The 57671-nt window shown below is 45.0% G+C and carries 51 protein-coding genes, 1 tRNA gene and 4 pseudogenes (1 of these 56 running past the window's edge); 30 read left to right on the forward strand and 26 right to left on the reverse strand.

Annotated elements, in window-relative coordinates:
* Positions 1–592 precede the first annotated feature (592 nt).
* From QT973_RS16200 to nadA, 8 genes are all read right to left on the reverse strand, one after another.
* Entirely contained in the window at positions 593–1165 is a 573-nt protein-coding gene (locus tag QT973_RS16200; RefSeq protein ID WP_333212670.1) for a DUF2996 domain-containing protein, read from the reverse strand.
* 183 nt (positions 1166–1348) lie between these two features.
* Entirely contained in the window at positions 1349–2236 is an 888-nt protein-coding gene (locus QT973_RS16205; RefSeq protein WP_333056283.1) for a hypothetical protein, read from the reverse strand.
* Between the two features lie 138 nt (positions 2237–2374).
* Entirely contained in the window at positions 2375–2929 is a 555-nt protein-coding gene (locus QT973_RS16210; protein WP_333056287.1) for a hypothetical protein, read from the reverse strand.
* A gap of 340 nt (positions 2930–3269) precedes the next feature.
* The gene (locus tag QT973_RS16215) at positions 3270–3386 is read right to left on the reverse strand and encodes a photosystem I reaction center subunit VIII (protein ID WP_333042098.1); all 117 of its coding nucleotides are present in this window, start codon (positions 3384–3386) and stop codon (positions 3270–3272) included.
* 57 nt (positions 3387–3443) lie between these two features.
* Complete coding sequence (locus QT973_RS16220; RefSeq protein WP_333056282.1) at positions 3444–3953, reverse strand: photosystem I reaction center protein subunit XI; 510 nt, start codon at positions 3951–3953, stop codon at positions 3444–3446.
* A 114-nt stretch (positions 3954–4067) separates the two neighbouring features.
* The gene (locus QT973_RS16225; protein WP_333056281.1) at positions 4068–4784 is read right to left on the reverse strand and encodes a TIGR04283 family arsenosugar biosynthesis glycosyltransferase; all 717 of its coding nucleotides are present in this window, start codon (positions 4782–4784) and stop codon (positions 4068–4070) included.
* Between the two features lie 418 nt (positions 4785–5202).
* Positions 5203–5820, reverse strand: coding sequence for a TIGR04282 family arsenosugar biosynthesis glycosyltransferase (locus QT973_RS16230; protein WP_333056280.1), 618 nt, complete (start codon positions 5818–5820; stop codon positions 5203–5205).
* A gap of 292 nt (positions 5821–6112) precedes the next feature.
* Entirely contained in the window at positions 6113–7081 is a 969-nt protein-coding gene (gene nadA / locus QT973_RS16235; protein WP_333056279.1) for a quinolinate synthase NadA, read from the reverse strand.
* A 337-nt stretch (positions 7082–7418) separates the two neighbouring features.
* On the opposite strand from nadA, the gene QT973_RS16240 reads away from it, so the two are divergent.
* From QT973_RS16240 to QT973_RS16260, 5 genes are all read left to right on the forward strand, one after another.
* Positions 7419–8933 carry a restriction endonuclease-related protein gene (locus QT973_RS16240; RefSeq protein WP_333391711.1) on the forward strand — a complete coding sequence of 505 codons (1515 nt, stop codon included), beginning with the start codon at positions 7419–7421 and terminating at the stop codon, positions 8931–8933.
* The gene (locus QT973_RS16245; RefSeq protein ID WP_333212675.1) at positions 8923–12336 is read left to right on the forward strand and encodes a pPIWI_RE_Z domain-containing protein; all 3414 of its coding nucleotides are present in this window, start codon (positions 8923–8925) and stop codon (positions 12334–12336) included. Before QT973_RS16240 ends, QT973_RS16245 begins: the two co-directional genes overlap by 11 nt.
* Positions 12337–12537: 201 nt before the next feature.
* Positions 12538–15768 (forward strand): RNaseH domain-containing protein, encoded by a 3231-nt coding sequence (locus QT973_RS16250; RefSeq protein WP_333212678.1) that lies wholly within the window; start codon positions 12538–12540, stop codon positions 15766–15768.
* A gap of 291 nt (positions 15769–16059) precedes the next feature.
* A complete protein-coding gene (locus tag QT973_RS16255; RefSeq protein WP_333056275.1) occupies positions 16060–16977 on the forward strand; it encodes a TIGR04168 family protein in 918 nt (305 codons plus the stop codon).
* A gap of 34 nt (positions 16978–17011) precedes the next feature.
* Positions 17012–17096, forward strand: a tRNA-Ser gene (locus tag QT973_RS16260).
* A 66-nt stretch (positions 17097–17162) separates the two neighbouring features.
* On the opposite strand, the gene QT973_RS16265 is transcribed toward QT973_RS16260, so the two are convergent.
* The gene (locus QT973_RS16265) at positions 17163–17447 is read right to left on the reverse strand and encodes a flagellar alpha dynein (RefSeq protein ID WP_333056274.1); all 285 of its coding nucleotides are present in this window, start codon (positions 17445–17447) and stop codon (positions 17163–17165) included.
* 32 nt (positions 17448–17479) lie between these two features.
* Complete coding sequence (locus QT973_RS16270; RefSeq protein ID WP_333056273.1) at positions 17480–17800, reverse strand: hypothetical protein; 321 nt, start codon at positions 17798–17800, stop codon at positions 17480–17482.
* A 399-nt stretch (positions 17801–18199) separates the two neighbouring features.
* Here QT973_RS16270 and QT973_RS16275 point away from each other — a divergent pair, with 399 nt between their 5' ends.
* From QT973_RS16275 to QT973_RS16300, 6 genes and pseudogenes are all read left to right on the forward strand, one after another.
* Positions 18200–19468 (forward strand): transposase, encoded by a 1269-nt coding sequence (locus QT973_RS16275; RefSeq protein WP_333234283.1) that lies wholly within the window; start codon positions 18200–18202, stop codon positions 19466–19468.
* Between the two features lie 114 nt (positions 19469–19582).
* Positions 19583–20326, forward strand: a complete 744-nt coding sequence (locus tag QT973_RS16280; RefSeq protein WP_333056271.1) for a sigma-70 family RNA polymerase sigma factor — start codon at positions 19583–19585, stop codon at positions 20324–20326.
* 103 nt (positions 20327–20429) lie between these two features.
* Positions 20430–21624, forward strand: a pseudogene (locus QT973_RS16285) (RNA-guided endonuclease InsQ/TnpB family protein).
* A gap of 321 nt (positions 21625–21945) precedes the next feature.
* On the forward strand, positions 21946–22383 hold the full coding sequence (locus tag QT973_RS16290; RefSeq protein ID WP_333056266.1) for a hypothetical protein: 438 nt from the start codon (positions 21946–21948) through the stop codon (positions 22381–22383).
* A gap of 333 nt (positions 22384–22716) precedes the next feature.
* Entirely contained in the window at positions 22717–24312 is a 1596-nt protein-coding gene (locus QT973_RS16295) for a tetratricopeptide repeat protein (protein ID WP_333272214.1), read from the forward strand.
* Positions 24313–24496: 184 nt separating this feature from the next.
* The gene (locus QT973_RS16300; protein WP_333056264.1) at positions 24497–24907 is read left to right on the forward strand and encodes a hypothetical protein; all 411 of its coding nucleotides are present in this window, start codon (positions 24497–24499) and stop codon (positions 24905–24907) included.
* Between the two features lie 54 nt (positions 24908–24961).
* Here the strand turns inward: QT973_RS16300 and QT973_RS16305 are convergent, their stop codons facing one another.
* Positions 24962–25246 carry a hypothetical protein gene (locus tag QT973_RS16305; RefSeq protein ID WP_333056263.1) on the reverse strand — a complete coding sequence of 95 codons (285 nt, stop codon included), beginning with the start codon at positions 25244–25246 and terminating at the stop codon, positions 24962–24964.
* Between the two features lie 82 nt (positions 25247–25328).
* Here QT973_RS16305 and QT973_RS16310 point away from each other — a divergent pair, with 82 nt between their 5' ends.
* Positions 25329–25712, forward strand: a complete 384-nt coding sequence (locus tag QT973_RS16310) for a hypothetical protein (RefSeq protein ID WP_333056262.1) — start codon at positions 25329–25331, stop codon at positions 25710–25712.
* Between the two features lie 600 nt (positions 25713–26312).
* Here QT973_RS16310 and QT973_RS16315 read toward each other — a convergent pair.
* A complete protein-coding gene (locus QT973_RS16315; protein WP_333056261.1) occupies positions 26313–27134 on the reverse strand; it encodes an alpha/beta hydrolase in 822 nt (273 codons plus the stop codon).
* 99 nt (positions 27135–27233) lie between these two features.
* Complete coding sequence (locus QT973_RS16320) at positions 27234–27959, reverse strand: lysophospholipid acyltransferase family protein (RefSeq protein WP_333056260.1); 726 nt, start codon at positions 27957–27959, stop codon at positions 27234–27236.
* Positions 27960–28481: 522 nt separating this feature from the next.
* On the opposite strand from QT973_RS16320, the gene QT973_RS16325 reads away from it, so the two are divergent.
* The 5 genes from QT973_RS16325 (at position 28482) to QT973_RS16345 (ending at position 31633) form a co-directional block, all read left to right on the forward strand.
* The gene (locus QT973_RS16325) at positions 28482–28796 is read left to right on the forward strand and encodes a hypothetical protein (RefSeq protein WP_333056259.1); all 315 of its coding nucleotides are present in this window, start codon (positions 28482–28484) and stop codon (positions 28794–28796) included.
* Between the two features lie 129 nt (positions 28797–28925).
* Positions 28926–30653, forward strand: a complete 1728-nt coding sequence (locus tag QT973_RS16330; protein WP_333210408.1) for a succinate dehydrogenase/fumarate reductase flavoprotein subunit — start codon at positions 28926–28928, stop codon at positions 30651–30653.
* 9 nt (positions 30654–30662) lie between these two features.
* On the forward strand, positions 30663–30908 hold the full coding sequence (locus QT973_RS16335; RefSeq protein WP_333210409.1) for a hypothetical protein: 246 nt from the start codon (positions 30663–30665) through the stop codon (positions 30906–30908).
* Between the two features lie 219 nt (positions 30909–31127).
* Positions 31128–31352, forward strand: a complete 225-nt coding sequence (locus QT973_RS16340; RefSeq protein WP_096831014.1) for a hypothetical protein — start codon at positions 31128–31130, stop codon at positions 31350–31352.
* Entirely contained in the window at positions 31352–31633 is a 282-nt protein-coding gene (locus QT973_RS16345) for a type II toxin-antitoxin system RelE/ParE family toxin (RefSeq protein WP_172191064.1), read from the forward strand. Before QT973_RS16340 ends, QT973_RS16345 begins: the two co-directional genes overlap by 1 nt.
* A 37-nt stretch (positions 31634–31670) precedes the next feature.
* On the opposite strand, the pseudogene QT973_RS16350 reads toward QT973_RS16345, so the two are convergent.
* The 3 genes and pseudogenes from QT973_RS16350 to QT973_RS16360 form a co-directional block, all read right to left on the reverse strand.
* Positions 31671–32285, reverse strand: a pseudogene (locus tag QT973_RS16350) (Uma2 family endonuclease); the annotation flags it as partial.
* A gap of 139 nt (positions 32286–32424) precedes the next feature.
* Positions 32425–32703: pseudogene (locus QT973_RS16355) on the reverse strand (Uma2 family endonuclease); the annotation flags it as partial.
* 257 nt (positions 32704–32960) lie between these two features.
* Positions 32961–33869, reverse strand: coding sequence for a tetratricopeptide repeat protein (locus QT973_RS16360; RefSeq protein WP_333210412.1), 909 nt, complete (start codon positions 33867–33869; stop codon positions 32961–32963).
* Positions 33870–34196: 327 nt separating this feature from the next.
* On the opposite strand from QT973_RS16360, the gene QT973_RS16365 reads away from it, so the two are divergent.
* Together QT973_RS16365 and QT973_RS16370 are read left to right on the forward strand one after the other, a co-directional pair.
* Entirely contained in the window at positions 34197–34331 is a 135-nt protein-coding gene (locus tag QT973_RS16365; protein WP_333056252.1) for a hypothetical protein, read from the forward strand.
* A 122-nt stretch (positions 34332–34453) separates the two neighbouring features.
* Positions 34454–35701, forward strand: a complete 1248-nt coding sequence (locus QT973_RS16370; protein ID WP_333056250.1) for a hypothetical protein — start codon at positions 34454–34456, stop codon at positions 35699–35701.
* 85 nt (positions 35702–35786) lie between these two features.
* Here QT973_RS16370 and QT973_RS16375 read toward each other — a convergent pair whose 3' ends face one another.
* Positions 35787–36962 carry a homocysteine biosynthesis protein gene (locus QT973_RS16375; RefSeq protein WP_333210414.1) on the reverse strand — a complete coding sequence of 392 codons (1176 nt, stop codon included), beginning with the start codon at positions 36960–36962 and terminating at the stop codon, positions 35787–35789.
* A 297-nt stretch (positions 36963–37259) separates the two neighbouring features.
* Here QT973_RS16375 and QT973_RS16380 point away from each other — a divergent pair, with 297 nt between their 5' ends.
* Positions 37260–37514 (forward strand): Uma2 family endonuclease, encoded by a 255-nt coding sequence (locus tag QT973_RS16380; RefSeq protein ID WP_445243069.1) that lies wholly within the window; start codon positions 37260–37262, stop codon positions 37512–37514.
* A gap of 88 nt (positions 37515–37602) precedes the next feature.
* Positions 37603–37866, forward strand: a pseudogene (locus tag QT973_RS16385) (Uma2 family endonuclease); the annotation flags it as partial.
* A 437-nt stretch (positions 37867–38303) separates the two neighbouring features.
* Here the strand turns inward: QT973_RS16385 and QT973_RS16390 are convergent.
* From QT973_RS16390 to QT973_RS16400, 3 genes are all read right to left on the reverse strand, one after another.
* Complete coding sequence (locus QT973_RS16390; protein ID WP_333056248.1) at positions 38304–39479, reverse strand: AI-2E family transporter; 1176 nt, start codon at positions 39477–39479, stop codon at positions 38304–38306.
* 179 nt (positions 39480–39658) lie between these two features.
* Positions 39659–40276, reverse strand: a complete 618-nt coding sequence (locus QT973_RS16395) for a Uma2 family endonuclease (RefSeq protein ID WP_333056247.1) — start codon at positions 40274–40276, stop codon at positions 39659–39661.
* A 109-nt stretch (positions 40277–40385) separates the two neighbouring features.
* Positions 40386–40574 (reverse strand): hypothetical protein, encoded by a 189-nt coding sequence (locus tag QT973_RS16400; RefSeq protein ID WP_332984302.1) that lies wholly within the window; start codon positions 40572–40574, stop codon positions 40386–40388.
* A gap of 141 nt (positions 40575–40715) precedes the next feature.
* Between QT973_RS16400 and QT973_RS16405 the strand changes: the two genes are divergently transcribed.
* From QT973_RS16405 to QT973_RS16430, 6 genes are all read left to right on the forward strand, one after another.
* Positions 40716–41303, forward strand: coding sequence for a Uma2 family endonuclease (locus QT973_RS16405; RefSeq protein WP_333210421.1), 588 nt, complete (start codon positions 40716–40718; stop codon positions 41301–41303).
* Positions 41304–41673: 370 nt separating this feature from the next.
* Positions 41674–43005 (forward strand): class I SAM-dependent methyltransferase, encoded by a 1332-nt coding sequence (locus tag QT973_RS16410; protein ID WP_333339767.1) that lies wholly within the window; start codon positions 41674–41676, stop codon positions 43003–43005.
* A gap of 108 nt (positions 43006–43113) precedes the next feature.
* Positions 43114–43656: a type IV pilin-like G/H family protein gene (locus QT973_RS16415; protein ID WP_333339764.1), complete on the forward strand. Its 543-nt coding sequence runs from the start codon at positions 43114–43116 to the stop codon at positions 43654–43656.
* Positions 43657–43791: 135 nt separating this feature from the next.
* Positions 43792–46104 (forward strand): O-linked N-acetylglucosamine transferase family protein, encoded by a 2313-nt coding sequence (locus tag QT973_RS16420; RefSeq protein ID WP_333339761.1) that lies wholly within the window; start codon positions 43792–43794, stop codon positions 46102–46104.
* 295 nt (positions 46105–46399) lie between these two features.
* Complete coding sequence (gene tnpC / locus QT973_RS16425) at positions 46400–47548, forward strand: IS66 family transposase (protein ID WP_333391737.1); 1149 nt, start codon at positions 46400–46402, stop codon at positions 47546–47548.
* 58 nt (positions 47549–47606) lie between these two features.
* Entirely contained in the window at positions 47607–47861 is a 255-nt protein-coding gene (locus QT973_RS16430) for a hypothetical protein (protein ID WP_333339759.1), read from the forward strand.
* A 475-nt stretch (positions 47862–48336) separates the two neighbouring features.
* On the opposite strand, the gene QT973_RS16435 is transcribed toward QT973_RS16430, so the two are convergent.
* Both QT973_RS16435 and QT973_RS16440 read right to left on the reverse strand, forming a co-directional pair.
* A complete protein-coding gene (locus QT973_RS16435) occupies positions 48337–51813 on the reverse strand; it encodes a CmcI family methyltransferase (protein ID WP_333339756.1) in 3477 nt (1158 codons plus the stop codon).
* Between the two features lie 78 nt (positions 51814–51891).
* Positions 51892–52287, reverse strand: a complete 396-nt coding sequence (locus tag QT973_RS16440) for a tetratricopeptide repeat protein (protein WP_333210432.1) — start codon at positions 52285–52287, stop codon at positions 51892–51894.
* A gap of 295 nt (positions 52288–52582) precedes the next feature.
* Here QT973_RS16440 and QT973_RS16445 point away from each other — a divergent pair, with 295 nt between their 5' ends.
* Together QT973_RS16445 and QT973_RS16450 are read left to right on the forward strand one after the other, a co-directional pair.
* Entirely contained in the window at positions 52583–52810 is a 228-nt protein-coding gene (locus tag QT973_RS16445; RefSeq protein ID WP_333056238.1) for a hypothetical protein, read from the forward strand.
* On the forward strand, positions 52803–53237 hold the full coding sequence (locus QT973_RS16450) for a hypothetical protein (protein WP_333056237.1): 435 nt from the start codon (positions 52803–52805) through the stop codon (positions 53235–53237). The genes QT973_RS16445 and QT973_RS16450 overlap by 8 nt, the downstream gene beginning before the upstream one ends.
* A gap of 136 nt (positions 53238–53373) precedes the next feature.
* On the opposite strand, the gene QT973_RS16455 is transcribed toward QT973_RS16450, so the two are convergent.
* From QT973_RS16455 to QT973_RS16470, 4 genes are all read right to left on the reverse strand, one after another.
* Positions 53374–53961 (reverse strand): Uma2 family endonuclease, encoded by a 588-nt coding sequence (locus tag QT973_RS16455; RefSeq protein ID WP_333210434.1) that lies wholly within the window; start codon positions 53959–53961, stop codon positions 53374–53376.
* A 129-nt stretch (positions 53962–54090) separates the two neighbouring features.
* Positions 54091–54846 carry a Uma2 family endonuclease gene (locus QT973_RS16460; RefSeq protein ID WP_333210436.1) on the reverse strand — a complete coding sequence of 252 codons (756 nt, stop codon included), beginning with the start codon at positions 54844–54846 and terminating at the stop codon, positions 54091–54093.
* 144 nt (positions 54847–54990) lie between these two features.
* Positions 54991–56481, reverse strand: a complete 1491-nt coding sequence (locus tag QT973_RS16465) for an MlaD family protein (protein ID WP_333056234.1) — start codon at positions 56479–56481, stop codon at positions 54991–54993.
* A gap of 93 nt (positions 56482–56574) precedes the next feature.
* The gene (locus tag QT973_RS16470) at positions 56575–57357 is read right to left on the reverse strand and encodes an ATP-binding cassette domain-containing protein (protein ID WP_333066584.1); all 783 of its coding nucleotides are present in this window, start codon (positions 57355–57357) and stop codon (positions 56575–56577) included.
* 164 nt (positions 57358–57521) lie between these two features.
* Here QT973_RS16470 and QT973_RS16475 point away from each other — a divergent pair, with 164 nt between their 5' ends.
* Positions 57522–57671: the 5' portion of a gluconeogenesis factor YvcK family protein gene (locus QT973_RS16475; RefSeq protein ID WP_333056231.1), read on the forward strand. Its footprint extends 1251 nt past the window's final position; the window shows 150 of its 1401 coding nt (coding positions 1–150); its start codon is at positions 57522–57524; its stop codon lies off the right edge, out of view.

Below are 57671 nucleotides of genomic sequence, written 5' to 3' on the forward strand. Positions count from 1 at the left end.
CAAAGTTTTCAATCGATTCATGCCGTGTGTATTCAAGGAATTCAGCAAGTTTCTAATTTGACATCAGAACGGTTAGCCATCTTAAATTTATTTCCAGTCACCTGTCGGTCTTATTATTTTTTGTTGTGAAAAGAAGTCTATTATTGATTGGTAAAACTGACTTACATTTAAATAATTGTTGATTCAGCAGTGATGTATTATTGTCATAATGCGGGCGATATATGCTGGGAATTAATAGTTATTAATGGTCTGATTTTTGACTTTTAATGGGCTAAGAAGATTGAATTAATGCCCTCATGTCAATTTTTAGGAATTCCTAACTGAGTGATGCGAGCGTTGCACAGATTTTTGGGTGTTTTTACTCACTATTATCTCGGATGATTCACTTTTATCCCCTCCATCTGCCTATGTGCCAGTTGGGGGTGCGGAATGTGGGATCAAATCCTCTAGGTCGGGGGTAGGCAAAGAAAGGCACTACAAGAGTCAAAATTCATGTTTTTGGTGAGAATGAAACAGCCTTGCCTTAAGAAGGGGAGTAGGGGTTGACTTTGAGTAAGTTATTGTCCCCCCCTCTTCTTATCCCGAACTCAGGTTAATTAAGATTTAGCCATTTTTGAGCGTTAAGCCGCTGGACGACGCCAAACACCATGAGGTCTAGTGTTACCTTGCGCTCATCTATCAAAAAAGGCTCTAAAGTGCTGGTTTTGGTATTATTTTCAGCGCAGGAAAACGCCCTTTGACTTTGAATATTTTCTTGAGGAAAATACAGGTTAAATTGGCGCTGACCTTCTTGGAATTTGCCAATTACCTGCCAGCAATCTCCGGCGGAACTCATGCCAGCAACTGGGAGTTTTTGCTTTGCCAAACTCACCTCTAAATCCTTAACGCCCTGCTTAGTCAAAGCAGTTTGCAAAGCGGGCAAATAATCTTGTTGAATAAATTCCGCAAAGGGCTTGTCTTCAACAGCAGGTGCTTTTTCCTTCTTAGCTTTAGCTGGGGGCTTGTCGCCTTCGGCCTTGGCTGGGGGCTTTTTAGCAGCCGCTGGAGGCTTGTCAGTGCTGGGTAAGTCGCTTGTGTCTGGTTCGTCGGAACTTGGGGCGTGATCGATCGCAGCACTGGGAGTTTCGGATTCGCCAGCGGTAGGATTTTTCGGTTCTTCTGACATTAACGCTTCCTGGTAAAAGTGATTGGGTAAGGAGTTGGGAGTTGAGCAAGCGGGCGATCGACTTTCTTGAGGGCACACATTTTATCGAAAACCAACCTGAGAGAATGGCTAGTCAAAAAAATTTGAACTCAAAACACTCTCACAGGGCGATCGTCCGCCAAGATCACAACTCCTTTGGTTATTCTAAATCTCAGCGACAGCTCGTTCAATCAAGCGGCGGGCGAGAGTTTGAACACCAGTGTGTTCGTAGTAGTTGGTAGTGATATCGAGGAATGCGCCCACGTAGTCCACCTTGTCGGCAGAAATGTCTACAAAATTCTGCAATTGGCCGAGTACGTTTTGGGGAGTCAAACCTCGATCGCTCACAAAAGAGCTCATCCAGCCAGAAACCGAGTTAAAGCTTTCGCCGATAAAGCCGAGTTGGCCTGCGGGAGAGCCCCCAGGAATCATGCCGCCGATCGACTTAAATGCCTGATTCTCTTGCAAATCGCTGGGGGAGAGCCTCTGAATCCAAGACTGAGTTGCCATGATAAAGTCTGGGCCCAGGGGAATCAAACCATCAAAACAAACCAAAGCAGCCATCCGCATCAAGGATTCGCCGCCGTAGTCGCCCAAGGAAGCGGCAAAATCGCCGATGCTGTCGCCGGGAATACCGTTAATTTGGCAAAAAGCGAGCAACTCAGTGACTAACTTCAGAGAAAGGTCGATCGTTTGAGCTTTTTCCGGCTTGGGAGTGAGATTGCCCAGAAGGGACAAAAACGGCACATTTTGGGAGACTTTGTTAGCGAGGGCGGCAGTACCCAAAGCCTTGTCGGCGTTGTCAATAGTTTGGTAGAGCCAGAGAGCGCGCTGGTAGCCCTCAGATTTATCGTTGTACAGGTAGATGGCGCGCTCGCCAATTTGCTGGATCAGTTCTTCGTCTGTTTCGCCAGTAACGGTGCGAATGGTATTTTCAAAGCCAACTAAATTGTTCCACTCGCCGGGAACCACAAAGTCAAGCGCTCGCAGGGCTTTGACAGTCATGTTGTCTTGAGGCAGTTGATCGACTAATTCAAAGACTGTTTTGCTCACAAAAAAACTCCTTATGCTGAAACGAAAATCAAAGGTATTACTTTTGGCAGATTGCAAAACTTCACAGTCTCATAGTGGCCGACTTAGTTCTGATAGCGCCAGACTTGAGTCGGGCGCCGAGTTGGAAAAAAGACATGGCTACTTGAGGCGGGCGAGGCCGCCCAGGTTAAATTTTGACAGCCAAGCTTCGCGATCGCTAGCGGTAAAAGAGGAAGTCCGGGATTGAACTTTCACCTGATAGCGATTTGCCACTAAAACAGCAGTGATATTAGCACCTTGATTAACTGCGGGATAGCCGCCTATTTTCTTGGTACTTTGCTGGAATTTTGCACCTGCGCTGGGGTTGCCGGCGATGTCGTTAATTGAGAGAACCGCGACATTTTTACCGTCTTTGTTCAACTTAGCTTCAGCAAAACCGGATTTTTCTTGAGCAAAAACGCGATCGAATCCACTCCCAGAAGACGGGAAGTATTTATTTAACTTACCGCCTGCAACTGCCTTTTTGGGCAGGTTTTGATTACTAGCCGTTGATTTGTCAGCAGTTGTCTGCTGTGCTTTACCAGGTTTTTGGGTGCTTTCCTCCTGGGCTTTGTCCCAGCGTGATGGGGCTTGGGTTTGGCCGCAGGCGGTCACCAGCAGCAGTACCGAGATCAGGAATGGAGCTAAGATGCGGCGTGCGGGGAAAAATTGCATCGCTGTCTCCTCATTAGTAGGTTTCCATAACAATTGTGGCTTAGAATTTGGCAATTTGTGTCCTCTGAGCGGATGATTTGTCTTCTTTGTAAAAAAATCCTCTGCCTGCAGGCGGAGGATTTTTTTGCAATTATGAGTTTTGAAGGAAGAAAACTGAAAGATTGCTCCACAGATAAATTCTGGGGATGGGAGTAAAGAAACTAAGTTTTCGGATAGCCAGCAATCTCAAAACAATTTTTGCTGATTTTCCCTAGATTTATCTAGAAATGTCAGAGCAATTGTTCGTCAATCGTCTTATTACTTCGGCTTTCCAACTTAGGTCTTACTTTAGAGGTAAGGATCAGGCGTCGCTTTCAATGTAGATAAACAACAAACCCATTACCACAACTGGCATCACCCAGGTAATTAGGGGAATCAAAATCCAAGGCAAGAAAGAGGCAGCGTAGGAACCTGTCATATCAAATTCTCCAAACTAAAGTTAGTGTGTTCCAACAGGGATATGTGGGAGTCGAGTCTAATTGTTGACTAAACCCCGGAAAATGGCATCAACGCCGTTAAAGTTTTCGAGTAAGAAGTAGGCAGCAAAGACACCACCCATTCCACCAATAAAGAAACCAGCGGTAAACTGGCTCCAGCCTTCAGCATTTCTGAGGGAATCGGGAGTCATGGGATTAGCGCTAGGGTAGCTGGTGTTGTCTTGCTTGAAAGAGACCAAACCGTAGGCAGACATACCTGCTGTGCCAAGCAGAACTAATACGAGGGCTGTAATTAATCCGCCGAGATTAGCTGCTTCTGGATAATCCCGCAGGGGCCCGAAGACGATTTCAGGGCCGACGAGGAAATAACCATGTGCCAAACCGATTTCTAGACCTCGAACTAGGGGTGAGAGTCCTTTGCGGTAGGCCGGCAAGTTCCCAATAAATGCTTTTGTGAAATCAGAAGCACTGATGGGGGTGGCTAGATGACCCGTGAAGGGGTCGCCGTTAAAGGGTTTAATAAGCTCTGCATCTCTGGGATCTGCCATATTCTGTGTGTCCTCGCTGTGCGTAAAAGTTGAGGCGTTCAAGTCATATTTTACGCAGGGACGTGTTTCCTATTTACATAATTAACGGCGAGCTTTAGAAAAGTTCACTATTCTTTAGTTTTTGGAAGAATTTTTCTTTTGCCTCTTATACCAGAAAGCGAGTCGATCGGGCGACACTCCCAGGAAATAAGCGATGATTACTATTTGATTAATGGCGGTGGTGTGGATCACCCCAAGCTGCTGCCAGCGACGGGCGGAGGTCAGGACTGGCTGGGGTACTATTTCAATGCGACCTTGTTTTTTCAATCGGCGCACGAATTCAAAGTCTTCCATGAGGGGCAAGTCGGGAAAACCGCCGATTTGGTCAAAAGTAGCTGCGTTGAGGAAAATGGCTTGATCGCCGTAGGGCAGTTGCAGAAAGTTCGATCGCCACTTTACCCCTGTTTCTACCAGCCGGAGGCCCAGGCTGCGGGCGTCAATCTGGAGTTGAAAGGCCCCCGCTACAGCAGACGGGTTAGCTAGTACCCGACGCGCGCTATCGTCGTACCCGCGAGGCAACAGAGTGTCTGCGTGGAGAAACAGCAGGATATCTCCAGCAGCAGCGGTGGCACCTGCATTCATTTGAGTGGCGCGGCCTGGGGGGGTGGAGATAACTCGGACGCCAAAAGATTTTGCTATATCTGTAGTACCGTCGCTGCTGCCACCGTCAGCGACAATTATTTCGACATTTTGGGCCTCAAGGGCGGTGGAGATGACTGAGGCTATTGTAGGTGCTTCGTTTAAGACTGGAATGATAATGGAAATTTTGAGATTGGGATTTTCTGGCGACATACAGACTTAAGCAACCCGTGAGAGAGAGGGCGGGTTTTGTACAAAGCTGATTTTTCCCATTTCTGACCCCAGGCTCGCCCCTACATTTTGCCTTAATTAAGGTGGGAGAGTTTGGTAAAAAACCAAGCTATTAGTTGCTCATTTTTTACAATAGCCTCGCACCTACATTGGGCTTTCCTGTGGCAGGGCGGGTTTTGTACAAAGCCGATCTATTAGTTGCTAATTTATTTGCTAATTTTTTGTTTTTTCTCGCGCCTGGGACTATTGTCCCAAGCGCTGTCTAACTGCTACTGAGATTCAGCATTTGGTTAGACAAATACACTTACTATATTATGACCTTATGGTTTCACAATCAAGTAGTTTTATTTAATTAAATATGACAATTACTAATGATTGAAAGAAATTAAATATAGTTTAGTTATTTCAACATATTAATATCTAAACCGAGGAGGTCTTCAGGTCGATCGATATCTGCAAGAGTGGGAAGATAAGCAATATTGAGAGCGAGCTTTTGGGCGATCGCCCGCGTACAAGCAAATACTTCACTGGTTCCCCACTGAATGCCACCGAATAATTCCGGAATCGATCGCCGCAGCCCGATCAGATAATAACCTCCGTCTTTTGCCGGGCCCAAAACTAAATCGTGGTGGCTCAGTGCCTCAAAAGCTTGTGCCATGATTTCTGCTTTCAAACCAGGACAATCAGTGCCGATAATTGCTGTTTTCTCAACCCCTGAATTAAAAGAGTTTTGAAACGCTGCTGTCATTCTGGCGCCCAAATCACCGTCTATTTGATTTTCACAAAAAATATCACTTCCCAACCACTCTTGCATCAGTTGTTGGCTGCCGCCGGCTCGGTGAATTTCTACCGATAATCCGCGGGTTTTTTCGAGAGAGAGCGCGCAGGCGATCGTCCGTTGGGCCATCAAACGGTGAAGGTTAGCAGCGCCTGTTTTTCCCAGCACCGGAATTAGTCGAGTTTTGGTTGTTCCCGGTTCGGGATAGCGGGTGAAAACAATCAGTTTTTCCGACATCATTTATTGTTCATGAGTTTTAAAGGCAGGCACCGCAGAGGAAAAGAAGAGAAAGAGTGGACAACTGATTCACAGATTGCCGATCGAGCTTGGTGGGTTAGGCCAGGACTTAATTTAATCGCCCCGGCCAACCCAGCATAAGCTGTGGAGCATTTAAACCAGTAACGAGGCTAGTAGGGTGCGTCATTCGCGAACCCTTACGCTGAAACGGAAAACCTTAGATGCTGACGCACCTTACGCAAGTCCTTTAAATGCCGAACAGCTTACAATGTATTTACTGAAAAATAGCCAGCGATTAGCTCATTTCTAGCATTCGCTGGATCGGCTGCAAGGCTGCTAGTTGAATATTTAGGGGCATGGTAATTTCAGGGGTTTGATTTTTCATAGCTAGATACAATTTTTCCAAGGTATTTAATCTCATGTGCGGGCATTCGTTGCAAGCACAACTATTATTGTTGGGAGGAGCGGGGATGAAGCGTTTGTGCGGAGCTTGCTTTTGCATTTGGTGAATGATTCCCGGTTCAGTCGCGACAATAAAAGCTTGGCTGGAACTAGCTTGAGAATATTTGAGCAAAGCAGTGGTAGAGCCGATGTAATTAGCGTGGCGCAGCACGGGAGGTTCGCATTCGGGGTGGGCGATTATTTCGGCTTCGGGATTCTCGATTTTGAGTTGAACTATCTTTTTTTCTGAGAAGTTTTCGTGGACGATGCAGGCTCCTTGCCAGATTTCCATGTTTCTGCCAGTTTGTTCCATGACGTAGCGGCCGAGATTGCGATCTGGCCCAAAAATTATCGGCTGATTTTCGGGAATTTGGTTGACAATTTTAACCGCGTTAGAACTGGTGCAAATTATATCGCTCATTGCCTTAATTGCGGCGGTACAATTAATGTAGGAAATTACCAAATGTCCGGGTCGATCGGCTTTGAAAGCTGCAAAGGCTTCGGGAGGGCAACTGTCGGCGAGGGAACACCCAGCATTTAAGTCGGGCAACAATACTAATTTGTCAGGATTGAGAATTTTTGCGGTTTCAGCCATGAAATGAACTCCGGCAAAAACTATGACATCGGCGCTGGTGTTGGCGGCTTTGCGGGCAAGTTCTAGGGAGTCGCCAATGAAGTCTGCGATGTCTTGAATCTCGGAGTCTTGGTAATAGTGGGCGAGAATGACGGCGTTTAACTCTTGTTTGAGGGCGTTAATTGCTGCAAACAAGTCGTCGGGCAGTCGGGTTTGAGTAAAGTTCGGAGCAGGTGCGGTGGTAAACACAGTTAGAATATTCCGGGGAAGGTGCGGGCTGGACTCAAGTGTATTTTGAATTATAGTTGAATTCACCAAAAACGGTGGGCAGTTGGGCCAGAGGTAGAAAATTTGCCATAGGTTAACCGACTGACTGGCAATGGGAGCAAGATTTTGCGATCCAAGAGTGGACTCAGCTAAGTTTTTACCTGACTCTAATTAGACTGAAAGCTTTATCCCGCAAGATATTCACAGGTAAATGACTACCTTGAGCCACGAGTATTTTGAGTAGCCTCTATTGACATCCTTTATTTACATCGTTTACTGTAATCAGTATACGCTGTAAAGTGGTTGGTTTTATACATCTATGTACTTTGAAGACGATCGCCAGTGGGAGGGAACTGCTGAGTTTCTGACAAAAGAACTAAAACGACGGATTGAGCAGCTTGGGCTATCTGTGGAACCACCAGCCTTACGAACTGTGCGATCGTGGAGAGCCAAGCAACTCCTGTCACAGCCGAAAGGTCAAGAATTTCGGTTTCGGCAGATTTTAGAAGGACTGGCAACAGCACTTTTGCTCAAGAAAGGCTGGACACTGGCCGCGATCGCTCAAGTTTTACCCTCATTCCCCGACGCAACATTGGAGCAACAAATTGTTGCCGAGACTGATGGTCAAGACCCAACCTGGTTGCCACAAATGCAAACAACGACATTGCCATTACCCACAGGACACGCCAGCACGATCGATCTCGCTGAAGATACTGTTATATTGCTAGCCCAGGGAATTCTGCGACAATACACAAGAATTCTCAATCGAGACATCGTTCGCCAAGACGATGATAGTATGCCATCGGAACTTTATCGGGCTATGTGCAAGTTGGGCAGGCTATATATCGAATCTGGAAAAAGCGATCGCGCCGCTTGCGTGCATACGGTTTTGGAACGTGCTAGATATCCCCTCGATCAGTGGGAATTAGATATTTTTTGTCACGCCGATTTTGACTCTGGTCAAGTAATTCTCATCGATCCAGACTTGCGAGTGCCAACCCCAGATTGTGCAGTAATTGCCAACAGTAAAGGTACTTTTGGCGAAGATAATATCATCGAACACCGCCTGTACCAACGGTTGCGCGAGGCAACTGAACGATTGGGGATTCGCCACCAGCACAAAGCTTATACGGCTTTGCGATCGCTATTTGGCAGCCAATCGCTCATCGGAGAACACCAACTTTTAGACTACTTACGTGACAACGATTTAACCCCTTTACAGGGAATGATTGTTGACACCTTTTTTGATAGCGTACCCGATGTCTGGTTAATTGACGGACACGCTCATCGCTGCGCGTATTGCGGTACGCTGATGCGCCCCTATCCCAATAAAGAACTTTTTCCCGATGGGCGATGTCCGATTCGCCAATGCCTCGGTCACAACTCCTCAACAGCAAAAGTTTCGGAGAAATCAGACCCAAACCAAGACCGATTGCTGATTGCCCAACCGCAAATTTTAACCTATTGGACTGGGCCGGCGATCGACGAATTAGCAATTTTTAAGGCAGCCATAAAAAACGGACTAGATGCCGAACTTTACCCAGAATCAGACCTATGCGATGTAGCAATTAACGGTCGCAATATCGGCATTGATGCTAAGTCATACACCAGTCCTGTCTCCCTTGCTTTGCGCCTCAACCGCACTGGCATCGGAGGGCTGATTCACTACCGCCGCCGCATCATTGCCGTCAGCGACCAATTAATTGAGGAGCGGCCAGATTACCTCTCTACTTTTCAGTCTGCGATCGATAAAAAAGGCGATCCTGCTACTCTCGAAATTCTGTCTGTTTCACAAGTCATACAGTTGTTAAAGAAAATCAAATATGAGAATTAAACCAGATTTCTGGACGGGAATAGATCGCATTTGCTGGCTGTGTGTCTTGATGGCAGAATTTATTGAGACTAATTCCCTAGAATATGCCCCTTTAACGATATCGGGAATGGCGAGTATCATCAATGCACCCGCGTTGGCAAAAGCCCGCCAAGCCATTTTCAATATGCGCCTGATGTCGCTGGCTTACGTAACAGAACAGTCAGTGAAACACGCAGTTGCTATTTATAACGATCGCCACTACCGCAACAAAACTCAAGGAACCTATAAAATTAACTTAGAAACACTTCACTTTCAACGCACAGACCCCCTAGAAGACCCTTTAATTGCCCAAGCACGTCAAATTCTGGGTCAGCCTTTAGCACACCAATTTTACAGCGCCACCTTTGCCGATCCCCGCCAGCCAATGGCCGTTGCTTTAGGTGAAGAAACAACAGCCGCGAGAGTGCCAATTGGGCCGATCGCAGCCCCGCTTGCACCGCGCCGCACTCATTCCCTCGATCGCGCCCCGAAAGCAAAAATCCGCATTCCCCTTGCGGAACTGTACGAGTTAGCAGTTGAGATGGATGAACGCGAAGCAAATCACCCTGAAAAAAGACGGGGTAGCTGGGTACAACGGTTTCAACATTTTGCACTTAAGGTGCCAGAAATTGGCAAGGGTTTGCGGGAAGAAACAGTCATCGAATTAGAAGGCATCAAGCACTTAATTGGACTGCCTGGATCGGGCAAAACAACTTTGCTCGTATTAATAGCTGTGTGGTTGGGAAAACGCGGTTATAAAGCGATGTTTGTGTTTCCCTCTATTGAAGTTGCCAGACAGTACATGGCAGAACTAGCATTTCATGAAATTAAAGTGGGAATGCTAGTCGGTCAAAGCGATGGAACTCGCCGCCGACACGCTAACAATATTGCCGAGGCGATCGCAGCATCAGGGGGAAATGGCGGCTTTGGCTATAGTTTGGAACAAGCAGAAGTTTTTGGCTTAAATTGCGTCTTACCTGCGTTTTCTACTGCTGATACTTCGATGTGGGGATTTGGTTATGCACCCTGCAATGAAATTTTACAAAGCGGTGGCAAAAAAGGGCAAATGAAAAAGTATCTTTGTCCGGTTTGGACGATGTGCGGTCGCCACAAAGCACCCCGCGATTTGCTAGATGCCGATATTTGGGTCGGCCACGTTCTTTCAATGGATACGGAAGTACCACCCCATGCTATTCGCGAGCGCATTCGTTATTTTGAATTAATTGCCCGGACATTCGATGTCGTAGTTTTTGACGAAGCAGATATGGTGCAATCAAATCTGGATGCTTACGGTGCTGCAACTTTAAAACTTTCCGGGGCGAAAGAATCTATCCATTTAGCCATTCAAGAGCAAATTCACAATCCTTTTGCTCGCGGAGAAAACTATCGATTGTTCGACCGCAATGTAGAACTTTACAGCCGCAATTTATCGGAATTTGGCGATCGCAATACATCATTAATTACTGCCGTTCAAAATATGCCCTCATCGCGAGTGAGCCAACGCTATGAGAATCAGTTATTAACCGTTCTGAGAATAGTCAGCGATTTGTTGGATGGCTATGAGAAAACTTCTAAACGCGATCGCCTTGACGAAGAGGAAGTCAAACAGGGATTTAGCAAAAGTCGAGCCTTGAAAGAATTCTGGGAAACGGCTGCTTACCATGCTTTTTACGATCGCACTGGCATTGAACCGCACGATCGGCTAAACATGGATCTGTGCGCTCAAAGGCTGGGAATAAACGCCGACACGCTCAAACAGCAATGGGAAACTCAAATTCTTTATTTTCGTCGTTATTTAGCGGAGAATCTGATCGAACGGCGCGATAAAATAGTCAAAGAAATTGCCGAATTGTTTTTGCCTTTGTGTTTTAAGGATGCCACTGCATCAGGCGAAGCTCAGGATACGATTACCTTACTTGTTTGCGTTACTTTTGTGATTTTAGGCTATCAGCGTATCGTACCGCAAACTCGAACAATGGTAGCAGAAGGACTGCTTCGGGAACCGATTGTCGAATCAACGGCAACACCCGAACTGCGACAACTGATTCCTGAGAATATTTTGGGGTCTTTTTCGGGCGTGAAATACAGTTGTGAATCGGCACAAACTACTCGCTCTCAAGCCCGAAATGTGGAACTGTCTTATATTATTTTTGTGGGCGCGCCTCGGATGTTAATGCACCGTTTTCATCAGTTATTTGAGGCAGATGGCGAACTGACAGCGCCGGCAGTTTTAATGACTTCAGCTACCTCATTTCTCGAAGCAAGTCCTGCTTATCACATTAACTCTGGGCCGGATTATCTGCTGAAACCGCGGCAAACAGAACACGAACCCAAAAAGAGCTTTTACCGCTTCAAATGGCTGCCCGATCGCGAATCGCGCGATGAACCTCTCCGATATAGCGGTGCAGGCGAATTGCGCGATCGTAATTTAAAAAAAATGGTAGACGCGCTGGTGCAAGGAGGAACCAAGAAATCTGAAATTTACAAATCCATCCTCAACTTTGACGTGCAACATGGTATTTACCGCAAAGCTGCCTTAATTGTTAACAGCTACGAACAAGCTCGGAACGTTAAGAATTTTATCAACGATTACCATCCAGAAATCGGCAAAAGAACCAAAGCAGTTGTTAATTTTCTCAAAAACGGAGAGCAACCCACAGATTTCGTTACCACGGCTCAGTGCGAGGCTTTAGGAGATGATGAAACTTGCGATATTATCATTTTTCCGATGTTGGCGATCGGTAGAGGCGTGAATATTGTTTTTACCAAAGGAGATAGGCAACTCGATGCAGCGATTGGCACAATTTATTTCCTCACCCGTCCCCACCCCACCACTGACGATACGCAACTTTTGTACAGCCTCGCCGGCAAAGCTACCCAAGAATTTGACAGTCGAGTTTTTACTGAAATAGAAGGCTTGCCTGCAATTTCTAATGCTTGGAAACAGTCGAGAAAACAACTATGGAAAACGGCGAATCGACTGTTGCGCGAACCTCTCATGGCTAGCCGTTTGGGTGAAGATTTATTTAAACCGTTTACGGCAAATCAGATGGTTGGGATTTTGCAAACTATCGGGCGCGGGATGCGAAATGGGTGTCCGGTACAAGTTTACTTTGTCGATGCAGCTTGGGCTATTAAATCCACTAAAAATGAACCTGACTCCGGGCGGGACAGTATGCTAGTTCAAATGCGAATTATTTTAGAAGAATGCGTCAAGCATCCCGATCCAGTGATTCGAGAAATTTATCAAGAACTTTACGGTGCATTTCTGGAGCCCCTGCGGCGCATTAATGGCATAGTTTACCCGGAAAGTTTACGCGATTCAGAAGGTTTGACAGAGGAAGAAGACGATTTTAATGATTTTTCGCCTTTATTGGAGATGTAAGCATGAACGACGAAATTTTGGACGAAATTGAATTCGATCGCGACGGCGAAGTAAAGCACTCCTGGACGCACTCAGACCAAAGAAACCGGGTTTTTTACCGAATCTACGGGCTGTAACGAAATATTTTCGTAAAAAAACCCGGTTTCTGGCCCCCATGCGTCCAGGACTATAAAGGAAACCACTATTATTGGAGATGCAACCATGAACGACGACATTTTTGACGAAATCGAATCCGATGATGACGAAGAAACTGAAGCTACTGTGGTTTCAGACACTCTTTACATTCCTCTTGCGAATAAGAGTCTGAAAGAAATTACCCTAGCTTTTACCGTGCCAGATAATATCGAGCCAGTAACAGTCAAAGGCTTGACACTAGGTTGGACAAAATCTGCTTTACATGAGCTTTCAACTATCCAAAAAGCTGCTTGCAAGGGCGATTCAGCCATCAAAAATCTCCCTTATGCCTCGCTGCGAGGTTTGTTAGAAGTAGGACTTGACAGTGCCGCACGGATTCAGTCAAATGTAGGTTTGAGTAACTATTCGTTGAATTCTAAAAGTGTAAATGAGCCGGAACCATTTGCTTACTTAAATTCCGAAAGTACACAAGATATCCAGAAAGCGTTACGCCCAATTATCAACGAGTGGATAACAAATTTCCTAAAACCTTTTGCTGAAAAAGAAGATGGGCTAGTGGAAGTTATCGACCGTTTGGAAGATTTGCACGATCGAAAGGAGTTGTTAACAATTACTCCGTCTGAGTCTCAAGTTTTACCTTGGAAATGGAATCCAAATACAGGAACTACAAAACACAGCAACAATTATGATTATCGCGTGTTAGTCGATTATGCAGCTCGTGCGATCGCGGGAAAAGAGATTTTTCAGGAGCTAGGAACAATGAAGCGGGTTATTTCCAGCAGTGGTAGCCTCACAACTGGGATGGCAGAATTGATTACCGATCCCATTACTCTACCCGACACTACAGGAACATTCAGTCTGGTGGTACGCTTAGAAGTTGTAACCTATCCTTCTTTGCACCAGCCTTTATTGAAGATAGATGTTTCCAAACGCCGCTGGTTAAGTGGGTTACAACCTGCACGCTATAACTCAGCAAATATTAGCGGCTTTGTCTTTTCTGATGATTATAGCGATCGCACCTTTCGCTACACGGTGCTTTCCGATTCCGAAAAACCTGAGAAAAATCAACCCGACAAAAAGAAAAATTGGTTTTGGGCGATCGATAAAGATTTTGAAGCATTGCGCGGCAAGCTAAAACTCCCGCTGAAAACCCCTAACGGTCAAAATATTGATGGTTCCCAAATTGCTTTGGGGAAAGCTTCAACGGATAGCTGTAAAGTAGTATTAACTTACCGCAACGGATTGCAAGAAGGGAAACACGGAATTGACGCAGGCGTACCGGAGATTGATAAATTAGAAGCTTTTGAGTCGATAGCCAAAATTATTGAACCTATCGGTTTTAAAGCTTTTGATAATTACTATCCTGTAAATTTTAAGAGAGGTGAAAGCCACAAATTAGATGATACAGCTTCACGCATGATTAATTTGCCTACTCTGTTAGGTGCTGCTTTAGAAGTTCTCGAAAAAGACGACTGCTATGATTTGACTCCCAAATATCTAGAAAGCTTTGAGGACAATGAGTTAAACAGCTTGCTCACTAAACACCTTGATATCAATTTAGATAATATTGCAAAAGGCAGAAAAGCCCTTAAATTGGTTTGTCAATTAAAAGAACTCAAGGCGATGATTCAGGCAAACCAGGAAGCTATGCGTCGGCTATATCCTAACGAAAGACTGTTGCTTGTTGTCTTTTACGAAGAACAATGTCAAACCGAAGTGAAACTGCTGCAAGCAATGATTCCAGTTCTGTGGGGTGGTGCGATCGAACTCATGGCTAATCGTTTGCCAGCAAACACTCACGGGCCGAGAGAGTCATTGCCCGGTGCAAATTTGAAAGCGAAAGAGCGATCGCAAAACCGCATAAAAGCCTGGGAGTCGATCGTCCAACAACTTGCTTTACGCAAACAGCGAACTTTTTGCCTGGTAATGGCACGGGAATGGTATCCAGACAAGAAACATGATGATTCGGTGAATAAACCCTCCTCCCGTCAAGCACTGGCTAAAATCGCTGGTTCTTGCGTGCAGTTTCTGCTACCGATTGAAAAAACTAAGGACAAAAATATTCTCAACCTCGATAATTTTTCCCATCGAGTGCAAGCGGCCCTAAAAGACTTACTTTGGGCTCATTCTGGCCGCATTGATGATGTCAAGGAAAAGGTTGACAAATGGCTAAAAGATACTCCTCAAGAAGCCAGACCAAAAGAAATTATTGGGATTACGATCGTCCGCAAACAGAAAGGTCGCGCTCGCGGCTCTATTGAGAAGACATTTTTACCAATTGCTATGCGTCTCAACGTGGAGACAGGCGAGTGCGAACTGTGCTGTGCTTATGATAGGAATAGTTTACAAATCAGTCCTTGGAGCAAGTTTTCTGATGCGATCGCCTTCATTTCCCAAATCTCCCCCGTGAAACTGGCTGACAAAGAAGATGTGCGTCGGAATCGTTTCATGGAATTTGTCAAGCAGATTATTTCCAATTCTGTAGAGGAGGGAAATCAACCATTAGTTACGATCGATTCTTCCAACTGCGTGAAACTTTGGTCTTGGCTTGCCGATTCTAAAATGAATGCAAATCAGATTAATTTTGAAACCCAGTCGGGAAGCCCCTTGCACGAACATATGGAGCAAGAATGGAAAGGCGCGCGGATAATTCGGATTCGCCAAGACCTCGCCCCTGGAATTATAGATAAAAAAGTCCGATATTTAACAGAAACTTCTCTGGAAGATACGCGGACAAAAAAAGAACTGACTTCAACCCTTGAAATTCCTTCAGCCTCTAGTGTAAAGGGATTATTTCGACTAAGTGCAACTAATCAAACGGGTTGTGTTGCTTATCTATCTGTAAGAAATGAAAAACCAGGTAAATTACGCGGTCAAAGTTGCTATCGCTCAACAAAAATTAACGTAGCTGCCAAGAAAGCTGAGGATTCTCAAGACAAACTTTTAAATAATGCTGATTTAAAAGTTGACGAAGCTGCCAATAAATCTGATGATTCCAAAGGCAAACTTTTAAATAAAGCTAAATTAAAAGTTGACAAAATCGCAAGCAAACCGCCGTTTTTGGGTCAGTGGACAACTCCCAATCCCCTTGAGATTGTTGTTACCTTGCGACAAGAAAATGACAAGCCCGATCGCCTTGCTGCACTGGTAGAATCTCTGCGCTATGGTTTCGGTCACTACAGCGACTGGTCGAGCTTACCGGCCACCCTGTTCTTCGAGCGTGTCGTGCGAGATTACATCAGCGAATTTGCAATTGAAGATGAAGAAAGGTCGGCGGAACCTGATAGGGAGGAATAATTCAGTCTAGGGGTTCTGTCCCGACTCGCTTGAGTTTTATAGCGTTGGAGTCGGTGATTAACGGGCTTAACTTCAGGCCAATCGCTTCTCATGTCAAAGGGGGAGAGAATTTTTGCGCCCTGGAGTGAAAGATGAAGAAAGCTGAGCAAATCTAAAATCTAAAATCTAAAATCTCAAATTCCCTGGGAGAGGCTGCACTGTATAATTAGTGAAGGCTGGATTTGCCGAAAATTGGTAAGTTTAGTAGGAATTTTTAAGCGGTAAGGGATCGATCGAACGAACGCAAATCACATGAATGAGGCTAAATCTATCAAAATTGCGGTGGTTGGGGATGTTCACGATCGCTGGGAAGCTGAAGACGGCGAGGCCCTGAAGCATCTGGGCGTTGATTTGGTGCTGTTTGTGGGGGATTTTGGCAATGAGTCGGTGGAGGTGGTGCGGGCGATCGCCCAATTGGACATTCCGAAAGCAGCGGTGTTTGGGAACCACGACGCTTGGTACACGGCGACTGAGTGGGGCCGCAGTCAGTGTCCTTACGATCGCACTCAAGAAAATTGGGTAAAACAGCAGTTAGATTTAATGGGAGAAGCTCACGTCGGTTACGGGAAACGGGATTTTCCCGAATTGGGCGTAACTGTGGTGGGAAGCCGCCCGTTTACTTGGGGGGGCTCGGAGTGGAAGTACGGGGATTTTTACTCGGAGTGGTTTGGGGTAGAAAGTTTTGAGGAGTCGGCGCGGCGCATTGCAGCGGCTGCGGCGGATGCCGATTGCGAAAATGTGATTTTTTTGGGTCACACGGGCCCGACGGGGTTAGGAGAGGCTCCTGAAGACCCCTGCGGGCGAGATTGGAAGCCACTGGGAGGGGATTGGGGCGACCCGGATTTTGCGGAGGCGATCGATCGAACTCGTACCACAGGAAAGCACATACCTCTGGTAACTTTTGGTCATATGCACCACAAACTGCGGCACACAAAGCACGAGTTGCGGAAGTCGCTGGAGGTGAGTGCAGAGGGTACGGTGTATTTGAATGCGGCCAGCGTACCGCGAATTGTGGAGAGAGAGTGCTCGAAATTGCGGAATTTCTCGATCGTCCTGCTGGAAAATGGAGCAGTGTCGGAAGTGTCCCTGGTATGGGTAGGCGAAGATTTCGCGGTAGAAAGAGAACAAATTCTTTATCGGCGCACTGAATCTGCAGCTATTTGTAGTTAGAGACATTTGCTGGTATGATAAAATTTATGCGCCGGGAGAGGTGGCAGAGTGGTCGAATGCGCCTGACTTGAAATCAGGTGAACCGCAAGGTTCCGTGGGTTCAAATCCCACCCTCTCCGTTTAACAATTCTCTTGTCCGTTAAGGGTTTCAGGTTGACTGCATAGCAAGAAAAACCATTTTCCGCTCAACTTTCGCGCCAATGGTTTTCTAATATGTCCAAAACCACCTCCATATCTGCCAAGTCCGCCCTCGACTTTTTACGCTGCGCTTTTAACTGATTGAGCAAGTCGGCCGGCTCTGGAAATTCTGCGACGGTCGGAGCCGAGTTTTTACTTTCTTCCCGATCGCGCTGCACTTCCTTGAGTTCTTGCTCCAGCATTTGCACCTTCAGTCCTAAGTCACCATTGCGCTCATGCAACTGGTTCAGTTCCTTATCCCATTCTGCAAGCTGCTTGTTGGCCGCTTTCAATTCCTGCCTGAGTGATTCATCTTTGCCATCACTCAGGCACTCAATTTTCCCAGCCGTTCCTCAATGGCGGCCATCCGCTCCATCACCGGGTCAAGGCGATCGGCTACAGCCTTGTCTACAGTGTCTACAATTTCTGTAGACACGACGCTATCATTACTTTGTGTAGACAAGTCTGTAGACACTGTAGACACTATAGGTGTAGACAAATTAGACAGCGCTGTAGACGTGCCTGAGACTTCCTTGAGAATGCGTTGTGCAGCTTGACTAAGCGACTCACTGTCTAGCTTCTGAGCTTCTATCCAGTTCAGAAAATGACCAGAAGCCCTGAATGATACGACTTGACTTTGACTCATTGTAGACACCTGTATACAGTATTTGTCTACACTAACTGATATCTGTCTACACTGTCAACATATTGTAGACAAAACTTGTAGACACGAAAATCCCCCAATTAAGGGGGATGGGATTCAGTCGTTAGTTGTCAGGCAGTGGGTAAGGATTCAGGTCACTGAACTCCTTGCTGGGCAAAGACTTTAGATATGGAGCTTGATACTAAATCAATCTCTATTCTCAATAAACCACGAAAAACTGTCACTTATCCTCGTTTATTGACAATTAACCACGAAAGACAAAAACCCTTAGTTTGCCCTAAAACCCTTGCCAGACAAGCGTTGGAGCCGCAAGTTTTTAGACCTGAATCCTTACCTTTAATCAAGAATACTATGCTAATATAGAGCAAGGAGGAAAACAGAATGTATGGATGCCAGCAAAATCTAATTAGTCCAGACAAAGAATTGAAAGCAGTCTTAGAATTCTTGTGTAGTGAAGCCTCAAAGTTAATTAATTGTGGAACTTATTATGCCAGACAACTATTCTTCAAAACTGGCAGGATACCGAGTAGAGCCAAGCTGCATAAAGTTTTAGGAACGGACAATCGAAACATTCATTATAAAGCTTTTTATTCAGATACCGCACAGCAGATACTGACTAGCGTTGCTGAATCTTTCCAATCCTATTTGGGCGGGCTTGCTGGAATCAAAGAAGGGACAGTGACGCAACATCCAAGACTTCCTGGATACAGACAAGGTGGATTAGCCCTTGTAACTTTTACAGGTAGATCAGTCAAATTAAAAGATGGAATGTTGCGATTTCCTTTAGGGAAGCAAGTTAAAGCTTGGTTTGGCATAGATGCGTTCTATCTGACGATGCCATCTAATAAGGAGCATTCTTCGATTCGAGAGTACAGGATTTTACCCAGAAACGGATGTTTTTATCTAGAATTGGTTTACCAAAAAGAAGCTGTTCAATCCGATGTCAACGTTGATTATGTATTGATGATCGACCACGGGATGGACAACTGGATAACTTGTGTCAGCAATATTGGAACTTCATTCATCGTAGACGGAAAGCATCTCAAGTCCATCAACCAAGGCTATAACAAACGAGTGGCAAGCTTGATGTCTGGAAAAGACAATGGATTCTGGTCGAAAAGACTGGAACGGCTGACCGAAAGCAGAAATAGAACAATGCGGGATGCAGTTAATAAAGCTGCTCGTAAGGTTATCGATCATTGTATATCATCCAAGATTGGTACAGTCATATTTGGATGGAACAAGCATCAGAAAGATTCGCTAAATCTGGGTACAAATACCAATCAAAAATTTGTTCAGATTCCCACGCGTAGGTTAAAAGATAGAATTGCTCAACTCGGCGAACAGTACGGAATTAAATTCGTCGAAACCGAAGAATCCTCTACTTCAAAAACTTCTTTTCTCGATGCTGACGAACTGCCTAAAATCGGCGAAAAATCCGAGTGGTGGAAAGCTTCGGGAACAAGAATTAAACGTGGATTATATCGGACAGCGAAGGGGTGGCTAATTAATGCAGATTGCAATGGTTGTGCAAATATTGGTCGTAAAGTAGCAACAATACTTGGACTCGATCTAAGTGGAGTTGGTAGAGGTGACTTTTCAGCACCTGTAAGACTTAAATTGTGGTCTTATGAATCCCCTCGCCTTTAGGCATGGGGAGATGTCAAGATAGGCGGGTGTACTTCATAAATGTGGAATCTCCTGTAAATGTAAATGGAAAGCAATAGCCATAGACCTCAAAAAATCAGGTCATCTTCTCAATCAGTGGCTGCATCAATCCTGTGGGATGAAACTGAAGATAAAAATACAATTTTTTGGGAAGAATGGCAGGCGCATCAAGATTATCTTTCCCATTGCTGTCTCAAGTGGATGAACTCAAACCCACTCGATGCCGAAGAAGTATTGAGTCAGGCAATGCTTAAAGCCTGGAATGAATGGCAAAACTATGGAATTCAAATTAAATGTCCTAAAGCTTGGTTAACTCAACTTCTCTATAACTTCTGCATAGATTTCCATCGAAAACGAAAACGAGAAACATTAATAATTGAAAACATAGACGAGATTAAACTTGAAGATTATCCCGCACTTTATTCTAACTTAGGATTTACTGAACCTAATCTTATAGACCTGGAATTGCCGGCATATATCTACCACAAAATTGACTCCTTGCCTCCCAGACTCCGCGATACTTTTGTCTTATACCACTACCAAAATAAATCTTATCAAGATATTGCCAAGCTCTTTCTATGCTCTGAAGAAAACGTCCGCAAATGCGTGACCAAAGCCGGACGTATTCTGCGAAGGCATTTAACCAAATATCTGGCCGGTGAAGATGATACTCCTCTAAATTCTTCCTCGCCCGCCTTAAAGTTGGTAATTCCTTTGCCAGAAAAGTCTCAACCCCAATGCAATTGGGAATCACTAATTCCCCCAAAAAGCCAGGATGAAGAAATTAGCTATCAAGTCACCGTACTATGTCTGGAAACTTTACCAAGAAATTGGGTCTAAAGCCCCGTCCTTATAGGACGGCTTTAATTACAGAGACTGTGAAGATTCGTTAAAGATACAGACTTGCAAATCAAAGTTTCTGTAATAGTGGTAGACTATTGAAATGATAGTATTAGAGTTTAAGTTGAAGGGCAAAGCGGAGCAGTATCGAATCATCGACAACATGATTCGGACGGCTCAATTTGTGCGAAACAAAACTCTTAGACATTGGATAGATAATCAAGGGATTAAGCTAGTAGACCTGTACAAACAATGCGCCGTTATGGCAAAAGAGTTTGAATGGGCAGGCAAGCTTAATTCGACGGCACGTCAGGCTTCCGCCGAACGTGCCATTTTTGCTATCCAGCGTTTCTTTGCTAACTGCAAAGCTAAGAAGCCAGGAAAAAAAGGATACCCGCAGTTCAAGAAACATACTCGCTCTGTTGAGTACAAGCAGTCCGGTTGGTCGCTTTCTAGTGACAAAAGATGCCTAACATTTAAAGATGGATTTGCTGCTGGGAGATTCAAGTTAATCGGTAGTCGGGATTTGCATTTTTATGCGCCTGATGAGATTAAACGAATTAGGATTGTGCGCCGTGCCGATGGCTACCACGCCCAATTCTGTATCAACGTGGAGCGGAAAGAGGAACTTGTTCCGACTGGTAAGGTTATTGGAATAGACGTGGGATTGAACCACTTTTATACTGATAGCGACGGCGAAACAGTTCCTAATCCTCGCTACCTCCGAAAGAGTGAAAAAGCTTTGAAGAGATTGCAGAAGCGAGTTTCTCGGAAAAAGAAAGGTTCCAAGAACCGGAAAAAGGCGATCAACAAGTTAGGAAGAAAACACCGGAAAGTCAGCAGGCAGCGTAAAGACTTCGCCATAAAGACGGCGTTGTGCGCGGTAAAATCTAACGATTTTGTAGCCTACGAAGACCTTCAGGTTCGGAATATGGTTAAAAACCACAAGCTCGCTAAATCAATCAGCGATGCAGCCTGGTCACTAACTTGATCATTATTTGGAATATTTCGGGAAAGTGTACAGCAAAACAGTCATTGCTGTTCCACCACAGTACACCTCTCAGAACTGTTCAAATTGCGGCAATCTAGTCAAGAAAACCCTGTCAACTCGAACCCATATTTGTGGTTGCGGTACGATATTGGATCGCGACCACAATGCTGCGTTGAACATTTTGGCGAAAGGGTTAAAGCAGGCAAAATTTAATTTAAATACGGCGGGGCACGCCGGAATTCACGCTGGGGGACAGACCGATCTCTACTCGCTGGTGGTGACATCAACAAGCAAATCGACTGGATGATCCAAGAATCCCCGCGCCTTCAAGGCCGGGGAGTGTCAACCCATCATTCCTACATCTCTACTACCCTTCCAGTCTGGAGATGAAAGTGCGTTGAGTCAGCCGTTGTTTATCCCGCATGTGGGGAAGTTGAGAAGATGTTGCAGCAGCCAAAAGGTAAGATGAGCAAGGGTTCTAGGGGTTGAGGGGAGATTTTTGGAGAGAAAATTTGCCTGTAACTCGAAAAATTCCCAAATTGGGGTGGGAAAACGTCTAACTAATAAATAAGCGGTCAGATCAAACCGCTTAGAGTCTAGGCATTAGTTACATCTTTCTTAACAAAAAATGAGTACATCCCGCAAAATCCAGATCGCACTCGTGGCAAGTCTCCTGTGGTCATCTACATCAGTCAGCGGCTTTGCTGCTACCAACTCGATTACCTCTGAAAAGTTTCAGTCAGACACGGTAAAGCTTCCTGTGGAAAGTATTCCGTCTAGGCAGTTAAATTTAACACCAGATACTTATTTAATTGCTGGTCAGTTCAGGGATATGCTGAGTAAAGTACCTGGGGGATATGCCACGTTCAAATCATTTGACGAGATATGGAAGAATCCAGCAGACAGGAAGACAAGATTATTTGATTACTGCAACACTCAAAAAGTGTTATCAGTTAAGCTATGTTTTAGAATGCTAACAATTTGGGCAGACGATACAGGGGAATCTGCCAACCGTAAGGACTCCGAGGAGCTAGACAAGATATTTGATGAAGCCAGAAAAATGTAAAGGTAAAATAATCCATAATGCGTGAGAGTGAAATCTCTTTGACTTTGGGGACATTACCAACTTAGTGCTGCTCCATTTCAGTGTTCAAAAAATTGAAGAAAAAGCGATCTTGCCCACTCGACGAAGGGCGCGATCGCTTTTTTTCGGAGTGCGTAGGCAACGCCCGTTGTAGATATCGCTTTTTGTTTACGAGAGAGCCATTGATTGACGCGATCGCATTGATTTTCCTTGCTAACAATTAATCTTTTATAGCTTGTTTAGTTTGAGTAACTAAGACATAATCGGATTAACGTAAATTATTTTATTTCCCCTTATCTATAGCCAGTCTAAATTATGTCTGGATACTTTGCCACATCATTGGTGCAGTTCTGCCAATCTTCTGGGCTAGAGATGAATGTTCACTTTTTCTTAGAAGAAAAGCCAATTAGACAAGAGCAGAAATTGAACACTTTAAGTAAGTATGTTCAGAAATATCCCCAAGGATGGAAAAAAAGGTTAGAACTAGCTAATTTGCTTTACCAGATGGGAGACTGGCAACAAGCGGTTGTCGAATATCATCAAGTGATTGAGCGACAAGCGCAATTAATGGGTGTGCGGCTGCAACTAGGGAAACTATTGCAGCTAATGAAACGAGAAAAAGAGGCAATAGAAGTCTATGAAAAAGCCTTGTCGTGTTACGAAAACGAAGCGACTCAGCATCATATCAAGGGATTGATTGCAGTTTGTCGGGGTGAGAGTGACAAAGCAATTATTGCCTTTAATTTAGCAACTCATTTAGAACCTGAAAAAGTCGTTCACCGGCTCGCTTTGATACAGGTGTATCAGCAGATAGAAAATCATCTTGGCGTGATCAGTGCTGTGGAGCCAATTTTGGCAATCAACCCAGATGATGTTGTGGCGTTGATTTACAGCCAAGATGCGAATCTGGCGGTGGGGGATATGAGCGCCGCAACAGAGCTGTTGAGCGAGCTTATAGCTCTATTTCCGAATGATTTTAGGGTACTGCAACGACAAATTGAGCAACGTCTTCAGATGAGATTAGTTTCTGGTGAAGAGGGGAAACTGACGAAAAAGATGATTACCTCTTTACTGCTACAAACTCCTCATGGGGCTGAGGCTCACAATTCTCTGGGCTATTATCACATCTTCCGAGGCGATTGGCGGCAAGGTGTGGAGGTGTTAGCAGAGTTTACCGCCCAACACCCCAATCATCCTTATGGTTGGTATTACTATGGCAGGTGCTTATACGACACGGGAGACTATCAAAAAGCAGCACAGATGATGGCGAATGCTTATCAACTGTATCCCGATAATTGTGCAATTTATCAGGTCTTGTGTGAAATTTTACCGGCTGCCAAACGCTGGGAAGAATTGCGTTTTGTGGTAGAACAGATGCTGAAACGATTTCCTGAACGTTGGAGTGTTTGGGCGACTGCGGGGCGGGTGTTGGTGGAACACTTCAAAGAGATTGAACGAGGATGTAGTGTTTCTGAGCAGGGCACAAAACTTCAGCCGCAGTTAGTTGATGCTTGGTTTCGTCATGGGCGGGTGTTGGCTTTGGCTCTTAAACATCAAGAAGCGGTGGAGGCGTTGGAGAAAGGATGGAAGTTGTTACCAGCGGGAATTTCTCTGCAATTCGTACCGACGGCGCTGTGGCTGGCGGAGAGTTACCAGGTGCTGGGGGATGTTGGGGCTAGTCAGCGCTGGTGGAAAGTTGCCGGTGAGGGATGTCAGGAATTGAGAGCGTTTAACCCGGCTATGGCTGACTACTGGTTAGGGAGAGCCTTGGTGGGGTTGAAAGATCCGTTGGGGGCGATACAGGCTTATGAAAGTGCTTTGAGTCAGCAGTTGTTGTATCCAGCGCGTGGGGAGGTTGAGAAGAGTTTGCTGCGCTTGAAGGGTAAGAAGGGGAAGGGTTCTAGGGGTTGAGAGTGTATTTTTTGGGAGAAAAATTGCCTGTAACTCGAAAAAATCCCAAATTGGGGTGGGGAAACGTCTAATAAATGAGGATGAACAGGAAAATTACCTTTAAATTCTGCCATCGATGCGCAGCAAGGGTTTCAAATTTCCAGTTGTCAACATACGCAGTAAACCTACGGAGCAAGAACTAATTATGTCTCGGATTATACAATGCAATACCGATGTATTAAGAATCAAGCCTAGCGAAGCTGTTAGCTGGTACGCTACTGCTCAAAGTGAGAAGTCGCATACAATCAAGCTGGAAGACGAGGATGGTCATGTATATATAGATACTGAAATCCAGAGTATAGATTTATCTAAGTCTGTGACTGGTTCTTTTATTACTCCTCCTAAATCCAATGGGAAGGTGCAAAAATATACCTTAACCTTTGGTAACTGTATTTCGTACATAACAGATAGCGCAAACCTTGATGATGATGAAGCAACCACTTTAGTATCAACATTCCAGTACGCATGCGAAGATTCTGCTACAGATCCAAATGATCCAAATTATGATTACAATGACCTATTCTTTGCGATAACTTTTTATACACGAAAAGGTTAAGAACTGAAAAGATCGATACCTGCGGCGGGTAAGGACAGTTTGATCGCACTTCTCTTATAGGGTGCGATCGCTCTCTTCGTAACGCACCTTCTCAATTGTCAGTGCAATGTCTACGATGCCGTAAGCTGGAGGGCGATCACAGAAGATGATGGGATTGAGTGAGATCGCAAAAGCGTAGCATCCCCCAGGTAAACCCAAGGGCGTAGCTGATAGGTTGGGCGGCGCGTGGGGAAGTCGAGAAAATTTTGCAGCAGCCCAAAAGCAATCTGGGAAAGGGTTAGAGGGGTTGAGTGTGGGTTTTGGGAGAGAAAATTTGCCTGTAACTCGAAAAATTCCCAAATTGCGGTGGGAAAACGTCTAAAAGATGTGGGAAGAAAAAACCACTAATCAACCTAAATTTCAACAAACGAGGTATTGTCGTATGAGCATTGTCAAAAAACTACCAGCAGTTTTAATGGCTGCTGTTGGCATCTCTTTTAGTTTCGCCAGTACAGCCTTAGCACAAAAAATTTTATTAGGAGAGAAGACTCTCGGTCTTCAAGAGGATGTCGATTTTAAGCCACAAAATAGGAGCAATATGACGATTTGCTTCCAGACAACTGATAACTTACCGGGTTCCCTAATATTGATTTATATGGCAAGTTCCAACTCAAGTGACATAAAAATGGAAAGATTAAAGGCTACCCCCACGGAACAATGTATATCCAGAAGCGTGTATATAATTCCGGCAAGAGTAAGCAATATAGGAAGGGATGATATACCTGGGTTTAGTCGATCTGTTCGTGTACGTGCGACGCAGGGATAAAGAATTACGTCAGGAAGCGCACATCTAAAGGCATAGGCTTGAAAAAGCAATGTATCATAGTATTTGCGATCGGGTCAGACCCGATCGCAAATACTATCCTAACTCGGTGTATCGCTAATGAACTTAAGAGACTGTTGGCGAATTCACATAGGGTTTCACCCCTCACCTCTAAAACCAGCACTCGCGGTGTTTCTCACATAGATGTAGTAGGTTGGGTAGAGCGTCAGCGAAACCCAACACATTATTTTAAAAGAGTTGGGTTTCGCTCGCGCTCTACCCAACCTACACTATCTACATTTTACCTATGAGGGGTATTACCCTTTTTTAATTCGCCAACAGTCTCTGAACTTAATTGAAGCTATTATTGCAGTTCCTGACCATCGACATCCAAGAGGTATTAAGTAGGTAGGCGCAAAGAAACCTCGCTAGGTAACGGAATGTAAATCTGCCAGAACCATTGCGATTGCTTCGTTTCACTTCGTTTCATGCAGCTATGACATACTTATGTATTTTCCCACTCATCTACTTAATTGCTAATTGCTGATGCCGATAAGATTGTTTTTCGGAGATGCCCAATGCCCCATGCCCCATGCCCCATGACTAATGACTATTGACTAATGACAGATTTTCTTCGGATTTTGTCAAAAAATTGCGAGCTTGCATAATCCCATAAAGGTTAACATCTGTTTCTAACAAACAAGCATGACCGCTGTTAGCCAGCAGCACCATTTCAGCTTTGGGAATTACCTTGACTAAAAGCTTCGCTTCTGCTAAAGAAGGCAGCAGCCGATCGGCACCGCTAGCAATTACTAACGTCGGCTGTTTGATACCGCGCAACTGATTTTCGTCAACATTAAACGATCGCACTAACGCCAATCTCCACACAGACGTGTTTTGCGGTACTGCTTGCATCGCTTCTAGCAAAGCGCGGCGATCGTCGCGCCCAATCTTTCCTAATGATGCTAATATCGGCAATAAACCGATTACCGACAGCGGATAAAGGTTGGCCGGCAGCCACTGAGTCAGATACGAGCCCCACTGCACCCAAGGCTGCTGTCGAAACGAAGAAGCTGGATTGACTAAAATTAATCGATCGCACAATTGAGGAGCTTCTAACACAACTTTCATCGCTAAACAGCCCCCAAATGACTCGCCGCACAGATAAACCGGCCGCTTCGGCTTTCCGGCTTGCTTTTCTGCTTCAATTAAGGCAATTGTTTCGCTAACAAGTACCTCCCAACTAGCCATGTCGTCAGCCGGTATAGTTAAGCAACGAATGTCGAAATGATTGGCTAATTTAGGAATTTGGGAGCGCAGCAGCAAACCGCCCCCGTCCATACCGGGCAGAAATACAAATAAAGGGCGATCGGGTTTCGGGGGTTTGGGGGTTAGGAAACGAACCTTGTTGTTAGCATTTGCCATGATTCAAGTCAATCGATTTTAGATTTTAGATTTTAGATTTTAGATTGGAAAGCTGACACCAGCCAATAGTTAACAGTCAACAGTCAACAGTCAACAAACTTACAAACAACCTCGTTGGAGTAATTCGGCAATTTCCCCCTGACAGTGGTTGGTGAGTTCAGCAACAACTGCTTTGGCTTTTTTGCCTTGATATTGCTGCTGTCTCTCGACAGTAATCCAATAAGGCCGGCCGATTAAAACATTAACTCGCTGATAAATTATCACAGGATGCCACCCTGATCGATCGAACAGCGGTTCCGAAGGATCGAACAAACTCAACAACTTCAGCGGTACACCCGATCGTATTGACTGTTCCTCAAAGGAACTAATCGCCACCGGCAAAACTGCCAAATCCCGCACCGGCGCCCGCAAAGCCAAATGAGCAAATCCCCGCTGAAACTTCCCCACAGTATTCGGGCCAGTCAGCTTCACCATCGGTTCTGCACCCTCTGGAAACACCCCCACCATCTCCCCGCCTTGCAGTAGCGCTGTTGCTTGAGAGAAAAAATGCTGCTGTCGGTGTTCCGGTGCTTCCAAGGGGAAAGCGCCGAAAGTCGTGACCACTTCCCTCATCACCGGAACTTGACCCATGTAATGATGACAAGCAAAGCGGATCGATCGACCCAAAGCCGCCGTCAGCAGCACAGGATCTAAGAAACTGCGGTGATTGCTCACCACCAGAACCGGACTCTCTTGGGGAATCCGGTCTTCGCGGTACATAAACATCTGCGTTCCCAAACCAGCCAGGAAACAGCGCGAAATCAGCAATTTGCTCTCTGAAGACATGGGCGAAAAGACAGGTGCGACGCTATAAAGGTTGATTCCATTTCCACGCAGCTTAACATTTCTTTACCAAGTCGGGGCTCCCTCAAAAAGTAGACTTTCCCCTTGTGCCTTTGTTTCGTAAGCTGTTGGACATTTAAACTGTGAACTAAAATTTGATAAAGTTCTTGTGGGGAGTAGGGGTTGGGCTTATAGCCCGCACAAAAAATACGATTTAGATTCAGAACAGCTTAGTCCTGGACGCAGGGGTTGCCAGAAACCGGGTTTTTTGCGAAAAGACGCGTTACAGCCCGCCAAAACAGTAAAAAACCCGGTTTCTTTGTCGGAGTGCGTAAGTCTTGTTTCGGCCAAATTTCCCAGTCAGAAACAAAAATTCATAAAGTGTTGTTGCAAACTTCTATAAAAATGTTTAAAACAGCCCTAAAACCAGGTTGCGGCAGCTAAACTTAGAAATTTACAGTGGCCATTGACACACTGTCAAAGTATTTTTGGACAAGTCGTAATAGCAATCTCGCGAGGCATCAAATGAATAACATCCAAAACTATCGCCTTAAATGTACGCTCACCTTTGGCGACATTTACGGTCAAATCATTGTTTGGCTGATAGTCATCTTCCTAAGTCTAGCGTCGGCACTCGCCTTGTGGAGTAGCGCCCGCCAAATCTTCGCCTTGGCTACCGTCGGCTTGATTTTAGTGCTGTCTCTGCCCTTCTTGCTGTTTGCTTTCGTTACAACTCTGCTAAATAACATTGAAGTGCTTGCTGTAGAACCCGGTACGGAAACTCAACCTTCTGCAACGGGAAATCAGTCCAATCAGCAGCCTGTCGAAAGCGCCGGCTAGTCCAATGTGAAATTTTAACTTTTGATTTCCCATTCAAATCAAAAGTTAAAAAACTTCCTGCTCTTTTGGTGGGAAGTTTTTTTTTGCGTCACCATAAGTTGAGCAGAACACTCAAAATAATTCAAAAAGATGCTAGAACACGACGTAATCATTGTAGGCGGCGGTTTAGCAGGTTGCCGCGCCGCAGTAGAAATTGCCCGGACTGACCCCAGTTTAAAGGTAGCTGTCGTCGCTAAAACTCACCCGATTCGATCGCACTCCGTCGCAGCCCAAGGCGGCATGGCCTCCAGCCTACAAAATGTCGATCCCGAAGACAGTTGGAAAGCCCACGCCTTCGACACAGTAAAAGGTTCAGACTATTTAGCCGACCAAGACGCGGTAGAAATCCTCACCCGCGAAGCCCCCGGTGTAGTCATAGATTTAGAACACATGGGAGTCCTCTTCTCCCGCCTCCCAGACGGCCGAATTGCCCAGCGCGCTTTCGGCGGACATTCCCACCGCCGCACCTGCTACGCCGCCGACAAAACCGGTCACGCCATCCTCCACGAATTAGTCAACAATCTGCGCCGTAACGGAGTTCACATCTATCAGGAGTGGTATGTTACGCGCCTGATTTTGGAAGAAGGCCAAGCCAAGGGCGTAGTTATGTACAGCCTGCTAGACGGTCAAATTGAGGTCGTGCGCGCTAAGGCGGTGATGTTTGCTACGGGGGGTTACGGCCGAGTTTACAATACCACGTCGAACGATTACGCCTCCACCGGAGACGGTTTGGCGATGACTGCTATGGCGGGATTGCCGCTGGAAGATATGGAATTCGTGCAGTTTCACCCGACTGGTTTGTATCCGGTGGGAGTGTTGATTTCCGAGGCTGTGCGGGGCGAAGGTGCTTATTTGATTAATTCAGAGGGCGATCGATTTATGGCCAATTATGCCCCGTCGCGGATGGAATTAGCGCCCAGAGATATCACCTCGCGGTCAATTTCCATAGAAATTCGCGCCGGTCGAGGAATTAATGTTGATGGTAGTGCCGGCGGCCCCTTTATCTACCTCGATTTGCGGCACATGGGACGCGAAAAAATTATGAGCAAAATTCCTTTTGCTTGGGAAGAAGCCCACCGTTTGTTAGGAATTGATGCCGTAAATCAGCCGATGCCCGTGCGCCCTACGGTTCACTATTCAATGGGGGGAATTCCTACTAATGTTAGCGGGCAAGTTCGCAGCAGTCCTGACAGTTTAGTAGACGGTTTCTTTGCCGCCGGCGAAGCAGCTTGCGTCTCGGTTCACGGCGCCAACCGTTTGGGCAGCAACTCGCTTTTAGAATGCGTCGTTTATGGCAAAGTTACTGGCGCAACCATAGCACAATTTGTACAAAATCGCAAGTTGCCTGCTGTAGACGAACAGCGTTATATTACGGAAGCAAAAGAGCAAATTCAGGCACTTGTAGAGCGTCCCGGAAAATACCGAATCAATCAAGTGCGGCAGCAGTATCAAGATACTATGACTGAGTATTGTGGTGTATTTCGTAGCGCCGAATTGATGCAGGAAGGTTTAAAGAAATTGGAGGATTTAGAGCGACAATATGAGGAGGTTTACTTAGACGATAAAGGCAAGTTATGGAATACGGAAATTGTGGAAGCTTTGGAGTTGCGGAGTTTGATAATTGTCGGAAAAATGATTTTAACTTCTGCTTTGAATCGGCAGGAAAGTCGGGGAGCTCATTCGCGGGAAGATTTTTTGCAGCGGGATGATGAGAAGTTTTTGAAGCATACGCTGGCGTATTATTCCCCTGCGGGGATTGATTTAGCTTATATGCCGGTGGCGATTACGATGTTTGAGCCGCAGGAGAGGAAGTATTAATTTGTACGGGTGGGCGATGCCCACCTTACTAATTTTAAACAGCAAAAAAAGAGGATAAAGAAAACAATGCGCGAACTTCCCGAAAAGGAATTTAAGAACGAAGAAGCCAAATCAACTTTAACAAGCGAGCAGCTAGCGGCTTTGATCGTTGATGCACTCATTGATGCAGGCATTATCGATAAACAAAGGGTTCCCGAAGCCATCGAAATCGCTGCTGAAGAAATCGAGGTTCGTAAAGCTCTATGTGACTACTGAGTAAGCTCGCCTTGTAGATTGCTTTAGGATGCACGGGTGAGAAGCGATTGTAGAAGATGCAAATGTGGTATTAATTTGTAGGGCGGGCCGTTCACACCTAATGTGTTCCTTTTGAAAGTCGTCTCAGGATTTCTCCACATCACAACTAAAAAATGCTAGCTTAGGATAAGTCTTGCTAAAACAAATACAAAATATCGTGATTATAAGTAGAAAAAAAATATGAGTAAAACGACACAGACATCTCAATTCCAGCAAGCTCTTGAAGCTGTAGAAGTTTTATCATTAGAAGATCAAGCCATGCTTCTAGATATTCTTCAGAATCGTCTGCGACAACAGCGACGAAATGAATTACTCAAGGAAGTGGCAGAAGTTCGTCAAGAGTATGCTGAGGGCAATGTTAAATTTGGGTCGGTAGCCGATTTTATGGCGGAGTTGGATGATTGATGAAAATTGGTTGGACTCCCAAATCTATTCGTACTTTCAAAAAGTTAGTTCGTAAAAATCCTCAGCTTCGCCTTTTAATTGAAGCTACGCTTGAACTTTTGTCTGAAGACTGCTTTAACCCCAGCTTGCGAACTCACAAACTGACAGGAGATTTATCGGGTATCTGGTCGTGTTCAATAGATTATGATTATCGGATTTTATTTGAGTTTGTGACCGATCCAGAAGATGAGGAGGAAGCTATTTTATTGCTCAAAATGGGTTCTCATGATGAAGTCTATTAAGACCGATCGCCCTTTTCGCCAATTCTCTCTCACTATCTCACTCTCCAGTATTCTCCGTTACTTCCTCCACGGATAAACTTAACGCCTGCGCCACTTGTTCGGCACTCAATCCCATTCCCAACAAGCGGGGAATTGCATCCCTTCTTGCCTGAAATTCAGCTTGTCGTGCCTGTTCTGCACTCTCGGCTCTTTCCCGCTGTTGCTCCCCTCGCAATCTCTCTAATTGTGCTCTTTCATCGCCAATCAACAGTAAATTACCTTCCTCATCCCACCACCGCAGCCAAAGCAGGGTTTGATTTTGATAACTGCCTTGCCAAAGTCCCAATTCTACGCCTAAAGGTGCAATGGGAAAATGACCGCGTTGATTGAGTTCTAACAGTTGATAATACCCCTCCATCAACCGATAAACTTCTAATCGACCGCTGTTAATTTCATAGATGCCGTAATAGGGAATTCGCATCACCCGCTCGTAAACCCAAAACTTTCCAGGTTTAGTGACTAGCCCTTCATCGGTGCGAGATAAAGGAGTACGTGAAGCGAAGCTATCCCGAAGGGAATCGCGCTCTTCATCCCCGTTCCCGCTAGCAAATTCCAAAGCAATTAATGGTGCTATGTGTTCTCGCCACAGCACGTAGGAACGGCGAATTTGACCAAGAATTTCTTGATGGTACAAGCCCCCGGATTTATCCGTGGAATCAATCCAAAATCTAAAATCTAAAATCCTCAAGCCCCCGAATTTATCCGTGGGGTCAATCCAAAATCTAAAATCTAAAATCTAAAATCGAATGACCGTCTAAATTAGGAGGTACATTGGGAACATAAAACCAATCAGGAGCTTCTGCACCTTTTTCCGGCGGCTCGGTTTCTCGCCAGTAAATGCCGCAGTCTTGACCGATCGCATATTGTCCGTCAGGATGCCGTGCCTGCATAATTGGCCAGATCGAATCTGTTAAAATTAAACTTTGCGGATGCTCCTGAAAATTTTTAACAAAAATACCGTCGGAGTCTGGTAATTGAGTGTGGTCTGGAAAAGCAGGAGGTAGAACAACGCGGTCAACGCTTTGGGTCATAATTCCCTCCGAGGTCTTACCTAATTGGTAATTAGTAATTGGTAATCGGTAAAAGGACACTGGGCGTGAGGACTTATAAACCCGGTTTCGACCTGTATCTGTCGTCGTTCAACCAAGATTTCTCGTAGAAACCGGGTTTCTTTTCGTAAGTCCTGCGTAATGAAGAAGAAAGCGAATAGTTTTGATTTTAAACGATTAAGTTTTTAACTTCAAACTCTTTCACTGACCACTCAAAACTCTTTTACTTAAAACTTTCCTTAAGGTTTAGGTAGCGCACCTTCTGGACTAGGAGAAGCAGCCGGTTCGGGAGTCGTCGTAGCCCCAGGAGAACGCGAAGGAGTGCCACTAGCTAACTGATTAATTTGGTCTTTATAGTTAGGAGGAGCTAACTCAGTAGCTCGATCGAACAGCGTTTTTGCCTCATCTGTTTTGCCCTGTTCCTGAAACACGATCGCCTTTCCTAAAGTCGGGCGAAAATCTTTGGGATTAGCCTTAGCAGATTCGTCGTAAATTGCGATCGCCTCCTCGTAGCGCTTCTGCACAGCATAAACCTGTCCCAAAATCAACTGCACTGAAGTTACATCCACACTTTCCGGTTTCGCCAGATTTGCAGCCGGAGCTGCCTTGAGCGTATCTTGCAGCAGTCCGATCGCAGCTTCGGGCCGCTGCTGCACCAGCAGCAAATTCACCAACCCCTGCAAAGCCTTAATTTCCCCAGGCCTAGACGCTAAAATTGACCTGTAAGCCTGAGCAGCCCCTTCGCGATCGCCCGTGCGTTCCTTAGCCTGAGCCAGCAAAATCCCGTATTCAGTAGTCTCAGGATTCAGCGAAGCCAACTTTTCCAAAGGAGCGATCGCATCCTTAATGTCGCCCACTCCTTGTCCAATCAACTCCAGTCGCACCTGCAACAATCCCCGCAAAGCCGTTACGTTGTCAGGTTCCCGCTGCAAAACCAATTCGTATCCCCTCGCCTGAGCTTGCAGCAACTCTGATTGCTTCTCCCCAGACTGCGCCGTCTGAGTAGGCGTTGGAGTTGACTGACTTTGCGCTTGGCTGGCCTGGAGAATACTGTTTAAAATTGGCACAAGGGAAAATCCCAAAAAAGCGATGAGCGACAGCACCACCACCACAGTAATCAACCCACGACGCTTGTTTGCTTTTTCCATAATTCAACTATCCCAGCTTAAAATCTACTATTTTCTAAGAATTAAGGCATTGCCGGGGGGCATCTGCCATTTAGCTCGATCGGTGCAACCGTAAATGTTTTTAACTTCAAAGTCCCAACGGACAAAGCAGCCTTTTACTTGCAGCTAATATGGTAACAGACCCACAACTCCATGCTAGCTAAACAATTTTGGACACTGGGACCCGCAGCCCCAAGGACTGCGGTGTCTGTCCAATTTAGTCTGGTCAAGCTAAAAATTACCAAAAATATGGCGGATCAGGCCGTTAGGTAATTGGATTAAGTAAAATAGGCAAGCTGAATATCCTAAATGCTATTAGCCAGCAACTCCAAACTCAGCGCGATCGCAGGATCGATCGGTCAGCAACTCCCAAAGTCCTTGCTCGCAAGGATTTTAGCAGCCAGCGAACCGATCGGCACACGTAGCGTTGAAAGTTGGCGTTGACGGGTCACAACCAGACCTCCGGGCGCAAGCCCGCCTGTCAGGTGCTAGTAGTTTTTAAAGCAGTTTCTTCAGTTTATTCCTAATTTCCCTTAAGGGATGTGTCTCCGCTGCAAGGAGTTTTTATGAACCCCTCTCCCAACCGGTCTTCCAAATCGTCCAAATCTACTTCAACTCGCAAGGCTCAGCCGAGCGAACTGGCCGTCAATCCGCCTAAAGATACAGATTCCATTCCTGAGACACCAGACGAAAGTTCGGTGCCTTCGGCGTTGGCTGCGCCTGTTGACCAAAATCAACCGGCAACGCCAACAGACGCCCCAGCGTCCAAGGATAGGCTGCAACGACCACGCTACAGTTCTGCCCCCGACAAGGACAAAACAAAGCCACAAGACCAGCCCAGCAATGCTCCTGCCCCCCCGGCGTCTGCAGCGTCTTCGACACCTGTCAGCGATACTCCAGCCCCAGCAGTCGCACCGCCGGCAAACGCCGAGCCTGCCACTAACGAAAGTCAGGCCGCTGAGGACATACCCTCCGTCATGCGCCAACATCCCATTCCCCCCCCCAGCGAACCCAGACAGTACCGAGCTGTTGGTTTGGTGCGGGGCCGCTACACGCCATCAGAAGAGCAATTCACCCGGGGTATGCTGATAGCTGCCGACGGAACTGCCATCGACGCAGTTTTGCTGGGTAGAGTCATGAGTTTAGTCAAAAATCACCTGGAGCTGGAACAAGAACACCTGTGGGTGGTCTATCCCCGCACCAGGCAAGAAGACGGCAAATTGCACGCCCAGATTATGGGGGTTTGGGAGCCGGAAACGCTCAAGAAATCTCCCGAACCGTCCTCTGATGAGGAAGAAAATCAGGAAGCAGCGGAGATTGAGGCTAGCGGCGAAGCATCGACCGCATCTTTGCCTTCCTCGGAACCTGATGTTGAAGATGGCTATTTTTCGATTAGAGGTGAGGTGATTTATCAATCCCAAGACGAAGAAAAGTATGTCATCGTCAAAATCAAGCAAGCTCCCCGCAAGAATGACGACAAGATGAAGTTTTTTAAGTTGAAACTCAAGGGAGATTTAGCAACAAAAGCGATCGGGTTTTTTTGGGATTTCCACGTCAAATTGAAAGCTGAGAGTCTGATGATTGAGCAGGCTAATAATATTGGTGCCCTGCCGATTAAAAAGCGGAAATTCCCCCCCGGCAGCAAGCCGCCCGGTGGCTTCAAAGGAGGAGGGAAGCGTCCGTTTACTCCTAAGCCGAAGGGTGACGGTGCTCCTGTAGGGCGTCCTACCATCAAGTCCGCAGCAGCACCACCGCCTGTCCCCAAGGAACCTCTTCCTAAGCCGGTTAAGAAGCCTAAGCCGATCGAGGAATGAACCAATTTTAGATTTTAGATTTTAGATTTTAGATTAGTCTGTCCAAGACTAATTTACAACCGCTAAATCGCCAATCTAAAATCCTTTATTCGAGCCGGACTTGTGCACCCCACAAATCTTGCGGGAGAAATACTCTGTCAGTGGGTAGGGGAGCAACTGGGGCCGTGAGGGTAAATTGACCCGCTTCAATTTGCTGCTTCAATTCCAATGCTACTTGCCGGGAGAGAAACATACTCGCAAGGGGGGCGGCCCGCACTGGTTTGCCCTCGATGAGGATGCGGCCAGTCTTTAATTGAGCATAGCTAACTAAACCGAAGGTGGGACGAACGCGCCGGGGGATAGAGAAATCTACCACCGGCGCTACTATTTTTTTGTCTGATACTGCACAGTGGGCGACGACTGTTTCGTTTAAGACTGGAAACGGAATGCCGACTCCCAGCATCAGGGATGGGCCGTAGTTTTTGAAGTAGCAGCCGCGCACCCATTTGGAGTTCATCTGTTTGGCGTCGCCGATGAGTGCGAGGGTGGCAGCGGGGCCGATGGGGGTGCGGTTGGGCTGGCGTTTTTGCAGCGGGAAGTGCTGGGTTCCTTCCCAGGTGATGTAGCCCTGAGCGCCTCCTAGGAAGATGCGGGTGCCGATGCCGATGATTTCGAGGTCGGGGTCGTTGAGCAGGGGAGACATGGCTCCAAGGTTCGAGTAGACGGCGTTGCCGAGGTTTGGTTGCAGGGGGCCGAGGTAGGTGAACAGCGGGCGATCGCCTCCATTGACGCCAACAATAAAGTTTTGATATGCGTTGCGGGGATTGAATAAATAAAACTGGTTGATTGTATCGCGGGTAATCGTGGTTTCAAAGGAGGCGCGGGGGTAGCAGTCTGTTACTTGCCCCAAAGCCCGCAACTGCACGGGTTTGCCGGCTATTAAGTCTTCGATGACGTGTCCGCCTCCCCGTTCGCCGGATTCTTCGCCGTCTTCGGCTACTTGGGTGGCTCCCAGGTAGAGGTCTACTGCGCCGAAGCCGGAGTAGGCTAAAACGCCGTCTAGCCAGCACTGGCGGATTTTTATCGGCGGGTCAGTATGGCCGAGGTTGATGATTGCACCGGAGGATTCCATCGGCTCGAAGGTGCCGGTGGTAATCACATCGACTTCTTTGGCTGCTTGGGTAATGCTGGTTTCTTGAACTCTTGTTTTGAGTTCTTCGATTGTCCAGACTGTGGCTTTGCCCTGGCTGATTTTATCGTTGATTTCGTCGATCGATCTCATATATTTTAGATTTTAGATTTTGGATTTTAGATTTTGAATTGATTGATTTTGGAGTAATTTGGATTTGGGATTGATGGAATGTCGATCGAGCTGGTTGTTTGAGATAAAATCAATATATTATAACTGAGATGTTGCACCATTCTCAACAAGCCTTTTATGAACAGGCTTTTCGGCCTGTTCCACAATAAAATTCACTTTTCGTGGAACAGGCATCTTGCCTGTTCTTGATAATGATGCAAGATGTAAATTATAACGGATACAATAACAATATCATAAATCAAATAAAGGGCGATCGCCATGACTCAAGCGATATTAAAACCAGTCACCTTCGATGAATTTATTGACTGGTATCCTGAAAATTCTGAAAACCGTTACGAACTGCACAATGGAGCTATTGTTGAGATGCCTAAAGCAACCGGAGAACATTCAGAAGTAGCGGGCTTCCTTGTCGCTGAACTCAACTTTGAAATCCGACGACTAGGACTTCCTTACTTCGTTCCCAAAGAATGCGTTGTCGCCACCAATTATGATACAAGTTTCACAAAAAAATAATGTCACTGCAGGCAAGCTCCAAACCCATATCCAGTAACTCATGGCTAATCTAAAATCTAAAATCTAAAATCTAAAATGGTATGAGCTATCTGGTTACGAACCGGATGCGATCGTTTTGGACAGGCAAGGGATGGACAGCGAACCGAGATGGAAAAAGGAATCTATCATTACGATGGGTAGTTCTGTCCGGCTAATTGTCGAAGTTGTCAGTACCAATTGGCGGGATGATTATGGCTACAAATTGGTGGATTACGAAGCTTTGGGCATTTCTGAATACTGGATTGCGGACTATTTGGGACTTGGCGGGCGACGCTATATTGGCAATCCTAAACAACCTACTTTTTCTGTTTAGGAATGAGAATTAAATAACTTCCACAAAATTGTGGGATGGGCGTCCCGCCCGTCCCACAATAACAATTAAAATTGTAAGTTATTTAATTCGCGATCCTTACCAGTTGGTTGACGGTGACTATCAAGTCAATCGATTTGAGATTTGAGATTTGAGATTTGAGATTAAAGAATTGACTTGCGCGAGATAAATGCTCTTTCTTGAGGATTTTCGATTTGAGATGCTTTCGATTGATTCCACGGATAAATGGGGGGGCTTGTACCCTCAATAAATTCTTGGTCAATCGATTTTAGATTTTAGATTTTAGATTTTAGATTAAAGAATTGACTTGCGCGAGATAAATGCGGGGGGCAAGTTTCATCGGATACAGGTTTTTTATTTCTGGACGAATGAACCCGGGGGCTTGTATCCTGGATGCTTTCGGTCATTATGAATTTTAACTATTGATTTTCAGGAGCCTCATTGTCAGAATGATCGGGGATGTTGGGTTTCTGTTCTGGTAAATATTTTTCTGGCAGGGTTTCGCTGACTCCTATAGATTCATGTTTTTCATTGATAGCAGAATCGATTGCTGCTAAGGTTTTAGGACTGGCACTCCATTGGTTGAGAATATCTTTAATTAGGGCTTCCCTAATCCAAACTTGAGCTACAACGGTGAGGGGGAGGGCTAGTAATAAGCCTAAAAATCCAAAGAAGGTGGCGAAGAATACTTGAGCTATTAATGTTACTGCTGGCAGCAGTGATACTTGCTGTGCCATGACGTAGGGGGTGAGGACGTTACTTTCAAACTGTTGAATTAGAAAGTAAAGGATGAAGACAAAACCGGATTGCAAGGGAGAATCTAAAAGTGCGATCGTCATTGGCGGGATGACGCTCAGAGTGGGGCCTATATTGGGAATTAGGTTAAGAAATCCTGCTACTACAGCGTGAGCTAGCGGTAGGGGAACTTGCAAGACTGACAGACCAATTAAGCTCAAAAAAGCAATCACACTCATGCTAATGAGAGCCCCGATGACCCATCGACCTAGAGCTATTTCGCATTCATCTAAGATGCCATCGACTCGTCGCCGATAAAAAGAGGGAAATAGTTGGATGAATGCTTTGCGGTAAGATAGAGGTTCTGCTAATGTCATCAATGTTAAAACTATGACGAGCAAAAAGCTGAGGATAACGCCTAATGTGTTGCCTACAAAGGCTCCTGCACCGCCGACGAGTTGGTTGAATAAAGGTTGCAGTTGTTGCATGATGTCGTTAACATCAAGATTTGGCAGTCGCTGACCAAATTGCCCTGAAAAGCGACCCTCAAGTTGATCTATCCACTGATTTAATCTTTCTATTCCTTGAGGGGCTCTTTGGGTAAGTTGTTGAAACTGTTGGGTAAAGGGCGGTACAATTATCAGGAATAAGCCTACGAATACGAGGATTAGGAAGCTAACTGATAAGAGTACGGCGATCGATCTTTTGAGTCCGAATTTTTGTAAGTAGCGTGCTAGTCTGTTTAAGGCTGTGGCTAAGACTACGGCGGCAAACAGCAGCAGTAGGGCCTGCCTGATTTGCCACAGGATGTAACAAGATGCGATGAGGGCTAATAAGCCCATCCACTGTCCTAGCTTCATTAGATTTTAGATGTTAGATTTTAGATTTTAGATTGAGGAATAGGGTATGGGGAATTACTGCTTGCTAATTGCTCTGCAGCCCAGAAGCGATAAATCGCCTCTATACAAGATACAGCAGATGGGCGCGATCGCATCTTTAATCAGATACCCCTACTCGGACATCAGTACAAGCAGCCTCCTCAATTCCCTTTTGCGAACACCTGCTGCGCTGTCAGCTTCAATTCTGGGAAAGTTGGGGACTCAATACCCTCGCCGCCTCTGAACAGTTTGACTTGGTATTCCCCGTTAATTAGTTGGTAAACCGAAAAAGTGGGTTGTTTGGGGTTGCCAATAAACCGTCTGCCGCCCAATCCTAGATAGTCTATAATCCAATATTCTTGAATACCCATTGACTCATATGCCTCAAGCTTTAGGGCATAATCATCACCCCAATTAGTGCTAGTTACCTCGACGATTAGGGGGACTGATGAACCCATTGTGATAATTGATGATTTTTCCCATCGTGGCTCGTTTCCAATGGTTTGTTCGTTAAGTACAATTATATCTGGCTCATATCCAGATTCCTCGCGCATGGGTTTGATGACGCATTCTTTGGGGATGAAGTAGGGTAGGTTTAAGCGTTCTATTTCGAGAAATAACCAGCCGCTGGTAAAACCGGCCACTTTAGAATGTTTGCCTGTTGCTTTTGGCATTTCAACAATTTCTCCATTGTGTAGTTCGTAGCGGTGTTCGGAATTCTCAGGATACCAGTCAATGAATTCATCGAATGTTACTAATTCAGGTATAATTTGAATCATGGTGAGTGCCTCAACTTTGGTTTTGATAAGCTGTACGGGGAATTAAGATTTTGGCTAAAACATAGTCTTTAGACCTAGTGTAGATCGATCGCACTTTTTGATTCCGTCTCTACTGCTGCTGTTGGCGCGATCGCCAGCCGAGGATGGCGGCTAGGATGATACTGGGGGTAAACACGGCGATTAGGGCGTTGAGGTCGGTAGAGGGTATGGATAAGCTAGGGCCTGCGTACTTGATGGCTAGGGAAAGGGCGGCGGAAAGGGTGAATACTTTGAGGATGGGGCTGATGTTGGTGTTCATGGAGGTGGTAGTTGGTTGTATAATTAAGGATTGAGACTATTATCGCAAGTATTGTGTTGCGGCTGCGATCGCGCCTTAGAGTTTTTAACAGGAAAGAGGCGATGAATGTTGTTTTAAACCCAGAACTTGATTGAGGTTCGCATGATGACACAGACACTTTTACAGCCACAAGACCAACGGTTCATTCACTCCGGGATTAGCTGGCAACAGTTCAAGCTAATTGAACAGGGGTTTTCTGACTCCCCTGGCATCAGGTTGTTTTATTACAAAGGAGAGGTAGAAATCTTGGCAGTTTCCCCAGAACATGAATTTTTTAGTCGGACAATTTGTACGCTGCTGGCTATCTACTGCGCCGAAAATGAAATTGAGTTTTCACCGACGGGAAGTTTTACCCAAGAAAAGGAAGGGGTAGTGTCTGCACAAGCTGATGAATCTTACTTTATTGGCCGACGCATAACCCCAAATTCTCCCCCAGATTTATGTATCGAAGTTATATTCACTAGCGGTAATGTCAAAAAATTGCAGCGCTATCGAGTATTGGGAGTTTCTGAAGTCTGGTTCTGGGAGGATGGTGTATTGGCTATGTATCGCTTGGGTTCTGAGGATTATGAAAAAATTTATTTAAGTGTTGTTTTGCCAGATTTAGATATTAACTTATTGTGTCGCTGCTTGCTGATGGCTTCGAGTGTGGAAGCGATGAGGGAGTTTAGGAGAGGCATTTCTGGTTAGGGCGATCGCACCTATTTTTTTTATGCTTAACTTGATTTGAGTAGGTTGGGGTGATCGCCAGCTTAGCAATGCGGCAAGGATAATAGTACGGGTAAACACGGCGATTAGAGCGATCGCAGCCGTTGAGGGTATGGATAGAATGGGGCCGCCGTACTTAATGGCGAGGAGAGGGCGATCAAGATCGGGAATACTTTCAGGATAAATGCGGTGTTGGTGTTTATAGAATAGGTCTTTGGTGATACAATATGGCAGCAGGTGGGAAAATTGAGGGGCCATAGATTTTGCCCCAGACGGCGCGGCTCGAATACCTTTCTATTTTAGAAGAGGAATGTCCCACCAGGTAATTTGGTAATATTAGGCTTGATTGAGAATGGATAACCAAGAATCAGAGTTAATCGAGAAAATTCGTCAACAATTTGACAAAGCTCCTTACCCTAAAATTCCCCTCGACCACTCTCCCAAAACAGACTATCAATCTCTCTATATTCATAATCTGGTAACAGCTTACTATTTAAGAAATCAAAAAGTTATAGATACTGAAGGTAAAGTTATTTTAGATGCGGGCTGTGGCAGTGGCTACAAATCTCTGATGTTAGCAGAAGCAAATCCGGGGGCAAAAATTATAGGAGTAGATATATCTGAGGAGTCGGTCAAGTTGGCCAGACAGCGGTTACAATATCACGGTTTCAATAACACTGATTTTTATGCTCTACCCCTTGAGGATTTACCCGATTTAGGTTTAAAGTTTGACTATATCAACTGTGATGATGTCCTTTATTTAGTACCCGATCCTGTGGTCGGTCTTCAGGCAATGCAAGCCGTTTTAAAGCCCGATGGCATCATTCGCGCTAACCTTCATAGTTCTCTCCAACGCGCTTCTTATTATGCAGTTCAAAAAGTATTTAAAATAATGGGTTTATTAGAAGAAAACCCCAGAGAAATGGAAATAGGTATCGCTAAAGAAATTATAGAAGAATTACAAGATAATGTAGCGATAAAGGCAAGAACTTGGAATTTGCCAGTAGAAAAAAATGAAGAATGGCTGCTGGCCAACTATCTCCTTCAAGGCGATAAAGGCTACACGATTCCAGAAGTTTTTGCAGCTTTAAGGGAAGCGAATTTAGAATTCATCAGCATGGTGAATTGGCGACAATGGGAGTTAGCAGACTTGTTCAAAAATCCCGAAAACTTGCCCGCATTTTTGGCGATGAGCTTGCCGGATCTTCCTGTTGATCTCCGACTACACCTATTTGAGTTATTGCACCCGGTCAACCGCTTGATTGACTTTTGGTGTGGTCATCCTAATCAAGCTCACTCTTTTAGAGAGGTGTATGAATGGACGCAATCTGACTGGCAGCAAGTTCGAGTTTATCTGCACCCTCAACTCAGAACACCTCAGTTAAAAAACGATCTAGTGAATGCTATCACTAATCACAAAGTTTTCGAGATAAGCCGCTACGTAAGTCTGCCTACGCGAGTACCAATTACGGTAGATAGTATGATGGCGGCTAGCCTACTACCTTTGTGGGAAACTGATCAGCCACAGTCGGTCATGTGTCTTGTAGAGCGTTGGCTCAAACTCAGACCCCTACATCCTATCACTCTTGAGCAAGCTAAGCCAGAAAAAGCTTTTGAGGAAGTTAAAGAACTCCTTAGTAGCCTAGAAGTCTTTCTATACATACTTTTCGAGCGTTTGGTTTGAGGCTGCTCAAAAATTTGGTTAGCGAGTGATATGAAAGTTATTGAAAAGGGGTAAGTTACTCTTAGGAGTCAAAAATCAAGCATCTCACGCGATTTGGAGAAATAAAACATGAAAACTGAATTGAAAGCGAAATTTCTACAACACCTCAATCAGAAGCGGGATAAGGGTTTCACCTTAATTGAACTGCTGGTGGTTATCATCATCATCGGAATTTTGTCGGCCATTGCCTTACCCTCCTTCTTGAACCAAGCCAACAAAGCTAAGCAGTCAGAAGCTAAGCAGTATATCGGTTCCATGAACAGGTCTCAACAAGCTACCTACGCAGAAAGTGGTAGATTTGCCACATCTGTTGGCGAGTTGAATCTTGGCATTAAAACTACTACTCAGAACTATACCTACGCGCTCGATCCTGTAGCACCTGCTACAAATGCTACTGAGGTGGGAAATGTCGCAAAACCCATAGGCGAAGCGCTCAAAGCATACGCAGGAAAAGTAGCTTTAATTCAGCCTACAGGAGCAACTGAAAGAACCACTGCGGCGGTATTGTGCGAAAGAACTGCGGCCGGTACAGGAGATGTAACGGGTTATGCAACGGTTGCCACTGCCAGTGTGGGTTGTACAGGTCCCGCATGGACGGAAGTTTCTAAGTAGGCTTGATCTAGCCTTTAAAGCTAGAATTGTTCCTGCAAGCCTCATCCATCAGAAGCTGATGCAACAATGGGTAGTGTTCTGAACGCTACCCACTCTTGTAGCCAAATTATCACTAAATAGTTATTTTGTTTAGGTATGTTCTTTGCAGTATTTTTTTTGCGGCAAGATCATAACAATAAGGATAAAAAAGGAGACTTACTTATGGTGGTATTTTTAGAAAACACCTCGTCTACAGATTTAGCAGCCTTGGAAGAACAAGCACATAAATACTTAACTGAAGGACTGTACACTCTGGCTGCCAACCTATATGAGCAAGCAATTGCTACGGAACCAGATATCAAGTCTCACTACTGGAATTTGGGGCTAATGCTATTATTGCAGGAGCAAGAGCTAGAAGCTCAAGCTACTTGGCTGTTATGCATGGCAGAGGGTGAGCCAGAACAAATTGAGCAATGGACTGAGCAGCTGATAATGGTTCTGCAAACAGAAGCAGAACGCAGGGAGGCTTTGAAAGAGGACTCGATTGCTTGGGCAATTCGGCACCACATCCGGGAGATTGCTCCCACAAATATTAACAACCTGTTATACTTGCTTGAGCTTTCCGTCAGGCTGGGGACTTTTACGGCTGAGGAACTGACTTCTCTAGGAGTGATTAAACTTCTTAAATCAGAAGAATCTGGAGAAGTAAACTTCGAGGTATTGATGCAGGTGTTAAAAAGCATTTTAGAATACGATCCTTTGCACCCATCATCCTTGGAATTGGCAGAAGCCTGCCTTACTCATGTCTGTGACTGCCAACTATATATTAACTCTGTAATACCAACGGCTTTTGGACTGGCAACTTTGTGGAAAAACTCCAGGCAAGCAGTACACTTTGCTGAATTGTGTTTACGCTTAGATCCAAACAATCTAGATATTATCTGTCTTTTAAGTGTTTTTTACCAGAATGCAGGTCAATATAATGAAGGGATAAAGACCGCTAAAATTTTATATTCATTAGCAGAATCTTTGCCTGTTAAAATCTATGCGACGCATCTCGTCCTTCGGGGGTTAATGAGCGCCGGAGGATATTGGGAAGAAGCTGTCTCAGTCGTTAATCGCCTCCAATCTCTACAAGAGTCCTTGATAGCTGAACAGCCAATTTCATTGGACTTAATTACAGCTCATAACCTGTTTCTTACCCCCTTCTTTTTCCCTTACTTTAGAGATGAACCCAAAAAATACAGAAAAATCAGTAACCAATTAGCTCAAATATGCCAAGTCAATATTCAAAACTCTGCTAAAAAGCAGATAGAACTATACAGGCAGCGCCAGTTTACTCATCGTAAAAATATTAGTAGTTTAACCAAACCTTTGAAGATCGGTTATTTATCTCATTGTCTCGCGACCCACGCGGTGGGATCGCTAGCTCGATGGCTAATCAAGTACCACGATCGGGAGCGTTTTCAACTGCATGCCTATTTAATTAATTATAGGAATATGCAGGACCCGCTACAAGAATGGTACGTAAATCAAGTGTCTAAAGCATATAGGTGCGGGATTGTCGGTACTGAAATCGCTGAGCAAATTTCTCAAGATGAGATTGATATTCTAATTGATCTTGACAGCCTCACCTCAGATGTTAGCTATGAAGTGATAGCGCTTAAACCTGCACCTGTGCAAATAACGTGGCTAGGATGGGACGCATCAGGGCTACCTACAATTGATTATTTTATTGCCGATCCTTATGTTTTACCAGAATCAGCTCAGGATTATTATTCGGAAAAGATATGGCGTTTACCTCAAACTTACATAGCAGTAGATGGTTTTGAAGTGGGGGTACCAACACTGCGACGCGAGCAGTTAGATATTCCTACTGATGCGGTTATATACCTTAGTGCTCAGAGAGGTTACAAACGGCATCCTGATACAGCACGGCTCCAGATGAAAATTATCAGTGAAGTCCCTAATAGTTATTTCATAATAAAAGGAGCCGCGGAGGAAGATTCAATTAAAAAACTCTTTAATGAATTAGCAGAAGAAGAGGGTATAGATTTTAATCGATTACGATTTTTGCCAGAGGTAGTCTTGTCAGAAGTTCACCGAGCCAACCTTAGTATCGCTGATGTAGTTTTGGATACCTATCCCTATAATGGGGCTACAACCACTCTAGAAACTTTGTGGATGGGTGTTCCTTTAGTGACAAAAGTTGGAGAGCAGTTTGCAGCTCGCAACAGCTACACAATGATGATGAATGCTGGGATTAACGAAGGCATTGCTTGGACAGATGAAGAGTATATAGAATGGGGAATTCGTTTAGGGAAAGATGCGGCCCTGCGGCAGCATATATCCTGGAAACTGCGGCAGTCACGACAAACGGCTCCACTGTGGAATGCTGAAAAGTTTACCCGCGAGATGGAGAATGCTTACGAACAGATGTGGCAAAGGTACATTGAAGGCAATACCTAACAATTGTCGTAATTGCTCAACCCCCTTGACAAGAGAACGAGATAGACATTAGATAAAGGAATGAAAAAACTCCCTGACCTAAAACAACTATCGGATGAGGCCAAAAACGCCTTGATAGTAGAGCTATGGCAGGAAATCCAAAAACTGCGGGCAGCATTAGACACTGACGAATCAAAACCCAACTCATCTCTCGCCAAAACCAGCTCGAATTCAAGCACTCCACCATCAGGCATGATTCAAGCCCAACATCAAGCCGAAGCCATCGAAAATAGAAGGAGTCAAAAGACAAAAAAGCATCGGCAGAGCAGGAGGGGGAAGACATCTACATCCCGAACCCGACCAAATCATTGTCGCTCAAATCAAAAGTTGCCCCCAGTGTTCAGAAACAGTCACTGCCACGTCCCAAAAATTGCAAGCGGTCTATGACAAAATTGAACTACCACCAATTCGTCCGATAGTCACCCGCATCGAGCTCTATGGCGGTCGCTGCCCCTGTTGTCAAACCGAGTATCTGGTCCCGGTACCTGCTGGAATGGAACCAGGCTCACCATTTGGCAGCTCAATTCAAAGCTTAGTCACATATCTGCGCTACACTCATGCGATCAGCTACGAACGGCTGTCGGGAATCTTGTCAGAAGTTTTCGGACTCAAGATCTCCGAAGGAGCAATCGCCAACCTTTTAGGTACTGTCAAAACCAGTTTAGATGACCAAGTAAATCAGATACTACAACGATTGCGACAGGCAAAATTAATTTGCTCGGATGAAACCAGCGCCAGAGTTAACGGAAAAAACCAATGGGAGTGGGTGTTTCAGAACCAAGATATTTGCCTGCATGTCATCCGTCCCAGTCGAGGGGCTGGAGTAATTAGTGAAGTTCTCGGAGAACATCGCCCGCAACTGTGGGTATCAGACCTTTTTAGTGCTCAAAAAAATCACCCAGCAGCACAATGGCAGGTGTGTTTAGCCCATCAACTGCGGGATTGTCAATATGCCATTGATGCAGGAGACAAGATTTTTGCCCCAGCGATGAAGAGGTTATTATTAAGAGCTTTTGTCATCCATCGACGACGCGACAGGATGGACGAGGCAAGACTGGAGCGATATCGCAGTAATTTACGAGAAAGATTAATCACAATTTTGAGTTTAATGCCATATCAACCGGATGGTGTTCGGTTGCGAAAACGCTATGGCGAGCTGATGGATAATTTGTTTTTATTTCTGGAAGATGCTGCAATTCCACCGACAAATAATTCTAGCGAACAAGCGATTCGGATGAGCGTGATATTTCGTCGCGTGACTAATTGCTTTCGTTCCGAATGGGGGCGAGATTTATTTGCGGCGGTTCGTTCAGTTGTCAATACTGGTAAAAGGCAGGGCTTAACTGCTTATCAAGCTATTCAACAAGCCCTCTCTATTCATGGCTCCCTTTTTTCCCCTAGTTGAGCAATTACCAATTGTCAACGTCTAAACAACTTTTTTCACAGCCTCAAATCGATGACAGATGAATCACGAAACACGCAAACAATTTATTGCTCTTGTCTTGAAGCGAGTCAAGCCTGGTAGCGGTAGCAGTTTAGAATTTCTTGACACTCGAACATGGAATTATCCCGTGACCGATATTAGAAGTATCATACAGACTACCCCTGTTGTGATTGTTGGGGGAATTGCTACGCGGCTGTATAGGCCGGAACGGATGACTCTGGATCTAGATATCTTGATTGGGGCATCGGATGCCTCGCAAATCGGGAATTGTTAGTTGTCTGGGCAGTGCGAGAAGGAAGTTTAAGTATTGGTGGCAGCACTTGGCGACTGCCAGATAATACGGTTTTGGATGTGAGAGGGTCGGATCAGCCTTGGGCAAGAAAAGCGATTCAAAACCCTAACTTGAGTCCACATCGTTTACCTATCATTCCCTGGCCTTATTTAGTGGTCATGAAACTCCAAGCGAGTCGTTCTCAAGACCTAAGTGATATTAGCAGGATGTTGGGTGGGGCTTCAGAGACAACCTTGCAGGAGGCAAGAAAAGCAGTGCAGAACTACTGCACTGAAGCGGTAGAAGATTTAGAGAGTTTGATCCAAATTGGGAAGCTGGAACGAAGAACCCGAAAAGCTGATTTCCTGGTTGCAAGGTACTTCTGGTTTATAGTATTGTTCTTTGGAAACACTTTTTTTAGTGTATTCTATTTACCTGCAATCTACTGTATCAATCGCTTCTGGGAAACAAAATCATACTATTGCAGTTCCCAGGCGCCACTTTCTAACTCAACAGCTTTCTTGTTGCTAAAACTATCGAGTTCGTATGACGGAAGTGTTTGAGCTTTGAGATATGCCATCGCCTCTTTGTTCTCATTTTCCAAGACGATTCTAGCGTAAAGACTAGAGATGAGTATTTCCCGCTGCATTTCGCTCAACTGTGCAATCGCTGAAATTTCAGGCCCTTCGGAAACGTCTAAATCCTCTTCCATCAAAAGATTCATCGCTACGCCAGACAAAGCGAGACTGGCATCGTCCTCAGAAATATTGCTCGTGTCTACCAGCAAAGTCATCTTACTTTTGTCTGGGTGAGTTACGATCGCACCGATCGTCCTCGCTAAATCCTGAGATATTAATTCTTCCGATTGGGTCCAATCGGGGAAAATAATCAGGTTGATATCTTTTAATTGCAGGTAGTTGCCTAGAGCATCTATATGATATTTTCGGATTAGTTCGTGGAATAAGACTCCCATTTGAGCAGAGTAAGCACGACTGTCCAGAAATCGTGGTTTGCTCAGCATTTTTTGCTGGATATGTTCACTTTTTTGCTGGCGTAATTCTCGGTTTGTACCCAGTGCGATCCCTATCTGAATATAGGACTCTTCACTGCTGACAACTAAATCAGGCATTGCAAGTTCTTGTACAAGTGCTGCTCCCATCGCAGAGCGGAAACAAGCTCCTTGTCTTGCTATTACAGGTAGACCAACTTCCAAGGGGTCTATCACAGATGTTGTTCCTGAAAATGGATATGAATCAAGATATATATCCGCTAGCTTTAAGTATTCCTTGATATCATCTCGGTTTGGTATAGGATCGGGGTCTAAAATCAGCAACCTATCTAGCTCTACACCCTGCTTAGAAAAAGTTTTATTTAGATTTGTTTTAAATACTTCCTTCGCATAAGATTTTGACCAATTTGGGCCAAAGGGGTAGAGAACCAAAACAGAATTGGGGACGGCAGCTATTATTTTTGCCCAAGTATTACTCAACTCAGGAGTAATTTTAAATAGGTTAGCACCGCCGATAAAAACTACTGATGATTCAGCTATGCCAAGGATTTCGCGACTTACTTTTATAGTAGCAGTATTTTGTTCAGGCCCATAACTAAAGCAGTGAGCAGAACCATCAAGTTTTAACAACTTCTCCTGATAGTGTTGTTCTGCATTGTCAAACCAATCAGTCAACTTACCAGATATATAGTAATCCATGTGACGTATACCTGTTGTGACAACTGAGGAAACGCTGGTAACTTGAATCCTCGCTAGTCGGTGCATTGACAGTAAGCAAATTTGGTTGGTTCCGGCTGTAATATTTGTGGCAACAAATAAAATATCCAGGTCGTCACTGCGAATGAAATTTACCTGCTCGGTTAAATCATTCGGTAGCAGCTTAAAGGAATTAGCGCAGCTTTGACAATATTGCTCTAGTCGATGTCCCGTGTTACTAAGAGAATATAAAATAACTTCAAAATCTCTACTGAGATACTCATAAACTGGTAGAGATGCAAATGTTTCTGCTGCTGGCGTAAAATGTGACGCAAGGATACCTATTCGTTTTTTTCTGTACTTGGCAGATGAATCGAAAAAATTATAATCAATCTCATGCCCGTTGAGCTTCAGTGCATACTCTAATATCTCCGCTCGCTTTACATAAATATCTTTCAAATTGGCTTCATTAAAATAAAGAGGAATGAAATTAGCTAATTGTAAAAAATTCATAGCCACATTTTTCCAAAACAAGGAATCTAGATTGGAAAAAATAGATGAGTGTATATAATCCACCCATTCTCGCATATACTGATAGTAACTATCTGCTTCTTCTACTTCCTGAAAGTATGGTACATAATTAAGTACAAATTTTAAATAGTCATTGATAAACCACTGGGGGATGGGAGAAAGGTTGTGTGATAACGGCAAATTCTCAGCACCACTGTACAGCATTGCTGCTAACAGGTAATTAACAGCCTCTGGCTCATCCAATCCTTTACTAATTTGTGCTGATAAAGCATCAATGAAAGTTTTTTCTTCCTGTGTTATGGGTTCTTTCTTTAACATACTGTTGGTCAGCGAGCGATGTACTTCACCCAACGCCCCTAGATAATTTTCTTCAAGCTTGTCTGGCGATAAATTAAGCCATCTGTCAGCAATCTCTTTTCGATATTGACGAATATTTGTTATTACATCAGGTTCCTGCGAGCTATTTTCATACTGGTCTATACATTTATTAACTGCTATGAAAAATGGATCGCTGTGGGGTTTTTCTTCCGGGATATGGCTCGCTTTAACCTCCTGCTTATCTTTGATTACAACTAATTCAGCTTTAACATGAATGACGTTATGCGATGATTCTTCATGTTCTAACCTGACAGCTTTAAATGCACCTTTAAATCCATATTTTCTACAAAGGTCTATATAATTAGGATAATCTATACAATAGTACAGAAAAGAATTAATATTCCAAAAGCTGACATGAGTAGGATCTTGAAAAGCACCTCGACCGTCAGTAGAAGGAACTAGAATATCAACTTTTGCTCCTGGCTTACAAATTCTCCAAATTTCATTCATTGTATGAATTCTATCTACCAAGTGTTCTATAGTGTCGTAGGCTCTAAGTTCATCGACACTGTTATCTGGAAAGGGAAATCGCTGATTAAGATCGGCAACAATGTCTACTCCTAAACCAGGACACACATCTACTCCCACAAAATTATCAGGTTTGCGATCGCCACATCCTATATCTACACGCACCATCTCAGATTTTGGAAAAGATTCTCGATTCCCTTTGCTTAATTGTTTAACACTTTCCGAACTAATACTTCTCTTCAAGTATCCAGATGGGTTAAAAGTGAAAAAGAATTTTTCGCAATCTGTAGATACGGAGAAAGAACTATTTTCACTCAGAAACGCTTGTACTGCTTCCATTGAACCCGGACCAAAATCCGGAACAACAGGATGACCATTAATATTCGTATCTTCAACAATGAGATAACTTCCCGGCGTGACCAATGGGCTATAGAGGCGTAATTCTTGAATCACATGATTAGCGCTGTGGTCAGAATCCAAAATCACCAAAACGGGACTTCGACCGGATACTTTTTGCCTGACCCGTTCTATAATTTGTTCAGAAGTTGATGAGCCGACCCAGTAAGATATCCGAGAATGTTGAGGTCGTCCGCTGCGTTCTTCAATATCAATACTGACAATTTCGCCATGTCTGATGATGTCGCAGAGATGGGCTAAAAATAGAGCACTGCCCCCATTAAATGTTCCGCATTCAATAATTATTTCAGGCTTTATTTCAAAAATAATTTCTTGGTAAATCCATAAGTCAAGGGGACATTTAAGAATTGGCACTCCCATCCAACGAGTATTTTGCCAAGTGCCACCCTCTTGCCCCCGGTCGTAGTAAAGTTTATGAAACCCAGTTATAACGTCTTGTTCTGCATTATTTAACATAATTAACTTTCCTGAGTTGCTCTTACCTAGCTAAACTTTTCTCTTTACCGGACTAACAGCTTTATCAACGATAGCCCCTTACTTCCCCTTCGCCTGCCCCAACAGCGCCTTATAATCCGCCCGATCGGGATTTAGCTTCACCAACTTCTCCAAAGGCTCGATCGCCCCCACCTGATTATTCATCTGCAACCGCACATTTGCCAACCCCTCCAGAGCCGTCGGATTTTGCGGTTCCCGCTGCAAAACCGTCTCATATCCCCTTTCCTGCGCCGCTAGCAAAGATTCCTGGGAAACTGCTACCGGCGGAGCTGATTTTTGCTGGTGCTGACTGCTCAAACCGCTGCCGAACAGACTCACCATACCAAAAATTGCCGAACCACCAAAGCCAACCATTGATACTAACGCAAAAATCTGCTTAATTCGATCGCTCCGATGAACCCGACTATCACTAGATTTTTTCTGTGTGCTTTCCATTGCTAACTCTTGGCGTCGCTGTTTTCCCGGCACTCGCAAAGCACCTAATCTCTAGAATGCCCAAGTTCGATCGCAAAACGATCGCCCCTGCCAATTTAAAATTTTCGCTAAAACTCTTTACACATTAACCGATATTTGTCAAGCAAATTCAACCAATTGTCTGGTTCACAAGCGGGCCGAGCTTATAACAATTATCCTATAATTTTGCAAAGACGCGCCCGGACGCAGTACCGCAAATACCGAGTCCAGACGACTTCTCCAATGTTGTCAACCCAACACAGGGAGCAATACAATTATGCCAAATAATCCAAACTGGTTGCGTTACGATCCAGACGAAGACAAATCTCGACACGCAGCAGCCGACGAAGCTTGTTGCTATGAGATGCAAAGAAAATATGGTTGGAAACTACTTGACATAGAGGAAATTGATACAAACGGTCTAGAAGTTGATTGTGTTTTTCGAGGCCAAACAGAATTTCCCAAATCATTCTACGACACAGAAAGAGAGGACGACGATGCATAAATACATTATTTTCCGAGCCGAACCGAGAACTCCTGGGTGGAAAGATAGAAAACTACAGCACACTCAATCATTGACTCGCATTTTGGCAGAACACTTTGACTCTTCTGATGGTCCAATTCCTGAAGTTGGCTATCGCCCCCCAGAATTTGTTCGTGTGGAAGCAGAACACGATCCAACTCGGCACGGTTACAGCACTCATTACCGCACAGGTGAGTGGGAAGTGGCGCGGGTTGAGACTTATACTCCCGATATTCCGATCGGTGAATTTGATATGGTAGTAATCTGCTATTGCCAATATTCCCCTATTGATGCTCCCCTCAAACCCATGCCAGAACGTCAAGTTTCTGTCGATTCCTTTAGAGGTGATAAGGAAGCTTATCAACGTTGGTTAGAGTCTCAAAAAGGCAAAGAATACACTGAAGTTTAGGAGTTCCAGCTCTTATAGGGACACGGCCCAGGGTAACTACGGGGAGTGATCGGGGTGTACTTCATCAACAACGTTGGATCGTTGCTAGATACCCGACTTTTTTAAGAAGTCGGGGATATGTATTATCTATTTTTGACTACAAATCCCCATCGATCGCCCTTTTGAATTCCTTAATTGCCTCAACATGACTCGGCATATTAACACACCTGACGAGTAAACCAATATCGAGATCTGGGAGCAATTGGGAACTCGGAATTTCTTCGTATCCTTGCTGTCTGAGAGCATACAGAGACAGTCGGCTGTTTTCCCAAAACCAGACTTCAGGGATTTGCAGCCGTTTGTAAGCCTCTAGCTTATCAATTCCACCGCTAGTGACGACTACTTCGATCACTAAATCGGGACGTTCTCTATCAGCACCCAATTCGTAAGACTTGTCTGCTTCACACTTCACCAGTCGCGATTCATTTTCTAATGTCAGAGACTCCGTAGGGGTGAAATCAATTCCTGCCGCCATCATGTAAGTTTCTACCAACGCACCGATACGTCCTTTGGCTGTTTCGTGTTTTCTTCCAGGCATTTTCTGAATCTCCAGTATCCCATCTAAAAATGACAGCCGCACCCCTGGAATATCCAGCATCGGTTCTAAGGTTTTGAATTGTTCCCAAGTTAACCCTGGAAATAGCAACGGCCGATCTAATTTCTCTTCTAATGTTGTTGCAGTCATGGCGCTCCTTAATTCCCAATCGAAAATCGCAAATCTAAACTAAAATCCATCGCTCTGGCTCCTTGATTCCCAATTATTCAATCGAAAATCGAAAATCTAAAATCTAAAATCGATCGACCTCCCACATCTTCAAATGCCATCAGGATCGATGCCTTGGCTTCTCAAGTATGCCATTAGTCGATCGGCTCTCTGGCGTTCCTCTTCGGCCCTCTGGCGTTCCTGTTCCACCCGTTCCGCACCCCACAGCAGCAAATTGCCATTCTCATCCCACCAGCGCAACCAATAACCCGTCCTCTGAGATTTTTCACCTTCCCAAACCCCCAGAAATAAACCCATTGATTCTATCCAGAATCGCTGATTAGCATCCGGTTCTTGCAATTCGTATTCTCCCGAAGTCGAGAGTCTGTACACTTCCAACACTCCCGATTTTGCTTCAAAAATTACATAAATCGGCACTTGCAAAATTCGCTCATAAAACCGCCATTTTCCGTAATAATATGTCGGTTTATTTGAATATTCACTACCGTCAGTATCCGATAAAAATTCCATCACTACAGCAGGTACTTCTCCCTCAGCATTGGGCGTATAACTGCGGCGAACCTCTCCTGGTTCTGCTGGCAATACCGAGGGAACATACACCCAATCTGGTGCTTTTACTACTGTTTTGTCGTTAACTTTGGCACACAGTCCAAAATTGGAAGCTATTAGCATTGAAGCTAGGATAAATCCTGCGAGATCCAAGGCTTCTCGGAGGGCCGCGGCTAAAAGTGGTTGGTCGATGTTTTCGACAGGATCGTCGGGTAATTTAAAGTCGTCTGGCAATTTTTCCCAAGTTACAGTATACTGGCTTTTGGTTACGTCCGGTTTCGATAATGTTTGCGTCATTTATTTTCCTGGTTGCGATAGAAAGAGTTTTTTGTTAATAGGATTTGGACAATAACTTTAATGCCGGCTGCGAAAGCCGCACCTTAGTAACTAAAGCAACTCGCGAATCTTGCAATAATTGCGGTTATTCAATGATACCCTGTTTTAAGGAGTATTTTCGGGAGCCACTGGTTCTGCTGATCTTGCAGTTTGAGAAGGTATAACAGGCAATTTGGGCTGTTTTTGCAAGCTGGGAAATCCCGGCTCTACTGATTGATTTCTGGCAGTTTTACTCGCATTTACTTTCTCAGAAAGGGGAGCTAATGTTTGAGTCACTTTAACTTGCTGTCGCAGTTGTTCTGTCGAACCCAATAAGCCTCCCAATCCGTTGAATAACCTGCGAATATTGTTGCGGAAAGCCGGATCTCCTGTCAAATCATCCACGTCGGAAGTAATTTTCTGCACGTTCTGAAATGTAGCTCGTGCAGAATCTAGGGTTTGCTGCAATAATAGCAAAGTGGCGGGATTGTTTACCTGGCTGGATAAATCTCGCAAGTTACTAGAAGCTTGGGCCGCATTCGCTGATAAAACTTCTAAATTGTTCAGCAATTGTCCTTGGTTGATTCGATTTATTGTCGGACTCAAACTGCTGACAGCTACCCGCAGTTCCTGACTGCTTTGATTGATGTTATTCAGAGTAGAGACTAAACTGCCGCGGTTGGTTGCTACTAAAGAATTGACTTGGTTGGCTGTTAATGTAATTTGATTGGCTGCTTGAGTTACTGCATTAGCAGAATTTATCGCAGCGGCAGATACGGCTTTTGTGGAAGTGTCCGCAGTAGCTGCTACTTTAGAAACATCAGCGGCGGCGGCTGATATTTCCGTCTTGAGCGATTGATTTAAGGTGCTAGCTTCTCCCTTTAATGATTGATTTAAACTGCTAGCTTCCCCCTTTAATGATTGATTTAAACTTGCTATTTCGGTTTTGACAGATTGATTTAAACTCCCAAGGTCTCCCCTTACAGATTGATTTAAAGTTTTTATTTCCGCTTGGGCAGTTTGAGTTAAGCTTGATAAATCTTGAGTGAGTTTAGCTGCACCTTTAGCTGTGTTTGCTGTATTTTCTGCAAGAGATTTAATATTGTTGAACAGCGCGGGGTCAGTGTAGAAATTAGCTAGGCGGACTGTGGATTTAATTAGTTCATCGATAGTGACTCCAGCTTGACCTTTTAAGCGCGAATTTTGACAGATAATCTCTGGGGGACAGTCGGCACTAACGGGATTGGCGGTAACTAATGATTCTGGCAAAATCGAGTTGGGGGTAATGTCGATCGACGATTCGCCAATTAAACCCGATTTATTCGCTTCGATCGTAACATCCCTGGGAATCACTAAAGTTCCGGGGGCAATCTCCAGCGTCACGTCTACGCCGTTGGAACCCGGTTGGAGGGCGGTAATTTTACCGACTGCAACCCCGCGATACCTGATGGGCGTACCTATTTGCATTCCTTGGGCGCTGGCAAATTCTACGGCGAATTTGTAGCTGCGGTTCCCTACCTGCACGCCCCGCAGCCAGAGCACTAAGCCGCCAAATAAACCGATTCCTACTAAAATTAAGAACCCGACAGAACCTTCTCTTACAGTTCGCGATCGCATATTACCTCCTTAGTCATTGGTCATTGGTTATTAGTCATTCATCATCGGTCATTTCAATCTAAAATCTAAAATCTAAAATCTAAAATTGGCTGACTATCCAAGCGCTTGAATTGGCCCAGTAACACTGCCGCTAAAAAATTGTCGGATAAGTAAATTATCTGTCGATGCAATGTCATTGACAGTTCCCTCCCACTGCACTTTGCCTCGATAGAGAAACACGATGCGATCGGCAGTGCGGCGGATGGTACTGTCTTGGTGAGTGACGATCGCATAAGTGCTGCAAACACCTTGGGCCGCCTGCAAGTCCCTGATTAAATCTTCAATTACCGTCGAAGCGATCGGATCTAAACCCGCCGTCGGTTCGTCGTACAGCAAAACCTCTGGATTATCCCTGTCATTATCAGGATTCGCCATGATAGCGCGGGCAAAACTTACCCGCTTCCTCATTCCCCCAGACAACTGCGCCGGATAGCGTTCGCCAATTCGCGGCAAACCCACCATCTCCAACTTTTCCTCCACCAATTCCCGAATGCGGCGGCGCGGCAGCTTAGAATGCTGGTAAAGTAAAAAACCGACATTCTCCTCCACCGTCAGCGAATCAAACAAAGCCGCTTGCTGAAACACCATCCCAATTCCGATCGGATCTGCCACGTCGTCCACCCATCCGACTCTGCGCTGTCCCTGAACAAAAACCTCACCGGCATCCGGGGCCAACAAACCCGCAATTATCCGCAGAATCGTAGATTTCCCCGTCCCGGAAGGGCCAATAATTGCCAGGGCCTCTCCCCGATAAATCCTCAGATCCACTCGATCGAGGATCGGGTTCTGGCCGAAGGACTTACTTACCCCCTTGAGTTCGATTAGTGGCTCAGCCATAGGATGTTATCAATAAGTTGTCAGTCATCAGTCATCAGTCTAGCTAATGACTCATGACTCATGACTAATCACTAATTACTTAAATTGACTGCCAGAATCAAAACTCTCTTGTATTGTAAATTTGTCAGATCGAGCTGTTCCAATACCCTTAAGACTAATTAACCATGTCAATTAGTTCACTTCCTAAAGCCCTCCGCGTCTTGGCTAAAGCCAAGCAGGTTTTTGCCCAATCCAGAAATCCTTACCCCCCTTCTTTGCGGAACGGGCGAGTTCACCAGTGGTTTAAGTGGTTAGCCCCCGGACTGTTAGTGAAA

Source organism: Microcoleus sp. Z1_A1, assembly GCF_036700305.1.
In the GTDB taxonomy this organism is placed as follows: Bacteria; Cyanobacteriota; Cyanobacteriia; order Cyanobacteriales; family Microcoleaceae; genus Microcoleus.

Bases quoted from the DNA above. Each gene is read 5' to 3' on its own strand.
- QT973_RS16200 (WP_333212670.1), bottom strand. From the start codon at position 1,165: ATGTCAGAAGAACCGAAAAATCCTACCGCTGGCGAATCCGAAACTCCC.
- QT973_RS16210 (WP_333056287.1), bottom strand. From the start codon at position 2,929: ATGCAATTTTTCCCCGCACGCCGCATCTTAGCTCCATTCCTGATCTCG.
- QT973_RS16215 (WP_333042098.1), bottom strand. From the start codon at position 3,386: ATGACAGGTTCCTACGCTGCCTCTTTCTTGCCTTGGATTTTGATTCCC.
- QT973_RS16220 (WP_333056282.1), bottom strand. From the start codon at position 3,953: ATGGCAGATCCCAGAGATGCAGAGCTTATTAAACCCTTTAACGGCGAC.
- QT973_RS16225 (WP_333056281.1), bottom strand. From the start codon at position 4,784: ATGTCGCCAGAAAATCCCAATCTCAAAATTTCCATTATCATTCCAGTC.
- QT973_RS16230 (WP_333056280.1), bottom strand. From the start codon at position 5,820: ATGATGTCGGAAAAACTGATTGTTTTCACCCGCTATCCCGAACCGGGA.
- QT973_RS16240 (WP_333391711.1), top strand. From the start codon at position 7,419: ATGTACTTTGAAGACGATCGCCAGTGGGAGGGAACTGCTGAGTTTCTG.
- QT973_RS16245 (WP_333212675.1), top strand. From the start codon at position 8,923: ATGAGAATTAAACCAGATTTCTGGACGGGAATAGATCGCATTTGCTGG.
- QT973_RS16250 (WP_333212678.1), top strand. From the start codon at position 12,538: ATGAACGACGACATTTTTGACGAAATCGAATCCGATGATGACGAAGAA.
- QT973_RS16255 (WP_333056275.1), top strand. From the start codon at position 16,060: ATGAATGAGGCTAAATCTATCAAAATTGCGGTGGTTGGGGATGTTCAC.
- QT973_RS16270 (WP_333056273.1), bottom strand. From the start codon at position 17,800: ATGAGTCAAAGTCAAGTCGTATCATTCAGGGCTTCTGGTCATTTTCTG.
- QT973_RS16275 (WP_333234283.1), top strand. From the start codon at position 18,200: ATGTATGGATGCCAGCAAAATCTAATTAGTCCAGACAAAGAATTGAAA.
- QT973_RS16290 (WP_333056266.1), top strand. From the start codon at position 21,946: ATGAGTACATCCCGCAAAATCCAGATCGCACTCGTGGCAAGTCTCCTG.
- QT973_RS16295 (WP_333272214.1), top strand. From the start codon at position 22,717: ATGTCTGGATACTTTGCCACATCATTGGTGCAGTTCTGCCAATCTTCT.
- QT973_RS16300 (WP_333056264.1), top strand. From the start codon at position 24,497: ATGTCTCGGATTATACAATGCAATACCGATGTATTAAGAATCAAGCCT.
- QT973_RS16310 (WP_333056262.1), top strand. From the start codon at position 25,329: ATGAGCATTGTCAAAAAACTACCAGCAGTTTTAATGGCTGCTGTTGGC.
- QT973_RS16315 (WP_333056261.1), bottom strand. From the start codon at position 27,134: ATGGCAAATGCTAACAACAAGGTTCGTTTCCTAACCCCCAAACCCCCG.
- QT973_RS16320 (WP_333056260.1), bottom strand. From the start codon at position 27,959: ATGTCTTCAGAGAGCAAATTGCTGATTTCGCGCTGTTTCCTGGCTGGT.
- QT973_RS16325 (WP_333056259.1), top strand. From the start codon at position 28,482: ATGAATAACATCCAAAACTATCGCCTTAAATGTACGCTCACCTTTGGC.
- QT973_RS16330 (WP_333210408.1), top strand. From the start codon at position 28,926: ATGCTAGAACACGACGTAATCATTGTAGGCGGCGGTTTAGCAGGTTGC.
- QT973_RS16340 (WP_096831014.1), top strand. From the start codon at position 31,128: ATGAGTAAAACGACACAGACATCTCAATTCCAGCAAGCTCTTGAAGCT.
- QT973_RS16345 (WP_172191064.1), top strand. From the start codon at position 31,352: ATGAAAATTGGTTGGACTCCCAAATCTATTCGTACTTTCAAAAAGTTA.
- QT973_RS16360 (WP_333210412.1), bottom strand. From the start codon at position 33,869: ATGGAAAAAGCAAACAAGCGTCGTGGGTTGATTACTGTGGTGGTGGTG.
- QT973_RS16365 (WP_333056252.1), top strand. From the start codon at position 34,197: ATGCTATTAGCCAGCAACTCCAAACTCAGCGCGATCGCAGGATCGATC.
- QT973_RS16370 (WP_333056250.1), top strand. From the start codon at position 34,454: ATGAACCCCTCTCCCAACCGGTCTTCCAAATCGTCCAAATCTACTTCA.
- QT973_RS16375 (WP_333210414.1), bottom strand. From the start codon at position 36,962: ATGAGATCGATCGACGAAATCAACGATAAAATCAGCCAGGGCAAAGCC.
- QT973_RS16380 (WP_445243069.1), top strand. From the start codon at position 37,260: ATGACTCAAGCGATATTAAAACCAGTCACCTTCGATGAATTTATTGAC.
- QT973_RS16390 (WP_333056248.1), bottom strand. From the start codon at position 39,479: ATGAAGCTAGGACAGTGGATGGGCTTATTAGCCCTCATCGCATCTTGT.
- QT973_RS16395 (WP_333056247.1), bottom strand. From the start codon at position 40,276: ATGATTCAAATTATACCTGAATTAGTAACATTCGATGAATTCATTGAC.
- QT973_RS16400 (WP_332984302.1), bottom strand. From the start codon at position 40,574: ATGAACACCAACATCAGCCCCATCCTCAAAGTATTCACCCTTTCCGCC.
- QT973_RS16405 (WP_333210421.1), top strand. From the start codon at position 40,716: ATGATGACACAGACACTTTTACAGCCACAAGACCAACGGTTCATTCAC.
- QT973_RS16410 (WP_333339767.1), top strand. From the start codon at position 41,674: ATGGATAACCAAGAATCAGAGTTAATCGAGAAAATTCGTCAACAATTT.
- QT973_RS16415 (WP_333339764.1), top strand. From the start codon at position 43,114: ATGAAAACTGAATTGAAAGCGAAATTTCTACAACACCTCAATCAGAAG.
- QT973_RS16420 (WP_333339761.1), top strand. From the start codon at position 43,792: ATGTTCTTTGCAGTATTTTTTTTGCGGCAAGATCATAACAATAAGGAT.
- QT973_RS16430 (WP_333339759.1), top strand. From the start codon at position 47,607: ATGAATCACGAAACACGCAAACAATTTATTGCTCTTGTCTTGAAGCGA.
- QT973_RS16435 (WP_333339756.1), bottom strand. From the start codon at position 51,813: ATGTTAAATAATGCAGAACAAGACGTTATAACTGGGTTTCATAAACTT.
- QT973_RS16440 (WP_333210432.1), bottom strand. From the start codon at position 52,287: ATGGAAAGCACACAGAAAAAATCTAGTGATAGTCGGGTTCATCGGAGC.
- QT973_RS16445 (WP_333056238.1), top strand. From the start codon at position 52,583: ATGCCAAATAATCCAAACTGGTTGCGTTACGATCCAGACGAAGACAAA.
- QT973_RS16450 (WP_333056237.1), top strand. From the start codon at position 52,803: ATGCATAAATACATTATTTTCCGAGCCGAACCGAGAACTCCTGGGTGG.
- QT973_RS16455 (WP_333210434.1), bottom strand. From the start codon at position 53,961: ATGACTGCAACAACATTAGAAGAGAAATTAGATCGGCCGTTGCTATTT.
- QT973_RS16460 (WP_333210436.1), bottom strand. From the start codon at position 54,846: ATGACGCAAACATTATCGAAACCGGACGTAACCAAAAGCCAGTATACT.
- QT973_RS16465 (WP_333056234.1), bottom strand. From the start codon at position 56,481: ATGCGATCGCGAACTGTAAGAGAAGGTTCTGTCGGGTTCTTAATTTTA.
- QT973_RS16470 (WP_333066584.1), bottom strand. From the start codon at position 57,357: ATGGCTGAGCCACTAATCGAACTCAAGGGGGTAAGTAAGTCCTTCGGC.